The following is a 53,186-nucleotide window of genomic DNA, read 5'->3' as shown; positions in this document are numbered from 1 at the left end:
TCCGGACGCTGGTTTCGATCCCGATGCCATCCTGGCTGCGAAAGATCGGCGCAAGGTGGATCGGTTCATTCTCTTTGCGCTGGCGGCGGCAGAAGAGGCGCTTGCGCAGGCGAAATGGAAGCCTGCCTTGGAAGCGGCTCGCCTGCGCACGGCAACGATCATTGCTTCAGGGGTCGGCGGGTTCCCAGCCATAACCGAGGCGGTGCGCACGGTCGACTGGCGCGGCGTCCGCCGTCTCTCGCCTTTTACGGTGCCGTCCTTCCTGGTTAACCTTGCGGCAGGCCACATCTCGATCCGCTATGGTCTCAAGGGGCCACTCGGCGCACCGGTGACGGCGTGCGCGGCCGGCATTCAGGCGATCGGCGACGCGGCCCGTCTTATCCGCGCCAATGAAGCCGATATCGCCGTGTGCGGCGGCACGGAAGCATGCATGAACATCGTCAGTCTCGGTGGGTTTGCTGCCGCACGCTCTCTTTCCACCGGCTTCAATGAGACGCCGGCTCAAGCCTCGCGCCCCTTCGACACGTCGCGGGACGGCTTCGTCATGGGTGAAGGGGCCGGCATCCTGATTATCGAGGAACTGAGCCACGCGCTTGCGCGCGGCGCGAAACCACTCGCCGAGCTCGTCGGCTACGGCACGACGGCGGATGCTCATCACGTCACCTCCGGTCCCGAGGACGGCGACGGCGCGCGCCGAGCCATGGAGATCGCGATTGCCCAAGCCGGCATTTCGGCGCGTGAGGTATCTCATCTCAATGCGCACGCGACCTCCACGCCAGTCGGTGATCTCGGGGAAATCGAGGCGATCAAAAGAATCTTCGGCGCAGATTCCAGCATAGCTGTCAGCGCAACCAAATCGGCGACCGGACACCTGCTCGGAGCCGCCGGCGGGCTTGGAGCCATCTTCGCAATCCTGGCGCTGAGGGATCAAGTGGCGCCACCAACCCTTAATTTGAGCGCTCCGGATCCAGCGGGCGACGGGATCGACTTCGTCGCAAACCAAGCCCGGCCGATGGGAATGGACTACGCGATCTCCAACGGCTTCGGCTTCGGAGGCGTCAATGCCAGCGCGCTATTCCGGCGCTGGACGGACCAGCTGGCCGGCGCAAGCATCGCAGAGTCCGGTGATTGACTTCCGACCGCCTGGCAGCCCGGCGCTTGCGATCGCGGATGCTATTCGGGTGTTGCAACGCGAATCGGGCGGGTGCCGATCTTTGCCGCTGTGACGGCATCCACGGCCACCGGCTCGATTTCTTCTCCTGTCTCTGCGTCGACGTATCGCGCCAACCTGCCTTCGCCGCGGTACTGGCGTCCCCACGCACCCAGTAAGATGAGCACCGGCAAGAAATCGCGTCCGGCCGCCGTCAGCACATACTCATCGCGCGGAGGCCGCTCCGAGTAGCGCCGCTTTTCCAGAAGTCCCTCTTCCGTCAGCGTCGCCAGCCGCCGGGTCAGAATGGTGGGAGCGATGCCCAGACTTTTCCGGAACTCGTCAAAGCGCGTGAGGCCCAGGCTCGCGTCGCGAAGGATCAACATGCTCCACGCATCGCCGACGCAGGTGAGGCCGCGGGCGATCGGGCAAAAGGCATCGGAAAGATTTTTCATGTTAATATCATTTTGATAGTGACTTAATATCGAAATGATAGTAACATCTTTTTGAAATGCAATCCAGCACAAAGAAGGAGTGACCCTCATGAACAGGACCAACCCGGAATTTAACCGTCAGAGCGCGCAACCGATGCATCATGTCGCCGCCGGCCAGCCGAGATCGGCGCCATCCAAACGGAGCCTCGCGATGATCAACCTTATTGGTGGCGTAGCGGCATTCTTCCTGGCCGCGTCCCCGTTGCATGCCGGTGAGCTGTCGGCCATGGCCGGGGAGAGTATCGATCTCGGCGGTTTTCGCGGCGTCGTACACTACACCGACGAAAATGACGGCTATCGGGTGATCGCAACGATAGCGGAAGGAGAGACCGGGATTCCCTTGCGCTTCTCGGCCACTCTCGCCGAAGGGCAGTCGGCTACGATATCCGTGCCGCGGAAATTGGGCGAGCCTGAGCAAAACCTCGAGATTTCGCGCTCCGGCGACAAGCTTACCGTCACCGAGGTGGGACCAGTGTCCAACCAGCAAACTGGGGCCATTGCCGAGTAATGGCCTCATCGGAGCGGGGGCGTGCGCCTATCTCCATTTGCGCACGCCTGCAGCCGGCAAATCCAGCACAAAGAAAGAAGTGATTTCCATGAACAAGACCAATCTAGGCGTCGCCCTGGTGACGGGCGCATCCACCGGCATCGGGCACGCAACGGCCAAAGCCCTGCAGAACGCGGGCTTTCGCGTGTTCGGAACCAGCCGTCGTGCGGTCGCCGAACGATCCGACGGCGTTACCATGCTGACCTGCGACGTCACCGATGACGCGTCCGTTGCGAAACTGGTCGATGACGTGTTGGCTGAAGCCGGGCGTATCGACCTGCTCGTCAACAATGCCGGCATCGGCCTGCTCGGAGGCGCAGAGGAGTCCTCGACCGTCCAGGCTCAGGCGCTGTTCGACGTGAACGTCTTCGGCGTTCTCCGCGTGACCAACGCAGTCCTGCCGACAATGCGCCGTCAAGGGACGGGCAGAATCGTCAATTTGAGTTCTGTGCTGGGTTTGATCCCAGCACCCTATTCCGCGCTCTATGCGTCGACCAAACATGCCATCGAGGGCTATTCCGAATCGCTCGACCACGAACTGCGCCCTCTCGGAATTCGAGTCGTGTTGGTCGAGCCTGCCTATACCCGTACGTCATTTGAAGAAAATCTCGCCAGGCCGGACCAGTTGCTTGAAATCTATGACGCTGCGCGCGCTGGCATGGATGTGATCCTGCGCAAAGCGATGGAAACAGGTGATGCTCCCGAAATTGTAGCCGGGACGGTCTTGAAAGCAGCGACCGATTCCGTTCCGAGGAGGCGCTATGCGGCGGGAAAAATGGCACGCCAGGTCAGTTTCCTGCGCCGTTTCGTCCCCGCATCCGCATTCGACAAAAGCCTGCGAAAGCAGAACGGCCTGCCGGTCTGACGTCAACGACATCCTGCTTCGGTCGAACCGGCAGGAATTGTAGGCGCTTCAGGCGGCACTGATCCAGGCACGGGGGCCGCGAACACCGTGCCCATGTGCTGCCGGTGCGCTACGCGGTCATGCTGCCTCCGCGCCTCGCGCGGACGCCTTGAAGAGGTTGCCGCCGATGGCGCGCGCGGCGCTGAAATGAGAGGCCGGATCCTGCGTCTCCGAGCCGAGCAGGAGCTCGGACGTCACGACGGACGCACCACAATAATCGAAGATGCCATGGTCGATCTGCGTCTTCATGGCTCCGAAATAGCCGTGCCGCGCATAGGTTCGCAAATTGGCGCCGCCGATGGCAACCAAATGAACCCGGAGGTGGCGAAGCCTCTTCACCAGTTTGGCGTCCGGGCCTTCATCGTAAGCCCAACCGTTCGCGAATACCCGATCGATCCATCCCTTGAGAAGCCCCGGCATCGACCACCAGTAGACGGGATAGACCAGCACAAGAGCATCGGCGCGATCGATCCTCGCTTGCTCGGCGGCAACATCGGCTGAGGGCGGTGCTCCCTTGCGATGAACGGCGAGATCAGTCGCGGTGAACCTTGGATCGAAAGCTTCCGCCGCAAGGTCCGCAATTTCGAAGGAATTGCCGGGATCGGATAGGGACACACCCTCGGCGACATGCCTGGCGACGCTATGGCTGAGCGAGCTGGGATCGGGATGCGCGATAACGATCAGCGCGTGCATATCAAAACTCCTGCTGATTGGTTGCGGCCGAAGGGCCAGGCTTATATACTCTTAGTAAGTTACTAATGGTACATAAGCATGTCAAGCGCCGGATCAAGGGAGCAGACTTCCCATTCGCGACCGCGTCGCCGCCTGTCGCGGGAGGAACGGCATCGCCAACTTCTGGACGTCGCATGGCGGCTGATCGGGGAAGAAGGAACGGAAGCCTTGACGCTCGGGCGGCTGGCCGAGCAGTCGGCTGTTACAAAACCCGTCGTTTACGACCATTTCGGCACGCGGTCCGGGCTGCTGGCGGCGCTCTACCGGGAATTCGACGCGCGCCAGAATTCGCTCATGGACGCAGCGCTTCAGGCGAGCGAACCGACCTTGACGGGCAGAGCCGCGGTCATCGCGTCTTCCTATGTCGACTGCGTGCTTCTCCAAGGCCGCGAGATACCCGGTGTCATCGCGGCGCTGGCCGGTTCGCCTGAGCTTGAAAGGATCAAGCGCGACTGCGAGACGGCGTTCATCGAGAGGTGCCGGATTGCGCTTGCCCCATTCGCCGGAACTGGTGCTGTCGCTTCAGCGGGCCTCTGGGCGATGCTCGGCGCAGCCGAGGCCCTGTCCTATGCTGCCGCGACCGAAGAAATCACGGCCGCGCAGGCGCGGGACGAACTCTTCGAAACAATCGTCGCAATGGTCGCCAGAAGCGCGCCCCGGCATACGTTAGGCCGCAGTCTCATAACCTTTTAATCCAGTAGCGAAGAGCAAAATCCCTCAGATCAACCAGCGACGCATCACAAGGCTCCCTTCCAGAGCCCTGAATGCTCACCTGGCAAGCAGTTTTATGAGTTTACGGCCTAGGACGACACCTTGTAGATTGGACACATGGCGCTCAAACGGATGGACAACGTAGGAATCGTCGTCGATGACCTCGAAGGGACGATCGATTTCTTTCGCGAGCTCGGTCTTGAGCTCGAAGGGCGGGGCACGATCGAAGGAGAATGGGCCGGACGGGTCACTGGACTGGGCGATCAGCGCGTCGAGATTGCCATGATGCGCACGCCGGACGGCCACGGCCGGCTCGAGCTATCCCGCTTCCTCACGCCGCCTGCCGTCGCGGATCACCGCAACGCCCCGGTTAACGCTCTAGGCTACCTCCGCGTCATGTTCGCCGTGGACGACATCGACGAGACGCTTGAAAGGCTCCGCAATCGCGGCGCGCAGCTCGTAGGCGAAGTAGTCCAGTACAAGGACGCGTATCGGCTCTGCTACATCCGCGGGCCTGAAGGGCTTCTCATCGGGCTCGCCCAAGAACTCAGCTGAGCGCAAGACGACGACAATGACGAAGGGCGACCAGCGAGCGCGTCTCACAAAGGGTCAGCTGTTAGACTAGATTAGGACAGCGCGGGCTTGCCGAAGATCGTCTGCAGGAATTCGCCGAGCCAGCGCTTCAGATGCATGTCCCAGATCAGCCGGCCGCCGAGGTGGTCGCGGCCGGGCTGCGCGCCGGGCAACTCGAAGCGGTGCGCGCCGCGAACGACCCAGCGCTGCATCATCGCCCGGGTCAATTCGCCATGGAACTGGATGCCCCAGGCATTGTCGCCATAACGAAAGGCCTGGTTGGGATAGGTTTCGGCCGTCGCCAGCAGCGTCGCGTCTCGCGGCAGCGAAAAGCCCTCGCGGTGAAACTGGTAGACCATGTCAGGCCAGTGCATCAGCTTCCGGCCATCCTCCGTCGCCTTCAGCGGATACCAGCCGATCTCGACCAGCCCCTCGCCATGACCCTCGACCTTGCCGCCAAGATGATTGACCAGCATCTGCGCGCCGAGGCAGATGCCGAGCAACGGCCGGTTCTCCCTGAGCGGAACTTTCAGCCAGTCGGTCTCGCGGCGGACGAAGTCATCCTCGTCATTGGCGCTCATCGGTCCGCCGAACACCACGGTTCCGGCATGACCGTCCAGTGTTTCCGGTAAGGCGTCGCCGAGCGGCGGGCAGCGGAGATCGAGGTCGAAGCCTTCTTCGATAAGCATGTGGCCGACGCGCCCGGGGCTCGAACTCTCCTGATGCAGCACGATCAGGATTTTTGGTCTCGGCCTCGGCGTGGATGGCATGGGGATCCCGTCTATTCGTCGCTCGACGTTCCGGTGGCGCCCGGCGCTTCGGCCGCCGCCTTGCGGCGTGCCTCGACGCGGTCGCGGCGTTCGACGCCGATCAGCTCGGCGACCCGCCAGACGATATTGTCCTCAAGTTCATGCAATTCGCCATCGGCATAGACGATTTCCCACATCAGGCCGATGAAGGCTTTTCGCGCGTCCGGATCGAGCTGGCCCTTCAACACGCTGGTGAAGGCGTAGAGGTCGATCGCCTCATTGTCGGCCCGCTCGCCGGCGGCGGCCAGCGCGTCGAGCTCGTCGCCGCTGATCGAATAGCTTTCCGCCAGCACCGCCTTGAAGCGCTCCCATTCGGCATCCTGACGCACGCCGTCGGCACTCATCACATGGTAGAGAAGGGCGGATGCGGCAACGCGCGGATCATCGGCGTTGTTGCGGGCGCTGCCACCTGCTGGCAGGTCCTTCAGAAACGACAGAACACGTTCGAACATGTGATTCTTACTTCCCATCGGCCAAAACTATCAAGCTCAGCCAAATCAAAACAACCGAAACTTGCGTGGTGATTTTTGGTCTTCGTCGTCCGGATCGACGCCAGGATCGTCGGGCAGCCGGGCCAGTTCCTCCGCCGGTTCGACAGATTCGGCATCCGGCGGCACCGCGGCAAAGGCCGCGGCGGTGACCGGCGCTACCTGGTCTTCGTCACTTTCCGATGCCGTCGCGGTGGTCGGTCTTTCGGCCGAAACAGCGGGGTTCAGCTCGATCACATTTTCCTTTGCCGGCTTGATTGGCGCCGCAATGGTCGGCACCGTGGCATCCGCCGCGTCCTCATTACTGTCGATGAGCTGACCGAGCCGCTCCATCGGTGCCCGCCATTCGAAGGCGTCGAGCCTGCCGGTGATCGGCGACACCGGCGCCCATCGTTCGGAGACGAGGCCGTCGGCAACCCAGGCCGGATCGCGCGGTGCACGCACCGCCTTGGACAGAAGCTGCCGCACCTTGCCCTGATCGCCGGTCTCGGCCTCCTCGATGTCGGCCAGAAGCAGATAGGCGCCTTCGCGGCGATCCATGCGAATGGCTGCCTCGGCCTCCTGGCGGGCGGTCTTGTAATCTTGCGCATCGAGCGCGGCGCGCGCCACCGTCAGCGAGGATTCGGCGTGGTTCTTCTTCATCTCCTGCAGCTTCTTCGCCCGGTTCAGACGGTCGAGGACAGCATCGGCAGGCCGGGCGTGGGTGTAAAGCTCGGCGATCTCCGGATGCGGCTCGGCTTTCCACGCCGCTTCGAGGATCTTCGCGCCCTTGCGCACATCGTTCTGCCTGAACAGCAGTTTGGCTGCGACGACCGCCGCCGGCGCGAAATCCGGCCGCAGTCGATTGGCCTCGAGAGCAGCGGTTTTGGCGGCATTGGGATCGCTGTCGATCAGCGCCTGTGCCTTGGCGGTGAGCAGCACAGCGCGGCGCCGGTTGGCGGCGTCGCGCTCGATCTGGCGCGTCGATTTCTGCGCCTCGACCAATTTCAGCGCGCTGTCCCAGTCGCCGCGCCCGGTCAGGTCTTCCAGCGTCGATTCAGCGGCCCAGGCCAGCTGCGGCGCCATCGCCGCGGCGCGGCCGGCATAGTGGCGCGCCGCGTTGCGATCGCCGAGGCGTTCGGCCTCGAGATAAAGCCCGCGCAGGCCAAGCAGCCGCATTTCGGGATCGTCGAGCATGGTCTCGAACTTTTCGCGGGCGCCCTCGTGGTCGCCTTCGAGCAGAGAGGCTTGCGCCTCCAGCAGCTGGATCAACGGCTCCTGGTCAGACCGGATCAGCTTTGCCGCTTCCTTGGTCTTCTTGCGGGCGAGTGCTCCGTCACCGGCGCCGGCGGCGATCATGCCGGTCGATAGCGCCTGATAGCCACGGTCGCGGCGGCGCACGCGGAAATAGCGCGAGATGGTGTAGGGGCTGTTCCACAGTGACTTGATCAGCCACCAGACGATCATCACCGCGGCAACCACGGCGACGACCGCCACCGCCGCCACCATCAGGCTGACCTGATACTGATAGCCGCTGAAGGTGACGACCATCTCGCCCGGCCGGTCGGCCAGCCAGGCGAAACCCAGCCCGAGCGCGAAAACGACGGCGAGGAAAAGCAGAATGCGAATCATCGGGTTTTCCTCACGCCTTCATCGCACCAGCGATCAACGCGTCGACCTGTGTCTCGACCTCGATCCGCGCCTTCAGTTTGCCGGCAAAGTCGGCGCCGGCGGCCTTCACCGCCTCGGGCAGTGTATCGTATTCACTGAGCGCCTTGGCGTAGTCGCCCTGGCTGACCGCCACCTCCATGCGCGCGACGGTTTCCGGTGCGCCGGCGCCTTCGACGGCACCGATCGGCCTGACTTTGACCAGTGATTCGGCGCTCGACAAAAGGTTCTGCAGGAAGCCGGCATTCTGGTCGACGGGCTCGGAGGCAGCGACCATGGCATTGGCCGCGGCGGGCACTTCGGCGGCGATCTCGGCACGTGTCGAAACGCCCTTTTCGGCGTAGGGACGCAAGGTTGCGATCTCCGGTGCGCCCGGTGAAATCGCCGCAAACGTTTCGAGCTCGGCGGCGAACGGCGCACCGCCGTCGACTGCTGCCTTCAGCGCCGAAGCGGCGATGGCGAGCGCGATCTTCGGCTGTCCCGCCTGTGCCTCGACCTTGCCAGAAAGCTGCGACACTGACTGTTCCAGCGCCGCAAGCCGGCCTTCCTGCGCCGATGCCGCCTCACCGGCGGATTTCACCGCCGCGTCGAGCCCGGCCAGCTTTTCGTTGAGCGGCCCGAGATCGACCGGCGCCGTGTTGCCTGCCTGACCAAGGGCAGCAACAGTCGTCTCGATCTGCGTGACTTTGTCGCCAAGGGCAGCAAGCCCGGCAGTGTCGCCGGCCCCACCCTGCTCGACCGCCGATTTCAGCGCCGCGACATCCGTCTTGACCTGATCCAGGGCCGACGACAACCCGTCCACCTTGGCCGACGCGTCATTGTTGCCGGCTGTGTCCTTGAGCCCGGCAATCTCGCTCTTCAGCGAAGCGATTTCGCCATTGACGCCATCGAGCGACACGCCGCCCGAACCCGGCGCGCCGAGCAGGCCGGCAAACTGCAGCCCTCCGGCGGCGGCGAGCGCGATGACGCCGCCGATAATGCCGGCAGCGATGCCGTTGATGCCGCCACGCCTCGGCTGTGCTGCCATGCCTTCATCCCCTGCCTGGGCTTCCTTCGGCGCTTCTTTGGCCCCCATCCCGCTGGCTTTGGCAGATGCGTCGTCGAAGCTGTAGTCGAAGGCCCGTTTCGCCGATGCGTCCGAGCCGGTCGGATAAGTCGGTTTGGGTCCTTCAGGACCTTTGGTGCCGCCCTCTGCCGGCTCTTCCGGACCGGCGGGCGGGGCCGCATCGGCATGTTCCCACGGCTCGATGTCGGTCTGGTCGGCATGCATGGGTTCTTCAGGCGCACCCGGCTGCGACGCGTTCGCCGCCAACTCCGCTTTCGCCTCGTCGGTCCGCCCGTTGGCGGCATTCTCGTCGGCAACGCGCGAGACGGCCCCGGGTTCGAGCTCGATGGTCACAGGCTCGCGACGGCTTTTCGAATGCCGCATCTTCGGCGTCTTGACCATGCTTGGGCTCCGCAAAATTCGCTTCGGGATGGTTCAGAAAGGGTCTAGCACATCACCAAGCGGTGAAAAGGGGCGGCGTGATGACACGGGGTCACCGCCACGTCCGCAAAAGCTCCAGCAGCGCCTCCTCGCTGGGCTCCGGCGCAACCCGGAGCTTTTCTAAGGCGACAGTCTCGAAGGCTGCGGCGATACGTCCGGACAGGGCGAAAAACCATGTCTCTTCAAAAAGCCCTCGCAGCGCCGGACGCCCGGTCAGGGTCCGCATCGCTGCCGCCGCCTTGGCCGAATAAAGAAGCACCGCTTCAACCGGCTGGCCGGACAGGCATGCAAGGATTGCGGCGTCCGAATGGTCCAGGGTGACTGTGTCGTAGGTCTCGATGGCGCGGACGTCGACACAAGCGGCCTTCAGCCGCGCCTCGAACGCCGGAAACCGCACGCGTCCACACAGATAGATGATCGTCTTTGCCATGAAGCCGCCGGCAAGCGCATCCGCCAGCGCCTCGGCATCGCCGGGGCCTTCGCTGACGGACAAGAATCCCGCAGCGCGGGCCGCTTCTGCCGTCCTTCTGCCGACGGCATGGCAGGGCAAAGCGGCGAGCGTCGCGATAATTTCCCTCGGCGCATGGCGCACGGCATTGGCGCTGGTGACCACAACGGCCACGGCATTGTTTGCGACCCCCTCCACGTCGACGGGCAGAGCCACCGTTTCGGTCAATGGCAGCGGGATCGGCTTAAACCCCCGGTCCTCAAGCCGCCGCATTGTGCGCGAGGCGCCCGGTTCCGGCCTCGTCACCAGCACGCGAACCATGTCAGGCCCAGCCGTCGAAGAATTTTTCGCCGGCCTTGGCCCGCACGGTCCTGGCAGCTTCGTTGCCGATGCGGGCGGCATCTTGCGCCGGGCCTTCCGCCTCGACCTCATGTGATTGCGTGCCGTCCGGCGAGATGATCAGCCCAGCGAAGAAGACGGTTCCGTTGGCGATGACCGCATGGCCGGCGATCGGCGTGCGGCACGACCCGTCGAGCGCCGCCAGGAAGGCGCGCTCGCAGGCCAGAGCCTGTCCGGTCGGCACGTCATGGATTGCCGTCAGCATCCTTTCCACATCGCGGTCGCCGATACGGCTTTCGATGCAGATGGCACCTTGCCCGGGCGCCGGCGGAAAGGTGTCGAGCGGCATCAGGTCGGTGACGACATGCTCCAGGGCAAGCCGCTTCAGCCCGGCATAGGCGAGGATGGTGCCGTCGGCGACGCCCTCGTCGAGCTTGCGCAGCCGCGTCTGCACATTGCCGCGGAACATCACCACGTCGAGGTCCGGCCGCATGCGCCGAATCAATGCCTGGCGCCGCAGCGACGACGAGCCGACCTTCGCGCCCTGCGGCAGTCCGGCGATTGTCTTCGCCGCTTTGCCGACGAAAGCGTCGCGGGCATCCTCGCGCGGCAGGAAGGCGGACAGCTCCAGCCCGTCGGGCAACACCGTCGGCATGTCCTTCGACGAATGCACGGCGATGTCGATACGGCGCGCCAGCAGCGCTTCCTCGATCTCCTTGGTGAACAGCCCCTTGCCGCCGGCTTCCGACAGCGGCCGGTCCTGGATGCGGTCGCCACTGGTCGAGATGACGAGCACCTCGAACGCCTCAACCGGCATGCCATGCGCGGCCATCAGCCGCGCCTGCGTTTCATGCGCCTGCGCCAGCGCCAGCGGGCTGCCGCGTGTTCCGATTTTCAAGGTTGTTTGCATGGCGCGCGGTCCGTGATAACCCCCGGGCAGATCGAGGTCTGTTGAGATTCAGGTCAGGCCGAGCCGAAAATGATGGTTTCGGAGAACCGGAGCGGAGCGTACTTTGAGTACGTGAGCACCGGAAGCGCAGGAAGCCGCCATTTGCAGGCCGGCATCACCTGAATATCAACAGACCTTGGGCTTTCTCCTACCGGGGAAAGCTGGGTTGTACAATCTTTTAGGGACAGCGACGAATTGATCCGCGTTCTGGGCATTGAGACGAGTTGCGACGAGACCGCCGCCAGCGTGGTGACGCTGGATGGCGGCGGCGCACCCAAAATCCTGTCCGACATCGTGCTCAGCCAGATCGAGGAGCATGCCGCCTTCGGCGGTGTCGTGCCGGAAATCGCCGCGCGCGCCCATGTCGAGGCGCTGGACGGCATCATCGAGGCAGCGCTGGCCGATTCGGGCGTCGATCTCGCCGACATCGACGCGATCGCCGCGACCGCCGGCCCCGGACTCGTCGGCGGGCTGATCGTCGGCCTGATGACGGCGAAAGCCATTGCCGCGGCCGCAAACAAGCCGCTGATCGCCATCAACCACCTCGAAGGCCACGCGCTGACCGCGCGACTGACCGACGGGCTCGATTTTCCATACCTGTTGCTGCTCGTATCCGGCGGTCACACGCAGATCCTCGCCGTGCGTGGCGTTGGCGACTATCAGCGCTGGGCGACGACCATCGACGATGCGCTCGGCGAAGCCTTTGATAAGACGGCCAAGATGCTCGGCCTGCCCTATCCCGGCGGGCCGAATGTCGAGAAAGCGGCGGCGGCCGGCGATGCCACGCGCTTCGCCTTTCCGCGGCCGATGAAGGGCTCGGCGCAGTCCGATTTCTCTTTTTCCGGGCTGAAGACCGCCGTGCGCCAGGCAGCGACGGCCATCGCCCCGTTGAGCGACCAGGACGTCGCCGACATCTGCGCCTCGTTCCAGGCGGCGGTGGCGGATGTGCTGGATGATCGTGTTTCGAGAGCGCTGACGCGTTTTCGCGAAACTTTTCCTGATAAGCAAAATCCTGCGCTGGTTGTTGCCGGCGGCGTCGCTGCCAACCGGACGATCAAGACGACACTGGAAGCCTTGTGCGAGAAAGCCGGCTTTGCTTTCGTCGCGCCGCCGCTCAAACTCTGCACCGACAATGCGGCGATGATCGCCTGGGCCGGCATCGAACGGCTGCGCGCCGGCATCGCGGGTGAAAACACCGCCGATTTCGTGCCGCGCTCGCGCTGGCCGCTGGACAGCATCTCCGCCTCGATGGTCGGCTCGGGCCGGCGTGGGGCCAAGGCATGACCGGCGGCGGGCACAAGGCGCCAAGCGGCTGGCGCATTGCCGTGCTCGGCGGCGGTGCCTGGGGCACGGCGCTGGCGCTGGCCATGCTGCGAGCCGGTCATTTCGTCCGCCTCTATGCGCGCGACCCGGAGACCGTCGCCGCGATCGACCGTGGCGAAAATCCGCGCTATCTGCCTGGCATCGCGCTCCAGGCCGGCATCGTGGCAACGAGCGACATCGAGGCCGCGCTTGACGGCGCCGACTGCGTGCTGGCGGTGGCGCCGGCGCAGTCGCTGCGCGCCATGCTGGCGACCGCAAAGATCCATATGCCGAAAGACACCCCGCTGGTCCTCTGCGCCAAAGGCATCGAGCGCGACACCGGCGCGCTGCTGTCGGCGATAGTCGAAGAGATTCTGCCTGAAAACCCGGTTGCCGCCCTGTCCGGCCCGAGCTTCGCCACCGACGTTGCCAGGGGCCTGCCGACGGCCGTGGTGGTCGCCGCCCGCAACGAGGGTCTGGCGGCAGACCTTGCCGGCCGCTTCTCGGCTGAGAATCTGCGCTGCTATTCGAGCGACGATCTCATCGGCGTCGAGATCGGCGGCGCGCTGAAGAACGTCTTCGCCATTGCCGCCGGTGCCGTCACCGGCGCCGGGCTCGGCGCCAGCGCCCAGGCCGCCATGGTGACGCGCGGCTTTGTCGAATTGCGCCGCATCGGTGCTGCGTTCGGCGCCAGGCCGGAAACGCTGATGGGGCTTTCCGGCCTCGGCGACCTGCTGCTGACCTGCTCGTCCGCCCAGTCGCGCAATTTCGCCTACGGGCTGGCGCTGGGGCAAGGCAAGCCGCTTGCCGGGCTGCCCCTGGCCGAAGGCGTGCCGACGGCGGCGATCGCCGCCCGCATCGCCGCCGAGCGTCGGATCGACGCGCCGATCATCACCGCCGTCGCCGCCATACTGGACGGCACGATCACCATCCGCCAGGCTGTGTCGGCGCTGATGACAAGGCCGCTGAAGACCGAAACCGATGTTTAGAGCGACGTGCGTCCGCTTGGACGCACAAAGTACGCTCTAACAACTTTGAACCTGCGCATCGTGCTTTCCGAAAATCGATTCCGATTTTCGGGCCGATGCGATAAATCTCGAACAATCCGGAGATCGAAAAATGCTGTTTGCGTTGATTTGCAAGGACAAGCCTGAAAACCTGCAGGTGCGGCTCGATACGCGGCCCGAGCATATTGCCTTCCTGGAAGGATTGAACGGCGAGAAGAAGCTGGCCTTCGCCGGTCCGTTCCTCGACGCCGACGGCAAGCCGAACGGCAGCCTCGTCGTGGTCGAGGCGCCCGATCTGGCCGCGGCAGAGGCCCTGTCGGCGGCAGACCCCTACGCCAAGGCCGGGCTGTTCGAAAGCGTCGAAATCAGGCAATGGAACTGGACCTTCAACAAGCCGGCGAGCGCATGACTCCGAAAACCGGAATCGATTTTCGCTGGGGATCATGCGCAAAATCAAAGTGCTACAGCGTCCTTTGCGCGTCTGAAAGACGCGCGGCGCTGCAGCTGATTTCCAGCCTTCAGGAGGAGCAAAAACGATGAACTACTGGCTGTTCAAATCGGAACCCTCGGTCTTCTCCTTTGAAGCGCTGAAGGCGAAGGGCAAGGCCGGCACGCAATGGGACGGCGTGCGCAACTATGCGGCGCGCAACAACATGAAGGCGATGCAGATCGGCGATCTCGGCTTCTTCTACCATTCCAATGACGGGCTCGACGTGGTCGGCATCGCCGAGGTCTGCGCGCTGGCCCATCAGGATACCACCACCGACGATCCACGCTGGGAATGCGTCGATATCCGCGCCGTCCAGGACGTGCCGAAGCCGGTGACGCTGGAACAGGTCAAAGCCAATCCCAAGCTTGCCGAGATGGCACTGGTCCGGCTCGGACGGCTTTCCGTGCAGCCGGTGACACCGGCCGAATGGAAAGAGGTCTGCCGCATGGGCGGCCTGACGCCGGCGCCGTGACGGCGCTGACGCCAAACAGCGCGAAGAATTTCATCCTCGACAACACGACGCTGATGGCGCCGCCGCATGTGCCGGAGATCCTGCTGCATCTGGCCGACGAGGCGCATGATCTGTGGCAGCGGACCGAGGACGAACTGGCCGAAATCGGCCTGCCGCCGCCCTTCTGGGCCTTTGCCTGGGCCGGCGGCCAAGGCCTTGCCCGCTACATCCTCGACAATCCGTCTGATGTGCACGGCAAGCGCGTGCTCGACTTCGCCTCCGGTTCCGGCCTTGTCGCCATTGCGGCAGTGAAGGCCGGCGCGGCAGAGGTGATCGCCGCCGACATCGACCCGTTCTGCGCGACCGCGATCCGCCTCAATGCCGAGGCCAATGGCGTCGGGATAACGTTCCTCGGCTCGGACTGCATCGGAACCGATGCGCGCTGGGATGTGGTTCTGGCCGGCGACGTCTTCTACGACAGATCCTTTGCCGACAGGCTGATGCCGTGGTTCGCAGCACTGAAGTCGCGCGGCGCCGACATCCTCGTTGGCGATCCCGGCCGCTCCTATCTGCCGAAGGCGGGGTTGGAGCCGCTCGCCGTCTACGAAGTGGCGGTAACCCGGGCGCTGGAAGATTCCCTGGTCAAACGCACGACCGTCTGGCGGTTTGCTTGACGGCACAGCCGAACAGGCGTTCCATCACGCATCGATTTTGAGAATGTCGTTGTCCCAGAACCGCCGGGCACCCTCGGGTCAGGCCCGAGGGCAGGCTTTTGGGCGACATGCTTCCGGGGGAGGGAAATCATGGATTTTTCAGCAGTGAACTGGCTGGCGGTGATCATCGCCGCCGTGGTGGCGTGGTTGTTCGGCGCGGCCTGGTACATGGGCTTGAGCAAGCCCTGGCTCAAGGCCGCCAAGCTTGATCCGGCGACCATGAGCAAATCGCCGTTGCCCTTCGTCATCAGCTTCATCGCGGAACTTGTCATGGCGTTCGTCATGTCCCTGGTCATCGGAGCAATGACCGGCGGCGAGCCGAGCCTCATTGCCGGGCTGGTCTTCGGCTTCGTTCTCTGGCTGGGATTCGTCGCCACGACGCTTTCCGTCAATCATCGTTACGAGGGTTTCGGCTGGGACCTGACCATCATAGACTGCGGCCACTGGCTTGGCGTGCTGCTTATCATTGGCGCGGTGATCGGCTGGTTCGGCGCGGCGGCGGCTTGAGCTGGAGCAATTCCAGGAAAAGTGTGCAACGGTTTTCCGTCCGGAATTGCGCAAAAAACAAACAGCTAGAGCGGTTCAGCGATTCTCTTAATCGCTGAACCGCTCTAAGGATCCGATCGTCAGGTTGGCGTCTTCGCGACTTCGTCGAGAAGCCATTCGCGAAAAGCGACGATGCGCGGGTCGCGCGCCGCGCTTTTTGGGTAGACCAGGAAATAGGCGAATTCGGGCGCAACCTTGATGCCCAGTTCGAACGGTCGCACCAGCCTGCCCTCGGAAAGGTCGTTTGCCACCATGGCGAAATCGGCGAGCGCGACGGCATTGCCGTCGAGCGCAGCCTGAACGACATCTGAAGACGTGCCGAAGACCATCGTTCGGCTGTCGTCGAAATCGTCGACGCCCGCCGCTGCCATCCACATGCGCCAATTCGGCCATGTCACACCCTGGCGCGCCCACTCGATGTGGGCAAGCGTGTGGTGAAACAGGTCGCGCGGCTCCTTCAGCGGCGGCCCCGCCCGCAGCAACGCCGGGCTGCAGACAGGAATGATGACGTTTTCGAACAGCCGGTCGGCGCAAAGTCCCGGATATTTCCCGGCGCCGAAGCGGATGCCGATATCGACATCATCGAGATCGAAGTCGCGCACCTCATAGCTGATGTCGAAGCGGAGCTCGATGTCGGGCTGATGCTTGCGAAACCCGTCGACGCGCCGCATCAGCCATTTTGTCGCGAACTGTGCGTCGAGAGTGACTTTCAGCAGCGCCGTTCCACGCGCCACCTTGTGCGCCCGTGAGACGGCCCGGCCAAGCAGGTCGAGCGCGTCGGTAGCGGCCTCGAACAGCACCGCGCCCGCCTCGGTCAGCCGGATGGTGCGGCTGGTGCGCGTGAACAGCACGATGCCGAGCTGATCCTCGATTTCCTTGATCTGGTGGCTGACCGCGGCCGGCGTCAGACCGAGCTCGTCTGCGGCGCGGGTGAAATTGAGGTGCCGGGCCGCCGCTTCCAGCGTCCTCAGTGCACGGGTTCCAGGCAGCAGGCGCGCCATCAGCGCGGAATGATTTTTGGCAGGATCATTGCCCTTGATCCACAAATTAAACTTGATAATCTGGAAAAAACTACTCGTTTCCCTCTTAGATTTCAATCCGGCATGATGTGACCATCGATAAACTATCAAACCGGATTTGATGTCCGGATGGAACGGATCACGTCATGTCACACATTGCTTTGAAGTCTCCGGCTGCCGGACCGACCTGGCTGCGCGCGGCAGTTGAATGGTTCCATCACGCGAGAATCGCGATCAACCTCCCGCAAGAGCCCGGCCTGCCGCGTGAAAATGTCGAGGACCTCTCGGACCGCCAACTGCGCGACATCGGCGCCGAGCGGAAGGATGTCGCCCGCGCCATGGACCAGGAACTAGGCCGGCTCGGCCTGCTCGACATCGGCTGGCAGAAGCCGAAACGGTAGGGGAGTAAGGGAGCGCGAACGCGCATATCGGCTGACAACTTCCTACTCTCCTATTCCCCTACTCCCCTACTCCCCTATCGTACCACTCTCATCACCGTCCGGTCCGACAGCAGCGGCAACAGCCGGGCCATCGTGCGTGCCGTCACCGCGACGCAGCCTTGCGTCGGCGTGAAGCCGGGGCGCGCCAAGTGGAAGAAGATCGCGCTGCCGCGCCCGCGGCGGCGCGGCGCAATGTTCCAGTCCAGCACCAGGCAGGCGTCATAAAGCCGGTCGGCGCGCAGCATCCGCTCGTGGCTGGCGCCATAGGGAATCCTGACCGGGCGGTTATAGTTGCGGTCCTCAGGCACCTCGCACCAGCCGAGATCTGAGCCGATCGGCGCCATCGCCAGCCGGGTTTTGCGGCCCTCGGAAAAATGATCGTTACGGAAATATCCCGACAGGATCCGCATCGAGCCAAGTGGCGTGGCGCCGTCGCCTTCGCGCTTGCCGGCCGATATGCCGCCGCGTCCCAGCGCACATAAAAACACCAGTTTGCCAGCCTGCAGGAACCCCTGGCTGGCGTGGCCGGGCCTGGCGCGCACCGTGAGAACACGGAGCCCTTTTCGCAAAAATGCGCTCGCCTCATTGCACGCGCGTTTTTTCTTGTATGATCGTGCCACGGAACAAATCACTGTGATCGGCTGTTGTGCCGGTCAGCTTCCGCATAAACAGGCAGCGGTCAACTGAATTTTCTTTTCAAAACAACGGATTGATCCATGACTTCACGCACCATTCTGATCGTCGATGACGATGACGACCTGCGCGGCACGCTCGTCGAGCAATTGTCTCTCTATGAGGAATTCGACGTCCTGCAGGAATCAACCGCCGCCAAAGGCGTCGCCACGGCCCGCGGCGGCCTCATCGATCTGCTCATCATGGATGTCGGCCTGCCCGACATGGATGGCCGGGAGGCGGTGAAGATACTGCGCAAGGGCGGCTACAAGTCGCCCATCATCATGCTGACTGGACACGACACCGATTCCGACACGATTCTCGGCCTCGAAGCCGGCGCCAACGACTATGTGACCAAGCCGTTCCGCTTCGCGGTTCTCTTGGCCCGCATTCGTGCGCAGCTTCGCCAGCATGAGCAGAGCGAAGACGCCACCTTTTCGGTCGGCCCCTACACGTTCAAGCCCAGCCAGAAGCTTCTGATCGACCAGCGCGGCGCCAAGGTGCGGCTGACCGAAAAGGAGGCCTCGATCATCAAGTATCTCTACCGCGCCGACCAGAAGGTGGTGACGCGCGACGTGCTGCTCGAGGAAGTGTGGGGCTACAATTCCGGCGTCACCACGCACACGCTGGAAACCCATGTCTATCGGCTGCGCCAGAAGATCGAGCGCGATCCTTCCAATGCGGAAATTCTTGTGACAGAAAGCGGCGGCTACAAGCTGGTTCCTTAAACATTTAATTATCCAATGAGCGGTCGGGGCGGGGCCGCTTTCGGGCACGATCCTGAGACTGGAGGTGGTTCTGGATCGGACTCGCTGATGCATCGGCCCAAAAATCGAAATCGATTTTTTGGAAAGCACGGTGCATCGATTTCAAGCGTTTAGAGCGTCCTTTGCGCGCCCAAAGGGACGCTCGGCGCCCTAAGGGAGGGATTGGACTGACCGTTCGGGGACATAGCTAGATGGCGTTGGATGACGACATCCGCATCCTGTCCACCGTGAGGCTCTTCGAGGGCTTCACGGACGAACAGTTGCGTCTGCTCGCCTTTGGCGCGGAAACCACAAGGCTGCAGGCCGACCACAAGCTTTACCGCGAGGACGACGAGGCCGATTGCGCCTATATCGTGGTCAGCGGGCGCATCGTGCTGTATCGCGAGCAGAATGGCGACCGCGTCCCGATAGGCACGGCCGGCCCCGGCACGACGCTCAGCGAACTGGCGCTGATCGCCGACACCAACCGGCTGACCAGCGCATCCGCCGAGATCGATTCGGAAGTGCTGCGGCTCAGCCGCAAGATGTTCCGCCGCATCCTGGAGGAATATCCCGATATCGCGGTCCATCTGCACCAGCGCATTTCCGAGGATTTTCAGGCAATGATCCGCCGCATCGAAGAGCTGGCGTCGCGCTTCGACAACTGAGTGAGCAACGGTAGTACGGAACTTCTGAAACGCCGGCGGGACAGAGGGGACGCGCTACAGGCGGCAGTCCGCCCTACTCTAAATCGAACCGGGCGATCACCGGCACATGGTCCGACGGCCGTTCCCAGCCGCGCGCCAGCCGCAGGATCTCATAGCCGGCAAAGCTCGGCACCAGATTGGGCGACGACCAGACATGGTCGAGCCGCCGGCCGCGATCCGACGCTTCCCAGTCCTGCGCGCGATAGCTCCACCAGGTGTAGAGCTTCTGCTCATAAGGCACGTTGAGCCGCATCAGGTCGACCCAGTCGCCGGCGAGCCGCATCGCCTCGAAATTTTCCGTCTCGACCGGCGTATGGCTGACCACTTTCAAGAGCTGCTTGTGCGACCAGACGTCGTGCTCGAGCGGCGCGATGTTGAGGTCGCCGACCAGGATCGATCCGGAGACCTCGTCATGCTCGGCGCGGATGGCGTTCATTTCGGCGACGAAATCCAGCTTGTGCCTGAACTTGCGGTTGATCTCCGGATCGGGCTCGTCGCCGCCGGCCGGAACGTAGAAATTGTGCAGCAGGATCGCCTTGCCGCCGGCCCGCACGGTGACCGACAGATGCCGGCAATCCTCGATCTCGCAGAACCGACGCTTTTCGACGATCTCGATCGGCCGCCGGGCCACCGTCGCCACGCCGTGATAGCCCTTCTGGCCGTGGAAGGCGATGTGCTCGTAGCTGAGCTTGCGGAACGCCTTCTCGGGAAAAAGCTCGTCCGGAACTTTGGTTTCCTGCAGGCAGAGCACATCCGGTGCCTGTTCTCTAAGCAGGCGCTCGACGATCGGCATGCGCAGGCGGACGGAATTGATGTTCCAGGTGGCGATGGAAAAGGACATGCACAGGATCCGGGGGCAGCGCATGGCCGCCAGAGGCAAACGCCTTTGGCGAGTCATGCGCCCATGAGAGAGTCGGGCCAGAACCTGCCAGCCGCGAGCTTTAAAAACAAGCCGGGCCGCGCCTGGCAAGGCACGGCCCATGACTTTGCACAGCCATCGAAAAAACCGCGTCCAAGGTATGTTGAGATTCAGGTCAGGCCGAGCCGAGAATGGTGGGTTCCGACAACCGGAGCGGAGCGTACTTTTGGGTACGTGAGCACCGGAAGCACAGGAAACCGCCGTTCGCAGGCCGGCATCACCTGAATATCACCATACCTTAGCGCGACTTGGTGTTCAGTTCCCGGTTAGCCGTATAGTCGATGGCAAAAGTGTCGGGGGCGAAGCTTACGCCTTCCCTGACGTTGAAGATCATCACCGTCGTGTCCTTGCCTTGCGCGTCGGTGATCGTCCACTGGCGCAATTCGTAGGATTTCGGATCGAACATCATGGTGATCTTCGAGCTGCCGAACACGGATTTGTCGGCAAGCTGGATGGTGGTGACGTCGTTCTCTTCCTTGACGCTTTTGACGCGGCCGCCGGAGAGGTCGATCTTGGTGTCGAGGAGCAGCTTGAGCGGCGTCTTCGACAACGGGTAGAGATCGGACGTTTTCAGCCGCTTGTTGAGGATGACCACCGACCTGCCGTCGGAAATCACCCTGAAATTCGACGTCCCGTCATAGTTGAAGCGGATCTTGCCCGGCCGTTCCAGAAAGAACTTGCCGCCGGTCTGCTCGCCCTTGGGTCCGAACTGCACGAACTCGCCGGCCATCGATTTGACCGAGGAAAAATGGTCGGCGATCTTCTGCGCGGTGGCTGGCACCGCCGCTTGCGCCGACGCCAGCAACTGGACCCCGGGCACGACATTGATGGCCGCAGCACCCGCCAGGACCAGGCCGAGGCCAAGCAACTGGCGGCGGGTCGGGGCAAAATCGCTGATCGTGGCGAAAGAAGAGTTTTTCATGCCGGTCACTCTCGTCTGGTTTATCTGTTGTCGCAGTGTTTGACCCCCCAGTTGGGCTTAAGTTTGGCGGGCGAACAGCGCTTGGTCGTTGCAACGCGCCAAAAGGTTCAAAGTTGCCGCCCGTCAAGGTTGTGGCGAGCAGGTCTGCCGGTTGTTGCCGGCCTGATCAGAACTTGTCGTCCTCCGTCGGTACCAGAATCTCGCGTTTTCCGGCATGGTTGGCCGGGCCGACAATGCCTTCCTTCTCCATCTTCTCGATGATCGAGGCGGCGCGGTTGTAGCCGATGCCGAGCCTGCGCTGGATGTAGCTGGTCGAGGCCTTGCCGTCGCGCAGCACCACCGAAACCGCCTGATCGTAGGGATCGTCGGAATCCTCGAAATTGCCGCTGCTACCGCCGCCGGAGCTACCTTTGCCCGACGGCTCGTCTTCCTCGTCGTCATCCTCGGTGATGGCGTCGAGATATTCCGGCACGCCCTGCAGCTTCAGATGCGCGACGATCTTCTCGACTTCGTCATCGGAAACGAAGGGACCGTGGACGCGCTGGATGCGGCCGCCACCGGCCATGTAAAGCATGTCGCCCATGCCGAGCAGCTGTTCGGCGCCCTGCTCGCCCAGGATGGTACGGCTGTCGATCTTCGACGTCACCTGGAAGGAAATGCGGGTCGGGAAGTTGGCCTTGATCGTGCCGGTGATGACGTCGACCGACGGCCGCTGTGTCGCCATGATGACGTGGATGCCGGCGGCACGCGCCATCTGCGCCAGGCGCTGCACTGCGCCTTCGATGTCCTTGCCGGCGACCATCATCAGGTCGGCCATCTCATCGATGATGACGACGATGTAGGGCATCGGCTCGAGATCGAGGTTTTCCGTCTCATAAATGGCTTCGCCGGTCTGCCGGTCGAAACCGGTCTGCACGGTGCGCGAGATCTTCTCGCCTTTCTTCTCCGCCTGCTGCACCCGTGCATTGAAACCGTCGATGTTGCGGACGCCGACCTTCGACATCTTGCGGTAGCGGTCCTCCATCTCGCGCACGGTCCATTTCAGCGCCACCACCGCCTTCTTCGGGTCGGTGACGACAGGCGTCAAAAGATGCGGGATGCCGTCATAGACCGAGAGCTCCAGCATTTTCGGATCGATCATGATCAGTCGGCAGTCCTGAGGCGTCAGCCGGTAGAGCAGCGACAGGATCATGGTGTTGATGGCGACCGACTTGCCCGAACCGGTGGTGCCGGCGACCAGCACGTGCGGCATCTTGGCGATGTCGACGATGACCGCTTCGCCATTGATGGTCTTGCCGAGCGCCAGTGCCAGCTTGGCTTTGGTGGTCTCGAAATCGCGGCTGGCCATGATCTCCCTGAGATAGACGGTCTCGCGCTTGGCGTTCGGCAGCTCGATGCCGATGGCGTTGCGGCCGGGCACCACGGCGACGCGGCAGGCGATCGCGCTCATCGAGCGGGCGATGTCGTCGGACAGGCCGATGACCCGCGACGATTTGATGCCGGGCGCCGGCTCCAGCTCATAAAGCGTGACGACCGGACCGGGACGGACATGGATGATCTCGCCCTTGACGCCGAAATCCTCCAGCACGCCCTCGAGCAGGCGGGCATTCTGCTCCAGCGCGTCCTTGGACAGGCTGGCGTCGCGCACGACGTTCTTCGGCTCGGACAGGAAATGCAGCGACGGCATTTCGAATGTTTCGGAGCCGATCAGCGACGTCTGCGCTTCGCGCTGGACACGAGCGCCCGGAACGGGCCGGGGCGCCGGCGCCTCGACGCGTGTGGCCGCATCGGAGCGGAACGGCTGCACCTTCGCATTGGGCGCGGCGCGGCGCTGGCCCGCGGGCTCCGGCGCAAAATCCATGTCGTGGTCCTCGTCGAAGACATCGGCGTCGTCGGGATCGAGCGAGGCACTGCGGTCGTTGACCAGGGCGGCGAAGAATTCCGGCTCGACGCGGGCGCGGCCATCCGGGCTCATCCGCGCTTCGGCGAACTCGGCCGATTCGACCCTCTCGGCAGCGCGGCGCCAGGCGCTTGCACGCGGTTCCATCTCCGGTTCGAAATCGTCGCGCTCCCGGCGGCGAGCGGCGCGGCGGCGAAGGTAGGCGCGCAACGACAGCCACCAATGGGTGATCGCGCCAAGCGCCAGAATGCCCTCGTCGCCTTCATCCTCGTCATTGTCGAAAAGCAGGTCGTCCTGGTCCCTCGGATCAGGTGCGGCCTGTTGCTCGAGGACGGCGAAACCGTTCTTTCGTGCAATCAGCGCCGAGCCATAGGCAAACAGCCACAGTGCCGGCGCCGCCAGAAGCACGGCGAGCACGCTGGCGATGAGACCGGTCGGGTAGCCGCCGACGAAGAAACCGGGAATGTTGAGCACCATGTCGCCGAACACGCCGCCGAGACCGGTCGGCAGCGGCCAGGTCTTGGGCGGCACTACGCAGCCGGCCATGGCCGCGGCAAGCACCGCGTAGCCGAACCAGGCGAGCCCGCGCTTCGGCAGCCTGTCGACGCCGCGCGCCGAAAACAGCAGAAATCCCCAGACCACTGCCGGCACCAGCGCCGCGACCGCGGCAAGGCCGAAGAACTGCATGGCAAGGTCGGAGAAAACAGCGCCCACATAGCCCATGGCGTTGGTGACGATGTTATCGGTGGCGTGGGAGAAGCTTGGGTCGGCGACGTTCCAGGTGGCGAGGCTGGCGATACCGAAGGCGACCAGCGCAAACAGGCCGGCGCCGACCAGCCGGCCGACCTGCCGCCGCGCGAATGCCCCGATGCCGTGCCCCGTATCGGCCAGCGCGAGCGGTGCTGAAGCCCCTGAACGCATGCTCTTCCCCGTCTGTCATTGCCCGGCCGGACGCGTGCGCGCAGCTCGGCAGATTCGGGCACCAGACTATCGGCGGGAAGGTTAAGGCAGCATTAACTATAAGGGATTGGGGGAAGTATCTTGCGGCGGGTATCTGGCACGGCATCTGCGCGCAAAAAAGAGGCCCGGAAACGTTCCGGGCCTCAATGCGTGAGCCCTTCTGGAGCGTCACGACGGGATGGGAGGATGCGGGGCGGCCAAGGCCGCCCCGGACAAGACTTATGGGTGATAGGCCGCTTCGCCATGCGAGGTGAGGTCGAGCCCTTCACGCTCTGCATCGGCAGTCGGACGCAGGCCCACGATCATATCGACGATCTTGTAGAGGATCGCGCTGCCGATGCCCGACCACAGGACGGTTACCAGGACACCCTTGAACTGCGACCACAGCTGGGTGGCCGTGCCGGCATAGCCGGCGGCGAAGTCGGCTGTCGAATAATCGACGACGCCGGCGCCGCCAAGGGCGGGATTGACCAGGATGCCGGTGCCGAGCGCGCCGATGATGCCGCCGATGCAGTGGATGCCGAAGACATCAAGGCTATCGTCGTAGCCGAACTTGTTCTTCACGACCGAGACGAAGAAGTAGCAGACGCAGGTGGCGACGATGCCGAGCACGATGACGCCCATAGGTCCGGCAAAACCGGCAGCGGGCGTGACGGCGACAAGGCCGGTAACAGCGCCAGAAACCGCGCCGAGCATGGACGCTTTGCCGCGGAGCAGCGTTTCAAGCACGATCCAGGTCACGGCCGCCGCCGCTGTGGCGACGAAGGTGTTGACCATCGCCAGCACCGCGTAGGCGTTGGCTTCGAGGTTCGAACCGGCGTTGAAACCGAACCAGCCGACCCACAGCAGCGAAGCGCCGACCATGGTCAACGTCATCGAGTGCGGCGCCATGACGTCCTTGTTGTAGCCGATGCGCTTGCCGACCATCAGCGCGCCGACAAGGCCGGCGATGCCCGCATTGATGTGAACGACGGTGCCGCCGGCGAAGTCGATGGCGCCGAAGCTGAAGATGAGCCCTGACGGGTCGCTATAAGCGCTCGGGCCACCCCAGAACCAGACCATATGCGCGATCGGGAAGTAGACGAACGTGACCCAGAGGATGGTGAAAAGGATCACGGCGGAGAACTTGATGCGTTCGGCGAAGGCGCCGACGATCAGGGCGGGCGTGATGCAGGCGAAGCTCATCTGGAAGATGACGAACACCAGCTCAGGAATGGCGACGCCCTTGGTGAAGGTTTCCGACAGCGTCGTCACGTCGACGCCGGCGAGAAACATCTTGGAAAGGCCGCCGATGAAGGCATTGCCGGGGGTGAAGGCAAGGCTGTAGCCGTAGAAAACCCAGACGATCATGACCACGCTGGTGATGGTGAAAACCTGCATCAGCACCGACAGCATATTCTTGGCGCGAACTAGGCCGCCGTAGAAAAGGGCAAGGCCGGGAATGGTCATCAACAGCACCAGAATGGTGGAAATCATCATCCACGTCGTGTCGCCCTTGTCGACGGTAAAGGCCGGCACCGCTGGCGCTGCCGGTGCGGCCGGAGCTGCTTCCTGCGCAAATGCGGCAATCGTGCCTAAGGCTCCAAGTGTGAACGCGCCCAGCAGCGCGGTGCGCGCCGCGGACTTCAAAGTAGAAGGAATATTCATTGAACTCTCCATTGGAATACGTGTCCGCAGCTCAAAGCGCGTCGGTGTCTGTTTCGCCGGTGCGAATGCGCACCGCCTGGTCGATGCCGAAAACGAAGATCTTGCCGTCGCCGATCTGTCCGGTCTTGGCCGCCGCGGTGATGGCTTCGACGGCCTTGTCGACCATGTCCACGCCGACCGCGACTTCGATCTTGATCTTCGGCAGGAAGCTGACCGCGTATTCCGCCCCGCGATAGATTTCCGTGTGTCCCTTCTGACGCCCGTAGCCTTTGACTTCGGTGACGGTCAGGCCCTGGATGCCGACTGCGGTGAGCGCTTCGCGCACCTCGTCGAGCTTGAACGGCTTGATGATTGCCATCACGATTTTCATAAGGTTTCACCCTTTGCTGTTGCGGGTCCCCCGCGTTTGCACGACTTCGCCGATCCCCATGAGAGCCGGAGAGTGCCCGCTAGGATTCAAGCTCCGTGCCAATTGCCGAAGCAGGGTGTTAACCTGTTGTTAAATAAGGAATTGGGGAAGGTTTGTCGGCTGACTGTTCATAGTCGCGGCAGCATAGCTGATTAAAAAGTAGGCAATTTTGCAAAATTGCCTATTCGGCAGGCGACCGCTTCAGCCTGATGAGGCCTTCCTGGGCAACCGAGGCGATCAGCGTGCCGTCGCGGGCAAACAGCGACCCGCGGGTGAACCCCCGCGACCCTTGCGTCGACGGGCTGTCCTGCGTGTAGAGCATCCAGTCGTCGAGCGGATGGCTGCGGTGGAACCACATTGCGTGATCGAGGCTCGCCGCCTGGATGTCGCTGTCGAAAATGGCGCGGCCATGCGCAAAGGTCGAGGTGTCAAGCAGCGTCATATCGGAAAGATAGGCAAGCACGGCCGCCTGCGTGGCGCGATCGGCCGGAACCGGGCCGGTCGTGCGGATCCAGATGTTCTGCTTCGGCTCCAGCTTTTCCCGACTGGTGTAATGCTCCAGCATCACCGGTTTCATCTCGATCGGCCGGTCACGCTCCCAGTAGCGCCTGATGCCGTCTGGGACGGCCTCGCCGAACTTGCCGATCAATTCGCGCTGCGACAGCAATGTGTCGGGCGCCGGCACGTCCTGCGGCATCGGCACCTGATGCTCGAGCCCGACTTCGTCCTGCTGGAACGAGGCTTCCAGCGAAAAGATCGCCTGGCCGTGCTGGACCGCCACAACACGCCGCGTGGTGAAGGAGCCGCCATCGCGGATGCGGTCGACCTGGTAGATGATCGGCACCTTGGTGTCGCCGGGCCGCATGAAATAGCCATGCAGCGAATGCACGTGGCGTTCGGGCTCCACCGTTCGCTGGGCGGCGACCAGCGCCTGGGCGATGGTCTGGCCGCCGAAGATACGCTGCCAGTCGAGCTTGGGGCTGCGACCACGGTACAGGTTGTGTTCCAGCTGCTCGAGGTCGAGAATGCTGAGAAGCTCGTCCATGGCCGCCGTCATGTTTCGCGCCCTGTCGTTTTGATTTCGAACTTCGCCTCACCGCAGAAGTGTTATTGCGGTTTCCGACAGGAATGACGGGCAGTCAAGGCCGGAAAGAAATTTGGCCGGAAAGGAATTTGCCATGGTGGACCGCAAGGCGGATGCAAAAAACCGAACTTCGCTCGACATTCTGGTCGCCGGCGCCGGCTACGTCGGCCTTGCCGCCGCCGTGTCGTTGAAACAGGCGCGGCCGAGCCTCGCCGTCGCTGTCGTCGACGCCGCGCCCGCCGGCGTCTGGCAAAAGGACGGCCGCGCCTCGGCCATCGCCGCTGCCGCTTGCCGCATGCTCGACCAGCTCGGCGTCTGGGCCGAAATCGCGCCGGAGGCGCAGGCGATCACCGAAATGATCGTCACCGATTCGCGCACTTCCGATCCGGTGCGCCCGGTGTTTCTCACCTTCGATGGCGAAGTCGCACCCGGCGAAGCCTTTGCGCATATGGTCGCCAATAGGGATTTGAACGGCGCCTTGCGCCGGCGCGCTGAAAAACTCGGCATCGACATCATCGAAGGCGTCGCAGTCAGTGCCTTCGACGTCAACGGCGCCGGTATCACCGTGCATCTTGCCGACGGCGCGACGCTGAAGGCGCGGCTGCTGATCGCTGCCGACGGCGTCAACTCGAAGCTGCGCGACATGGCCGGCATCAAGACGGTGAAATGGGAGTATGGCCAGTCCGGCATCGTCTGCACCGTCGCGCATGAACGGCCGCACAATGGCCGCGCCGAGGAGCATTTTTTGCCAGCCGGCCCCTTCGCCACGCTGCCGCTCAAGCCGGACAAGGACGGGACCAACCGCTCGTCGATCGTCTGGGTCGAGCGCTCGGAAGATGCCGAAAAACTGGTCGCCGGCGACGACCTCGTCTTCGAGCATGAGCTGGAACAGCGCTTTGGCCTGAAGCTCGGCGAAATCCATGTCGCCGACAAGCCACGCGCTTGGCCGCTCGGCCTGACGCTTGCCCGCGCCTTCGTCGCGCCGCGTATTGCGCTCGCCGGCGACGCCGCCCATGGCATCCATCCAATCGCCGGCCAGGGCCTCAATCTCGGCTTCAAGGACGTGGCGGCACTGGCTGAAGTGGTGGTCGAGGCCGACCGGCTCGGCCAGGATATTGGCGCGCTCGACGTTCTCGAACGCTACCAGCAGTGGCGGCGCTTCGACACGCTGCAAATGGGCATCACCACCGATGTCCTGAACCGGCTGTTTTCCAATGACATCGGCCCGCTGCGCGCCGTCCGCGACGTCGGCCTCGGCCTCGTCGAACGCATGCCGCGGCTGAAGGATTTCTTTATCCGCCAGGCGTCCGGACTGTCCGGCGACACACCGAAACTGCTCAAGGGCGAGGCGATCTAGCGCCCGGAAGGGGCGGCAAACCATATTGAGCATCAGACAATTTCGTTCAGTTGACCTCGAAGCCCAGCTTCTGGCGCAGCCGCAGCATCCGCTGGTCGGATATCTGCAGGGGCTGCTCACCAGCCTGCGCTGCGCGGTTCACCATCTGCAGCAAATCGTTTCGCTCGGTCACATCCAGACGCTCGCGCAAAAACGGCGCCAGCTTGTCGATGACGATCGTGGCATCGTCGATCTGTGACGCCGCCCATTTGGCATAGACCACGGCCTCATCGGTCTTCTTCTCGTCCGCAATCTCCGAAATCACCGATCGAATGGCAGCTTCGCGCTGCGGCAGGATAGGGCCGTTCTCGGAGACGATGGCAGTGATCAGCGTCGCGGCGGCCACCACCGGATCGTCGATCGCCGTCAGCGGTGAGAGCGCCGCCTGGTTACGCAGTCTCTTGCGCCGAATGTTCCCTTGCACACGCCCGACGACGTCCGCGACCTCGCGCGCCGCATCGTTCATAGCCTTCATCCGGTACCACCAGAATGCCGCCGCGCCCAACACGCCAAGGATAGCAATCAAGAACGGCATGCCGACATCCCCCCAACCGCAGCGACGATAGGAGAAGTGTTGTCCCGCTTCAACACGCAAAAGTTGCGCCCGCAGAAGAATCCGGGTCAGGGCGGCACCGCCGGGAGCAGATGGTTGTCTAGGACCCCGGCACCTCGTAGATCGCCCTGACCTCGATCGTGCCGATTTCCGCCAGCGGAATGCCACCGGCGATCTCCAGCGCATCGTCGATATCCCCGGCCTCGATCATGACGAAGCCGAGCAATTGCTCCTTGGTCTCGGCGAAAGGGCCGTCTGTGATCAGGCGCTTGCCCTTGCGCCGGCGCACGGTCTTCGAGGTCTTCACCGATTGCAGCGCCTGCGCGATGATCAGCTTGCCTTGCTGGTCCAATGACCTGTCATAGGCCAGCGAATCGGCGTCGAGCTTTGCCGATCCCTCCGGCGTGAGCGCGTAGAGGTCTTTTTCCTCACCGTAGACCAGCAGGACATATTTCATTTCCAGCTCCCTTGTTGTGACGAACCATAGGATGCGGCCACGGCGTCAGCGGCGCCTTTGCGTGCCGCCATGTGATCGAGAACGCTTGCCGCGACCCCGATGATGGCAACCGCCGCCAGAAGCCGGCCGAAACCGGAAGGCGGCGGATGCAGCCCGTAATCTTCCCGTCGTTCGAGCTTGCGGCCCGAGCCCTTCCACAGTGCAAAAAACAAGCCATCCATGTGAACCTCCATCCGGCCGCGAAATCCGTGACCGCCCGCAGGACGGTTGAGGCCGATGGAAGTCGACATTCTTGCGCGCGCATTTTTTCAAGAAAAATTCAGCCTCGCCGCCGCCAATTTTGCGCGACGGCGCAAAGAGCGCGGTGGTCTTCGCCCGCGCCCGCGCTATAGTCTTGAAGAACGCCGGCGCCGGGCCGGCGCAATCCGGACAATCAAGGAGAATTTCATGGACCGCACCGCAAACGCCGTCTGGAAAGGCAATCTGAAGGAGGGCAAGGGCACGCTCGACACCCAGAGCGGGACCCTGAAGGGCACGCCCTATTCGTTCAAGGCACGCTTCGAGGACGAGAGCGGCAAGTCCGGCACCAATCCGGAGGAGCTGATCGCGGCGGCGCATGCCGGCTGCTTCGCGATGCAGTTCTCTCACTTCCTGGCCGAGAACGGCACCCCCGCCGACGAACTCGACGCCAAGGCGGTGGTGACGCTGATTCCTGGCACGGGGATCACAGGCAGCGCTCTCACGGTGGTCGGCAAGGTGCCGGGCATCGATGCGGCGAAATTCCAAGAGCTGGCCGAACAGGCCAAGGCCGGGTGTCCGGTTTCGAAGGCGCTCGGCGCCATAAACGTGTCGCTCGACGCCAAGCTCGGCTGAGCGGCCGCTTCCCACATGTGACCGTCTCCTCCAGCTTGGGTTGGAGACCATCAATTGTTGACGTCGGCTCCGCCCCTCATTGCCCTACCGGGCATTCCTCCCGTTTAGTGACGGGGAGAAAGAGGCGGGCCGCAGCCGCGGCGCCCTTCTTGCAACGCTGACTATGTGGCGAAACCGTCGATCAGAGCGTCCCTCTCCCCGTCACTATACGGGGAGAGGTCGCCGGCAGGCGGGTGAGGGGCAGCGCCAACGCCTCGAAGGTAAGCGTGAGGGCAAATTCAATCTGGAAACACAATTGAGCCTACTGCGCTACTGTCCTTCGCCAGTCAGCGCGTCAATGCGTGCGCGCAGCGTCGCGATCTCCTCCTCGAGAGCTTGCACTCGCGCCTCGAGATCGGAGGCTGATGAGGTGGCTGATTGCGCCGGACGTGAGGCGACGGCTGCAATCTGCGGCACTCCGCTTAAGAGATGCACATAGCGGTCCTCACGCTGGCCGGGTCCACGATCGATCTGCTGAACGAGCGGCGGCTTGCGACCGATCAACAGGTCGAGATTGCTGCGAAGCTCGTCGACGGAGGGTAACCGCACCATGCGCTCAGCTCGCGCCAGCAATTCATGAGCGGTCTGCGGACCGCGCAGCAACAGCAGGCCAAGCAGCGCGATCTGCGCCGAGGTCAGCGAAAAGCGCTGCGCGACGATATGTTCGTGGCGCTCGACGCGCGAGGCAAAGACCTGCCTGACCAGGCCCTTGTGCTCCAGCTGGCCAAGCGCTCGTCTTACTTCGCCAAGCTCGACCGACATCACCGGCTCGCGCGCCGTCTTCTGGTTGGCAGCGGCAAGTGCTGCATTGAGCGTCAGCGGGTAGATATCAGGTGTCAGCTCCTTCTTTTCGATCAGACAACCGAGCACGCGCGCTTCGACGGGAGAAAGGATGGGAAGGTCAGAATCAGTCATAGATCGGCTATCCTTTTGAAGCTGGCGGGACAGCGCCCCCCTCTGTCCTGCCGGACATCTCCCCACTTGGGGGGAGATTGACAGCTTCAGCGCTCTGCTCACTTCTGCAACGCTGATGATTGGCGAAAGTCGGCGTGACGGCCGATCTCCCCCCTCGTGGGGGAGATGTCCGGCAGGACAGAGGGGGGCGCGAAGGATCGCTACAGACGACACGATCTCGACGGCACCCATCCGCAGCTACACCCTTCTCTCCACCATCATCTTCTTGATCTCGGCGATCGCCTTGGCCGGGTTGAGCCCCTTGGGGCAGGTCTGGGCGCAGTTCATGATAGTGTGGCAGCGATAGAGCCGGAACGGGTCTTCGAGATTGTCGAGCCGTTCGCCCGTGGCCTCGTCCCGGGAATCGATCAGCCAGCGATAGGCCTGAAGCAGTGTTGCCGGCCCGAGATAGCGGTCGCCGTTCCACCAGTAGCTCGGACAGGAGGTCGAGCAGCAGGCGCAAAGGATGCACTCGTAGAGCCCGTCGAGCTTTTCGCGGTCCTCATGGCTCTGCAGCCATTCCTTGGCCGGCTCGGGCGACACCGTCTTGAGCCACGGTTCGATCGAAGCGTGCTGGGCGTAGAAATTGGTAAGGTCCGGCACCAGATCCTTGACCACCTGCATATGCGGCAGCGGATAGACCTTGATCGCGCCGGAAATGTCGTCGCAGCCCTTGGTGCAGGCGAGCGTGTTGGAGCCGTCGATGTTCATGGCGCAGGAGCCGCAAATGCCTTCGCGGCAGGAGCGGCGCAAGGTCAGCGTCGGGTCGATCTTGTTCTTGATCCAGAGCAGCGCGTCGAGCACCATCGGACCGCAATCGTCCATATCGACGAAATAGGTGTCCATGCGCGGGTTTTCGTCATCGTCCGGCGACCAGCGGTAGATACGATATTCGCGCAGATTGGTCGCGCCCTCCGGCTTCGGCCAGGTTTTTCCGGCCTTGATCTTCGAGTTCTTGGGAAGCGTCAGTTCGACCATTTAGTTCGCTGCCTTTCTCAGACCCTTCCAAGGGTCACCATGAGCGTCGCGGTTGGCCTTAGCTATAGCCGACATCTGTTGCGCAAACCTTGAACTGCTTTCCGGCTTGCACAACATCATCTGCTTATCACCTTTATATGGCTGAAATAACAAATTCAAATCTGGGACAAATGAAATATCAGAGGCGGCAACCAGGAAAGTATACCCGCCAGCTGAAAATCGATGAATCTCAGCTTCTCCTATATCCCACCTTCCTATAATACTTACTATCCCACGCCAATCGGGATTGCTTTCTTTGACGATGCCTAAAGGATATGCTTTTTCCGTCCCATCTATCTGGCCGGTCAAAATTCTTTTGTAAGCCTCCGCATGATCGCCAAGATCAATCCCGGACATTTCTTCTCGGGCGCTCACGTGAGCGCGCCACAATACCGAAATTGCAAAATCTCTAAGCTTTCGCCTGTCGGCCGTGTCCGAGTATACCGATACAGGGAACGCCTTCTCTACCAGAAGGATTCCATAATCATCACGACAAACAAATAATTTTTTGAAGTTCCCGATTAAATAGCGGTAAGCGTAATCATCCCAGACGCCGAACTTATTCTCACATTCATCACACAGTATACGGTCGTCCCATATACCTGTTCTTGATCTCTTTGCCCTAACAACCCTATCAAGGGGCATAGACATGTGGGGCATCTCATTATCCAAAAAATAAAACGATCTTGGGACGATATGAGACTTCACTAGCTTCGATTCGGCACCACAGAATTTGCAAATCGTGGCGGTCATTGCGCCCTCAATACACCCTGGCCTTGGGCGCGATCTTGGCCAGGTTGATGCCGCCGTCTGCTTCCCTAAGCAGCGGCTCGGTGTGCACCGGCCGGTAGCCCAGCGTCACCTTGCCGTCTTCGCCGAGCCGGGCCAGCGTGTGCTTGCGCCAGACCAAATCATCACGACCCGAAAAATCTTCCCGCGCATGTGCGCCACGGCTCTCCTTGCGCGCTTCGGCGCCGTAGACAGTGGTGATGGCGTTGGCCATCAGGTTTTCCAGCTCCAGCGTTTCGACCAGGTCGGAGTTCCAGATCATCGAGCGGTCGAACACTTTTACGTCCTTGAGCTCGCCCCAGATCTGCGAAATGCGCTTGCAGCCGCTTTCCAGCGATTCCTGCGTGCGGAACACCGCCGCATCGTCCTGCATCGCCTTCTGCATCTTTTCGCGCAAGACCGCCGTCGGCGTCGAGCCGTTGGCATGACGCAGCCGGTCGAAGCGATCCATGATCTTTTCGACCGAGGCTTCGTTGGGCGACGGGATCGCCGCATTGCGGTCGATAACCTGGCCGGCCCGGATCGCCGCCGCGCGGCCGAACACCACCAGATCGATCAGCGAGTTCGAGCCCAGCCGGTTGGCGCCATGGACGGAGGCGCAGCCGGCCTCGCCGACCGCCATCAGCCCGGGCGACACCTGGTCCGGGTTCAAGGCAGTGGGGTTGAGCACCTCGCCCCAGTAATTGGTCGGCACGCCGCCCATATTGTAGTGCACCGTCGGCAGCACCGGGATCGGCTCCTTGGTCAGGTCGACGCCGGCAAAGATTTTTGCCGATTCCGAAATACCCGGAAGTCTCTCATGCAAAACGGCCGGATCAAGGTGGTCGAGATGGAGAAAAATATGGTCCTTCTTCGGTCCAACGCCGCGGCCTTCGCGGATCTCCAGCGTCATGCAGCGCGAGACGACGTCGCGCGAGGCAAGGTCCTTGGCCGATGGCGCATAGCGCTCCATGAAGCGCTCGCCCTCGGAGTTGACGAGATAGCCGCCCTCACCGCGCGCGCCTTCGGTGATCAGGCAGCCGGCGCCGTAGATGCCGGTCGGATGGAACTGCACGAACTCCATGTCCTGCAGCGCCAGCCCGGCCCGCGCTGCCATGCCGCCGCCGTCGCCGGTGCAGGTATGCGCCGAGGTCGCCGAGAAATAGGCGCGGCCATAGCCGCCGGTCGCCAGCACCACCATTTTTGCCGAAAACCGATGGATGGTGCCGTCGTCGAGGTTCCAGGCAACGACGCCGGTGCAGGTGCCGTCCGGCTCCATGATCAGGTCGAGCGCGAAATACTCGATGAAGAACTGCGCGTTGTGCTTCAGCGACTGGCCGTAGAGCGTGTGCAGCATGGCGTGGCCGGTGCGGTCGGCGGCGGCACAGGTGCGCTGCACCGGCGGCCCCTCGCCGAAATTCATCATCATGCCGCCAAACGGCCGCTGGTAGATTTTCCCGTCCTCCGTGCGGCTGAAGGGGACGCCGTAATGCTCAAGCTCGTAGACCGCCGCCGGCGCCTCGCGCACCATGTATTCCTGTGCGTCGGTGTCACCGAGCCAATCCGAGCCCTTGACCGTGTCGAAGAGATGCCACTGCCAGTTGTCGGGGCCCATATTGGCGAGCGAGGCGGCGATGCCGCCCTGCGCTGCCACCGTATGCGATCGCGTCGGGAACACCTTGGTGATGCAGGCGGTGCGCAGGCCCTGTTCGGCCATGCCGAGCGTGGCGCGCAGGCCGGCGCCGCCGGCGCCGACGACCACCACGTCGAACTTGTGGTCGACATAGGTATAGGCGGACGCCGTGTTGGCGTTTTTCGCGTCCTTGGCCAAAATTTCAGCCTCCAAATGCCAGTTTGAGCAGGGCGAAGATCGAGGCGACGCCGACCACCACGGGAAAGAATGTGTTGAGCGCGAGCAGCGCCAGCCTCATGCCCTCGCCATGGACATAGTCCTCGATGATCGCCTGCATGCCGAGCCGCATATGATAAAGCCCGGACAAGAGCACCAGGGCCAGGACCAGCGCCACGAACGGGTTGGCAAGTGCGGCGCGCACCTCCACATAGCCGGCGCCATTCAACGCGATCAGGAAGCCTACGAAGAACAGGATCAGCGGGATGTTGGCGATCGCCGTCAGGCGCTGGCGCCAGAAATGCTCCGTGCCCTCGCGGGCGGAGCCGAGGCCGCGGACCTTCGCCAGCGGCGTGCGCATGTCGGTGTTGTGGTGGCTCACGATCAGGCTCCCCGCGCCATATAGCCGGCGACCCAAATCAGCAGCGTCAGCACGATCGAGCCGGCCAGCGTCGCCCAGGCGATCCTGGAGGCGGTGTCCTTTTCAAGACCTGCCCCGGTGTCCCAGATCAGATGGCGCACGCCGCCCAGCATGTGGTGCATCAGCGCCCAGGTATAGCCGAACAGCACCAGCCGCCCCAGCCACGAGCCGAAGGCCCAGTTGACGGCATCGAAGGTGGATTGCGAGCTCGCCGCCGCCATCAGCCACAGGGCGACCAGCAGCGTGCCGAAATAGAGCGCCCCGCCGGTGATGCGATGGATGATCGACATCGTCATCGTGATCGGCGGCCGATAGACGGTCAGATGCGGCGAAAGCGGCCGTTCACGTCTGGCAAATTCGCGGGTGGCTGGTGATTTGCTCATGGCTCCCCCAGTTCGGCGTCTCTGGAGCCCCAGGTGGAAATGCGGCGTTACCGCTTCCGGTTGCGACTTCGGACAGCCGGTTTCTAATGCTCTTTTTGCACCGCGTCAAAGCCAGAAAACCGTTTCGAAAACGTAATTTAGTCTGACAAAAGGGGCGGTCTTTGCTTCAATCGATTAGGGCGCGACCCAAAGCCGGCGCTATGTTCGCTGCAGTGCGGTAAACTGATTAACGCTTACAGGTCAGCGGCGTCTTACCGCCCTTCATCACCAGCGCATCGCGCCCGTCGATCACGATTGCGTCATGCGCCTCGCCGAAGCGGCTGCTTTGATTGGCCGGCGAGGCCGGCAGTTCCTCGCTGGCGCCGTCTGGGCCAAGCACGCGCACCGATGTGCCGAGGTTTTCGATAGTGATCCTGGTGCCATCGGCGCAATTGTAGGTCGCGGTGCGCGGCTGCGGCGCCGTCAAATCGGTCGTGCCGGCCCTCGGCGCATTGGTCTGCGACACGCAGGCAGCAGTGATCAGCAATGAAAAAAGGGCAAGCGTCACCCGAAACGTCCGGCGTAACGCCATATGCTGTCTCCCTACGCATCAAACCAGCCGCGATGCTTGCCAAGATCACCCGACACCGGGCGCGATGGTGCGGGCAAGCATGGCCGAAAGATGACCGCGGCCGCCCAGGCGCCGGATATTAACCATGTTTGCCGAGACCTGACGGCCAGCAGGGCTAGCCTCTTAACAAAGGTTAATAAAAGGTTAATTTCCGAGTCAGAGGAAGTTCGCCTCTGACAAATGGAGGACGCCATGCGTTCGAACTCAGGCAGATCGCGCCTTTCGGCGCTCATCTTGATGGCGGTGGCCATCGGCTTCGCAGCACCGGCACTCGCCGGGACGCGCGACCGCGTCTACGCCGATTCCTTCGGAAATCTGGTCATCGAGAGCGCCGCCGGCTACAAGCGCATCCTCGTTGGCGAGGGCAACCTGGCCAAGGAACTGTCGGACTACACCGGCGCCGGTCAGCCCAAAATCTATGAAAACGAAGCGGATGACGTCAGCAGTCGCGACTGCTACAGGCCCCCGGTTTTCGTGAAGGGCCGCAGTTACATGTACGGCCTTTCAGACGGCGAGATGCCCGAACTCAGCCCCTGCCGCTGATTCTGTCAGGCGTCGCCACTGGGGTCTGCAGGGCTGGCTCTAACGCAATACGCACGCGATCGCGCCCGCCGCGCTTGGCTTGGTAAAGCGCTTCGTCCGCGCGCCGCATGAGATCGGCGAAACCCTCGCCCGGTTGAAGCTCGGCAACGCCGAAGCTGGCGGTGCAGCGATGGTCCGCCGGCAGGCAGTCGATCGGCAAGGCACCGAAAGCGCTGCGTGTCCCTTCGGCAAGGAGCCGCGCCGCGGCGAGGTTGGTCCCCGGCAGTATGATCGCGAACTCTTCTCCGCCGATGCGGCCGGCGACGTGATGGTCGGCGGCGGCGTCACGCAGGAAGCCAGCAAAGGTCCCGATGACCCGGTCACCGGACGCATGGCCGAAACTATCGTTGACGCTCTTGAAATGATCGAGGTCGGCGATGACCAGGGCGACCGGAACGCCTTTGCGCACGGCATCGCGCATCGCGAGTTCCGCGTGACGTTCGAAGCCGCCCCGGTTGAACAACCTTGAAAGCGTGTCCGTCTCCGACTTCGACGTCGCCTCGGCGAGCACATCGCGGACCAGGATGATCAGAACAAGAAGCGCGATTGCCATGGCGAACACAGTGCCAAGCGATTGCGACACCAGAGCGTAGTCGCTCCGCATATAGGCCTGCGGATTGACGCCCCAGCCACCCAGAGCGTGGGCGATGAAAGGCTTGCTCACGAATTGCAGGGCACTGGCCGCCAGCACAGCCATGAGCACACGGTCGAGCCGGTCGCGTTTTTGCCTGGACGACCCGACGATGCCGAGGCCGACGAACTGCATGGCCGCATAGGGGAGCTGGTAGGCCATCATGCGGGCAAGCGACTGACGTGGCAGATCCTGCACGAAGTACACTGCGACGGTGGCCGCAACCAGAAAGACAAGCATCGGATGCCAGGGCGTCGCCACGCCGTATTTATGGGCGAGCCCAGCATTGAAGACGATGGTGGCGCCGAGGAAAACGGCGAAAGCCGTGACGACCGCAGGTCGCGCATTGTCGAAGACCGGAATGCTGAATTCGACGATGTAATAGCCCACGCCGAGCAGGTAGCCGAGGGCCAGCCAGCGTGCCGACACGCGCCCTACATCGTAGAACGCGATCGTCATGAAGGCTGCGGCCAGCAGGCCGGCAACGAACAGGTTGATTGCAAGGATGAAGCCTGCGCCGCCCATGTGATTTTCGCACTCCCTGCGAAAGCAAATCACGGACGGGCGAAAAAGACGTTAATGCGAACCCAAGCGCGTATGATCAGCCGGCTTTGAGCGGTTCCACGACGGATACCGATTCCGGCTGTTCATAGGCCGACCGTTCATAAGATAGCCGCACGCTGTCGCGACCATTCCCTTTGGCTTTGTAGAGCGCCTCGTCGGCGCGGCGCATCAGCGGCTCAAGTCCTTCGTCGCCGGTGCGGGCCGTCACGCCGAAGCTCGCGGTCACTCTTGTGCCGGGCGGAAGCCCGTCGACGCTGCCCGCCGAATAGAGCGTGCGAATGGCTTCGGCAAACAGCCTTGCCGCGCCGAGGTCGCTCAGCGGCAAAAGCACGGCGAACTCCTCGCCACCGATGCGGCCGGCGACGCCGCGCGTGCCGGCAGCCGATAGAAGCTTGGCGGCGAAGTCGGCGATCACGCGATCGCCCGCCGCATGCCCGTGAAGGTCGTTGAGCGCCTTGAAATGATCGAGGTCGGCGAGCACCAGCGCGACCGGCATTTTGGCGGTGGCGCAGTGAAGCAGGAGAAGCCTGGCGCGCTCCTCGAAGCCGCGGCGGTTGAGCAGGCCCGACAGCGGATCGGTATACGCCTCGGCCTTCAGCGCCTTCATCACATCGAGCGCCGCCGCGCAGAACAGGCAAAGCGCGATGAGCAGCGACAGCAGCGCATGCGACAGCAACGCCGTCGTCCAGTAGGACGAGGCGTAAAAGCCGTCATAGCTTGTGAAGGGTCCGTGCGCGATGATGACGGCCAGTGTCCGCACGAAGAAATTCAGGCCGGAAAGCAGCGACAGCACGAACAGGATCATTTCGGTCGGACCCCTGCCGCGCACCGGGCGCAGTTCGGCCGCCACAAGCAGGCTGAGGCCGCCGAAGCCGAAATTCATCGCCAGGATCCGCCAAGTGAGGTCTGGCTGAACGAACAGGAACCAGCAGAATGCGGTCAGGCCGCCGCCCGCCAGAACGCCGATCCCGACATAGGGCACGCGCCGCCCATAGCGTGCCACGATCGCGCTGCAGAGGCAGCAGGCGGCAAAGGTGAAGCATGTATTGGAGAGCAGCTTGGTCGGCGCCATGCCGACGGGCAGGGTGAAGTACTGCAACAGGAATCCCGCCGCCGAGAGCGAGTAGCTGGCGGCGAGCACAGCCAGATAGGGGCGGTGGCGCTGGTAGAACCACAGCACGAGAAACACCGCGCCGAGCGCAAGCGCGATCGTCGGATTGAGCAACGCTACCAGCAAACCGGTGTCCAAAGGACCGTGAACCCCCACGCTTCCGCCAGGGAAGACCTTAGGGCGGAAGCCCAAACAAGCGGTTAAGTCCAAGCAAGCCGTTGAGCAAAGTCGAATATGCGCCGGGTCGCCCATGAAGCTGATGCGCGGAACTTGAAACCGCGATCGGCGTTTTCCAGCAGCAATCGATGGAGACGCTTCATGGCCGATACGATCATGCTGACTGATCACGAAGCAATTCGCTCATGGGTCGCGGCGCGCGCCGGATTTCCGGCAATCGTCGACGTGTCGCCCGAAACGGGAACGCAAGCCATGCTGAGGCTGGTCTTCGGCCAGCACGCTTATCAGGACCAGGATCTGGGCGAACGTCCGGTCAATGCGGGCGGCTACGAGCTGGTCGAATGGGACGAATGGTTCAAGCTCTTCGACGAACGTCAGCTGGCACTCGTAGTCGCTGCGGAGCAACCCGGCCGGCGTGAGCAATTCCATGAGTTCGTAAGGCGCCCGGCGTGAAGAAAACCCGAACCGCATCGCGGTTCGGGTTCTGGCATGCACTCAACTGTGGCGGCCCGAGTTATTTCCACTCATGCCTGAATCTATTTCCACTCACGGATATCGACGAAGTGGCCGGCGATCGCCGCTGCTGCCGCCATGGCCGGCGACACCAGATGGGTGCGGCCCTTGAAGCCCTGGCGGCCCTCGAAATTGCGGTTCGAGGTCGAGGCGCAGCGCTCATGCGGCTTCAGGCGGTCGTCGTTCATGGCAAGGCACATCGAGCAGCCCGGCTCGCGCCAATCGAAGCCGGCGGCGAGGAAGATCTTGTCGAGACCTTCGGCCTCCGCCTGCTCCTTGACCAGGCCTGACCCCGGCACGATCATCGCATCGACATGCGGGCTGACTTTTTTGCCCTCGACCACCTTGGCGACGGCGCGCAAATCCTCGATGCGACCGTTGGTGCAGGAGCCGATAAAGACGCGGTCGAGCGAAATGTCAGTGATCTTGGTGCCCGGCTTCAGGCCCATATAATCGAGCGCGCGCTGCTTGGAGGTGCGCTTGTTCTCGTCAGCGATATCGTCGGGGTTCGGCACGATGCCCTGGACCGAGACGACGTCCTCGGGCGAAGAGCCCCAGGAGACGATAGGCGGCAGTTTCGCCGCGTCGAGCACGACCACCTTGTCGAAATGCGCGCCTTCGTCGGACTGCAGCGTCTTCCAGTAGGCAAGCGCGGCCTCCCACGCCTCGCCCTTGGGAGCGCGCGGCTTGTCCTTGACATAGGCGAAGGTCGTCTCGTCGGGCGCGATCAGGCCGGCCCGGGCGCCGCCCTCGATCGACATGTTGCAGATGGTCATGCGGCCTTCCATGGACAGCGCCCGGATCGCCTCGCCGGCATATTCGATGACATAGCCGGTGCCGCCGGCAGTGCCGATCTCGCCGATGATCGCCAAAATGATGTCCTTGGCGGTGACGCCTTCCGGCAGCACGCCGTCGACGCGCACCAGCATGTTCTTGGCCTTGCGCTGGATCAGCGTCTGCGTGGCCAGCACATGCTCGACTTCCGAGGTGCCGATGCCATGCGCCAAAGCACCGAAAGCGCCGTGCGTCGAGGTGTGGCTGTCACCGCAGACGATGGTCATGCCGGGCAGAGTAAAGCCCTGCTCGGGGCCGATGATGTGGACGATGCCCTGGCGGATGTCCTTTTCGGAATAATATTCGACGCCAAAATCCTTGGCATTCTTGGCCAGCGCCTCGACCTGGATGCGGCTTTCCTCGTTCTTGATGCCGAACTTGCGCTCGGGCGAGGTCGACACATTGTGGTCGACCACGGCCAGCGTCTTTTCAGGATGGCGGACCTTTCTGCCGGTCATGCGCAGGCCTTCGAAGGCTTGCGGGCTGGTCACTTCATGGACGAGGTGGCGGTCGATATAGAGCAGGCAGGTGCCGTCGTCCTGGCGGTCGACGACATGGTCGTCGAATATCTTGTCGTAGAGGGTGCGCGGTGCGCTCATGTGCGTAAATCCGTCGATATGAAAATGGGAAGGACAAGCGCCGGCTAGCCGGCGAACACGGCCTAGCGAAGTCGGCTGGTCAGAGCGCCGGAAACGCGCGCGGAGAATCGCGACGGCAGGCGTTTTCTATCCTGCAGCACGAAGCCCTTGTAGGCCGGATCGCCAAAAAGCTGTTCCATGGCGTGGCTCATATCAATGTTTTGGGTTTTCGGCAATTGGTAGGGTGTGGCGCGGCTTCCCCTTCTCCCCTTGTGGGAGAAGGTGGATCGGCGCGCAGCGCCGAGACGGTTGAGGGGTGCTGGACGGATCGCTGTCGTTGCCAAGCTGGAACACCCCTCATCCGACCGAGCTTCGCTCGGCCACCTTCTCCCACAGGGGGAGAAGGGAAAGTGCCGCCCCTCAAAGCACTTCAAACACAAACGTCTTCACCAACGCCTCGGGCTCGGCGATGGCATAGCAGCGGAACCATGGGCTTTCTTCGACCGGCCGCCATTTCTTCGCCTGCTCCAGCTCGGCAAAAACGTCACGAAAGCCGCCGCTCTCGAACACCTGGTCGCGAACGGTGAAGATGGCATGGCCGCCCTTGCGGGTGATGCGCACCAGTTCATGCAGGCCGGAAGCCGGCGCGTGGCTGAGGGTGAACACGCCGGTCGAAAAGAAGGCGCGGAAATACCCGTCGGGCCAAGGCAGCGGACCGCCGAGCATCGCCTGTTTCAACTCGCTGTAGGCCTGCCGGCTGCTGGCGATTTTCAGCATGTCCTCCGACAGGTCGAGCCCGGCAATGTCCTGATAGCCCAGCGCCTTGAGCGACGGTCCCGACAGGCCCGTGCCGCAGCCGGCGTCGAGCAGCGGCCCCTCGCCCGATGGCACATGGCGCGCCACCCAGGCGGCGATCAGGAACGGCAGGAGATAGCCGAGCGAGGCGGTTTCGCTGTCATAGGTCGCAGCCCATGCGGCATAAGCTTGCGCCAGCGCTTCCGGTGTATCCGCCGTATAGACGGACTCCAGCGCCGCATTGGCTTTGTCGATGTTCATGGATCAATTCCTCCGCAACCGGGCAGGTCAATCGTAGCGCCGTCTTCGCCTGCCTTCTATTCCTCATGCTGGCGGCGCAACCGCTTCTCCAGCGCCCGCAAGGCCAGCGACAGGCCAACCGTCAGGATGAGATAGATATAGGCGACGATCGAATAGGTTTCGAAGAAGCGAAACGAGCCGGCGGCGTAGATCTTGCCCATCTGGGTGATGTCGGCGACGCCGAGCACCGAGACCAGCGACGAATCCTTGACCATGGCGACGAAATCATTGCCGAGCGGCGGCAAGATGGTGCGGATCGCCTGCGGAAAGACGATCAGCCGGAAACGCTGCGTGCGCGTCAGCCCCAGCGCCTTCGCCGCCTCGATTTGGCCCTTCTCGACCGCCTGGATGCCGGCGCGGAAGACCTCCGAGATGAAGGCCGAGTAGCCGATGGTCAGCGCCATGATGGCGCGCCACAGCAGCGACACGTCTCGCACCAGCAGCTCGCCGAAGACGCCGGCGCTTTGCAGTGGCGCGGTCAGCGCGTTCCACGCCGCGACGAAGGCCGGCGCACCGGCAAACGCGATCCAGAACAACAGCACCAGGATCGGCACGCCGCGGATGATCTCGACATAGAAACGAGCGATCTGACGCAACCAGCGCGACCCTGACAGCCCCATCAGCGCGATGCCGAGCCCGATGGCGGAAGCCAGGGCAAAGGCGACAATTGTGACGAAGACAGTGATGCCGATGCCCTTGGCGACGGTCGCGAAAACCTGGGCGTAGAGGTCGCTTGCGGCGATGAAGATGGCGGCGGCCACGGCGAGCGCGATCGCCGCAGCAAGCCACCAGGGAAAGTCGGTTTTGGAGGTGGAAGATGCGGGCGTTGGCATCAAGCGATGCCGGTGAAGCAGACATCGCGAAGGCATGGTGCCAAGGCACCCCCCTCTGTCCTGCCGGACATCTCCCCCTCAAGGGGGGAGATTGGCTGTTCATTCTGCTTTCGCCAATCTCCAACGTTAGAGAAAAAGCGCGGCCAGCGAAGCTGCCAATCTCCCCCCTTGAGGGGGAGATGTCCGGCAGGACAGAGGGGGGTGGACGAGCGCGGAGTCAGCGCGAATTCCTGCGCATCACCCAACGTGCGCAACAATGGAAGCTACTGCCCCATCTTGTAATCAAGGAACCATTTCTTGTTGAGCGCGTCGAGCGTGCCGTCGGCCTTCAGTGCGGCGATCGCCGCATTGACCGGCTTCACCAGATCCGAGCCTTTCGGGAAAATAAAGCCGAAATCCTCGGTGCCGAGCGGTCCGCCGATCAGCTTCAGCCCGCCATTGGACGCCTCGACATAGCCCTTGCCGGCAGTGCCGTCGGTCAAAACGACATCGACGTCACCAGTCTTCAGCGCCTGCACCGTCGCACCGAACGTCTCGAACAGTTTGATGCGCGGGTTCTGCTCATTGCCGTCGAGCACGCTGTAGACGGCGGTGTAGAAGGGCGTGGTGCCGGCCTGCGCGCCGATCAGCCCATCCTTGAAGGCGCCGAAGGTCTTGGCGTCGGTGAAGCGCTTCTCGTCGCCGCGCACCAGCATGAACTGTTCCGAGCGCATATAAGGGTCGGAGAAATCGACCTTCTGCTTGCGGTCGTCTTTAATGGTGATGCCGGTCATGCCGATGTTGTACTGGTTGTCGGAAACCGCCTGGATCATCGCGTCCCAGGAGGTGTTCTGGTACTCGACCTGGAAATTCAGCCGCTTGGCGATCTCGTTCATCGCGTCATATTCCCAACCGATCTGCTTGCCGGTCTTGGCGTCGATGAACTGCAGCGGCGGATAGGCGTTCTCCGTCACTACCACCACCTTCTTGCCGCCGAGATCGGGCAGCGCCTGCGCCAGGGCGACGACGGGCGCGAGAATCAGAGCCAACAGGCCGGCCAACAGCAGTTTCGATTTGGTCATGACACACCCCAAGAACTTGAACAGCCTGGACATTGTCGAGGCTTGCAGGAAAACCCGGCGCCGACTTTAGCTTTCCGTTAGCGGCTTGCAAGCCGGTCCGATGCGCCGCTTTGCGCTAAAACGGATTCTAATGGTTCCAACCGAGCGCTTGCGCAACGATTCGTGCCTTGCGGATCAAACCCCGTCCGGCGCGTCACCTCAGGGACAAAAAAGGCGGCCGAAGCCGCCTTTCCGAAGCACGGTTGTTGAAAAAACTTATTCGGCGACAGCCGCTTCCGCAGCCTTGGCGGCCTCGTCGGCGGCCTTCTTCTCGGCGGCGTCCTGGGCTGCCTTCTCGGCGGCCAGCGCCTGCGCGGCGGCCACCTTCTCGGCCTCGATGCGGGCCTTTTCGGCGTTCAGCGCATCGCGCTCCTCATCGTTCAGCTTGCGGGCGCGCACGCCGGTGTTTTCCGAAATACGGGCCGATTTGCCGCGGCGATCGCGCAGGTAGTAAAGCTTGGCGCGACGCACCTTGCCACGGCGCACGATCTCGACGCCCTCGACCATCGGCGAATAGACCGGGAACACGCGCTCCACGCCTTCGCCGTAGGAAATCTTGCGAACGGTGAAGCTCTCCTGGAAACCGGCGCCGGCGCGGGCGATGACGACGCCCTCATAGGCCTGGACACGGGTACGGGTGCCTTCGGTCACGCGGACCTGGACGCGCACGGTATCGCCGGGCTGGAATTCGGGAAGCTTGCGCTTGGCTTCGATCTTGGCGGCCTGTTCGGCCTCGAGCTGACGGAGGATGTCCATCGTAAAAATCCACTTCTTGTTCTTCCGACAGTCAGAGCGTCCGACACTCGCCTTGCAGTTCCATTGACCGCTCGGCTATGCCCTTCGTTCGCGAGAACATCGGGCAGGGGCGACTACACCGCCATTGTTGACGGGTCCGGCAGATTTTTCTTCCGGTTCGGGCGGGCACATACAGCTATTTCGACGCTTTGTCACGCCTTTGCCGTGTTCTTTTTTGGTCGTTGGCCGACATTGCAATCTCTCAGCAGGGGTTGCGTCGAAGGCCCAAGCTTTTTAAGCCGGGTAAAACGTGACTTTCCTCCGGCGGCAATACCCCCATGCCAGTTCTCGATGCGGCCCTGCTCTTTTTCGCGGGCTTTCTCTCAGGTGCCGTCAACGCGATAGCGGGCGGCGGGACGTTCGTAACCTTCGGCGCCATGACGCTGGTCGGCTTGCCGCCGATCGTCGCCAACGCGACCTCGTCGGTGACACAGTTTCCCGGCTACATCACCTCGACGCTCGCCTACTGGTCCGACATCAAGCATTTCTGGCGCACGGCGTTGCTGCTCGGCCTCATATCGGCTTTCGGCGCGCTGGCCGGTGCACTCATCCTTCTGGCGCTCGACAATCCGTCGTTCCGCGTCCTGGTGCCATGGCTGCTGCTGGCGGCGACTGCGCTATTCGCCGCTGGGCCGTGGCTGAAGCCGGCACCCAAGCCGGGGCATGAGGCCGCGGTGGGTTCGCTGGTCGGCTCCCTGGCGCAATTCGCCACCGCAGTCTATGGCGGTTTCTTCGGCGCCGGCATGGGCGTCATGATGCTGGCAACGCTCGGCCTCACCCAGCCCGGCGACTATCACCGCCTGAACGCGCTGAAGAACATGCTGGCCGTGGTCATCGCGGCGATAGCCATCCTGGTCTTCGTCTCCGGCGGCGTGATCGCCTGGCCGCAAGCGATCATCATGATACCGGGCGGCGCGCTGGGCGGCTATGCCGGCGTCTGGATCGCCAAGCGCGTGCCGCAAATTGCCGTGCGCGGCTTCGTGGTTGGGATCGGCGTGTTCCTGGCCTTTTACTATTTTGCCAAGGGCTGAGCGGCTAACAGGTCAGGCCGCCTTTCCCTGGTCAGCTTTTCCGACTCAGCGCGCCGCCATGCGGCGATCTTCTTGTGATTGCCCGAGGTGAGAACCTCGGGGATTTGCCGGCCTTCGAATTCCTGCGGGCGCGTGTAGTGCGGATGTTCGAGCAGGCCGTTTTCAAAACTCTCTTCATCGCCTGATACCGCATTGCCCATCACGCCGGGCAACAGCCGCACCACGGCGTCGAGCAGCACGAGCGCTGCCGGCTCGCCGCCGGACAGGATGAAGTCGCCGACCGAGACCTCCTCGAGCCCACGCGCGTCGATCACCCGCTGGTCGACGCCTTCGAAGCGTCCGCAGACGATGACGACGCCCGGCCCGGCGGCCAGTTCGCGCACGCGGGACTGCGTCAGCGGTTTTCCACGCGGACTCATCAGCAGCCGTGGCCGTGGATCACCCGGTGGCGAGGCATGGTCGATCGCCTTGGCCAAAACGTCGGCGCGCATCACCATGCCGGCGCCGCCACCGGCCGGTGTGTCGTCGACGGTGCGGTGGCGGTCGCTGGCGAAATCGCGGATCTGGATTGCTTCCAGCTCCCACGTGCCAGCCTCCAGCGCTCTGCCGGCCAGCGACAGGCCGAGCGCGCCGGGAAACATCTCCGGATAGAGCGTCAGCACCGAGGCGGAAAAGCTCACCGGTTGCCCCCGGCGTCCTTCGGCCCGCGCGGCCTGCCCTTCGGGTCGAAACCGTCGCCACCGGGAGGCTCGCCGTCTTCGTCCTCGACCAGTCCCGCCGCCGCCGGATCGATTCGGACGAAACCCTCTTTGATAGACACGTCAGGCACGGCGGCCTGCGTGAACGGGATCAGCACGCCTTTGCGCTCGCCAAGCATCACATCGAGAATGTCGCCGCCACCGAAATTATGCACGGCCACGACCTTGCCGATGTCAGCACCGGTATCGTCCCGGACCGCCAGCCCGACGAGATCGGCATGATAGAATTCGTCCTCTTCGCCATCGTCCGGCAGCATCGAGCGGTCGACGAACAATTCCGTGCCGGCAAGCGCCTCGGCAGCGTTGCGGTCGCTGATGCCCTTGAAGCGCACCACGACGACCGTGTTGGCCGGCCTGATGTCGACGATCTGAAAGGCGCGGCCGTCCCTGGCATAGAGCGGCCCGTAGTCGGCCAGCGCCAACGGGTCACCGGTGAAGGTTTTCACGCGCAATTCGCCCTTGATGCCGTGGGCGGCGCCGATCACGGCCATCTGGACGGGGTTTTGCGGTTTGGTCATCGGCGGAAAAATCCTTTGGCCTTGCTCTAGCTCCACCCTCTTGTCATTTCAATGACGCGGCTCTTCACCGCTTCCTAACCCGGCTGCCGGAAGATGGCCCAGAATTGGAAGAACGAATTGGAAGAACGGAATATCGAAAGAGCCAATGCAGGAATTTCTTATTCCAGCCAAACCAGACCTTCAGGCGGCCCGCGAAACCTGGCTGAAGATGCTGGCGCGCGAACGCCGGCTATCGCCGGAAACCGTGGAAGCCTATGAGCGCGACACGCGCCAATTCCTGCACTTCCTGACCGGCCATTGCGGCGGCTCGCCCGGCATTTCGGATATCGCCGATCTGCGCCCGGCCGATCTGCGCGGCTTTCTCGCCGCTCGCCGCGCCGGGGGCGCCGGCGCCCGCACGCTCGGGCGGGGGCTCGCCGGCATCCGTTCGTTGCTGCGCTTTCTGGAGCGGCGCGGCCTCGTCAATGCGGCGGGCGCTGCGGCACTGCGCGCGCCACGGCAGCCGAAGTCGCTGCCCAAGCCGCTGACGGCAAGCGATGCCAAACACGTTGTTTCGATGGAAGGCCAGCTGGCGGAGGAGCCGTGGATCGCCGCCCGCAACGCCGCCGTGCTGACGCTGCTCTACGGCTCGGGCCTGCGCATTTCCGAGGCGCTCGGATTGTCGGGCGCCGATCTGTCGTCGGCTGGCGATAGCGTGCTGCGCGTCACCGGCAAGGGTGGCAAGACCCGGCTGGTTCCGGTGCTGCCGGTGGCGCTGAGGGCGATCGCCGAATACCGCCGGCTCTGCCCCTGGCATCTCGACCCCAAGGGCCTGCTGTTTCGCGGCGCCCGCGGCGGCCCGCTCAACCCGGCCATCGTCCAGCGCGACATGGCGAAGCTGCGCTCGGCGCTCAATCTGCCCGATACCGCCACGCCGCACGCCTTGCGCCATTCCTTCGCCACGCATCTGCTTGGGCGCGGCGGCGACCTGCGCACCATCCAGGAACTTTTGGGACATGCCAGCCTGTCGACGACGCAGATCTACACCGGCGTCGACACCGCCAGGCTGCTCGAAATCTACGAAGCCGCCCATCCGCGGGCGTGAGCGACGTGCAGGCCTGCAAAGTCCGGACAGCGCACGCGCAACGAGCCCCGTTCAAGACAATTTGGATAAGCCAGTTAACCGTTTCGCCGCTTTTTTAGGCCTAGAAAGAGCCATGAAACGCGTCATCGCCATTACCGACCGCGCGGCTTTTGTGTCGCTGAAGCTGCTTGTGGTACTCAACGCCCTGTTTCTTGTCTCTTTTTTCGTCGTCGCGTTGCTCGCGGCCGGCAAGGCGCACGCCGGGAGCCCGGCTTGCGGCGGCGCCGACATGCCGTCGAGTCCGGCGGGCTGCGCCGCATCGAGAAAATGACTTTTCGCCGGCCCCAACAAGTTATCGATCATGCCGGGCCGATCCCTCGCTGCCTTCATGACGCCCTGCATCCTCCCGACGGGGAGGTCTCGTCGAAGATTTCCGCAAGGCCGCCTGAACCCTGACGTCGTTTACTGAGTTGCACGGTTGAGTTGCGGACCAGGAAGACATGATTCCGATCGATGCCTTCCCGAATCAGGACGCGAGGGCGGCGGTCCGGTCTTGGTGCAGGATGGCTGAAAAGGCTCGTTTTGGCTCGATCTCCGCCAATTTTGCGAGGGAAATGCGTGCGGACAAACGATTCCAGGCGCAGATTGCCCTGTTTTCGGCGTTTTCGATACCTAGCGTGAAACCTGTTCAACGATTGCGCGTTGATTTGTGTTGATTGATACTTTTCATCCACGGAGGACACTTTTATGGCGAATCCAAACGACCCGTACACCACTCCGACCCCCCCTCCCAAGTCGGGTGGCGGCGGCAGCGGCTGGCTGATTGCCCTGGTTGTCGTTATCCTGGCTATTGTCGCTTACTATATTTTTGGAAGAAGCGGTGAAACGCCCGCGCCTGCTGAGCCGCCGGCCGCCAGCACGCCAGCCCCAGCGCCCGCAGAACCGGCGCCTGCACCGGCCCCGGCGCCCGCAGAACCGGCACCTGCCCCGGCCCCGGCAGAACCTGCGCCAGCCCCGGCACCCGCAGAGCCTGCTCCGGCGCCTGCACCTGCACCGGCTCCGGCGCCTGCAGAGCCAGCGCCTGCTCCGGCGCCCGCACCAGCCCCGGCGCAGTGATCGGCTGCTGACTTCAAATACGAACGGCCCGCTGAAAAGCGGGCCGTTTTGCTTTGAGCCATCAGATGGCTGCCGGAGTAGCTTAGAGCAATTCCAGGAAAAGTGCGCAGCGGTTTTCCGTCCGGAATTGCGTAAAAACAAAGACTTAGAGCGGTTCGGCGATTCTATCAAAAGCTGAACCGCTCTAGGACGGCCTACATATGGATCGGCTTGAAGAAGGTCGCCAGTGCCGCTTCCTTCACCGCCTCCGACATCGTCGGATGGGCGTGGCAGGTGCGGGCAAGATCTTCCGACGAGCCGCCGAACTCCATCAGCACCGCCGCCTCGTGGATCATCTCGCCGGCGCCGAAGCCGACGATGTGGACGCCGAGCACGCGATCGCTCTGCTTGTCCGCCAGGATCTTCACGAAGCCGTCGGTATGCAGCATGGCGCGCGCCCGGCCATTGGCGCTGAACGGAAACTTGCCGGCCTTATAGTCGATGCCGGCCGCCTTCAGCTCTTCCTCGGTCTTGCCGACCGAGGCGATTTCCGGACTGGTGTAGACGACGTTCGGGATCACCTCGTAGTTCACATGGCCGGCCTGGCCGGCGATGGTCTCGGCCACCGCCACCCCCTCGTCCTCGGCCTTGTGGGCGAGCATCGGCCCGGCGATGACGTCGCCGATGGCGTAGATGCCGGGCACATTGGTCTTGAGATGGCCGTCCGTCTTGACCCGGCCGCGCTCGTCGACATCGACGCCGGCTTCCTTCAGCCCGAGACTGTCCGAATAGGCCCGACGTCCCGTCGCGATCAGCACCGCATCCGCCTCGATGGTCTCGGCAGCACCCCCCTTGACCGGCTCGAAGGTGACGGTGACACCCTTCTTGGCCTTGGCGACACCGGTCACCTTGGCGCCGAGCCTGAATTCGATGCCTTGCTTGGACAGCATGCGCTGGAACTGTTTGGCGACCTCGCCGTCCATGCCGCCCAGTATGGTGTCGAGGAACTCGACGACGGTGACCTTGGCGCCGAGCCGCGCCCATACCGAGCCGAGCTCCAGCCCGATGACGCCGCCGCCGACCACCACAAGATGGCCCGGCACCTTGTCCAGCGCCAACGCGCCGGTCGAGGACATGATCACCTTCTCGTCGATGTCGACCTTGACGCCGGGAATGCCGGCGACGTCGGAACCGGTGGCGATGACGATGTTCCTGGTCTCGATCTCCTCGACCTTGCCGTCCTCGCCGGTCACCGACACCTTGCCGGCGGACAAGACCTTGCCGGTGCCGCGAAACGAGTCGATCTTGTTCTTCTTGAACAGGAAGGCGACGCCGTTGACGTTGGACGCCACGGTCGCGTCCTTGTGCGCCATCATCTTCCCGAGATTGAGCTTCGGCGCGCCGATCTCGACGCCCAGCGTGTCGAAGGAATGGCCGGCCTCGGCGAACATCTCGGAGGCATGCAGCAGCGCCTTGGACGGAATGCAGCCGATGTTGAGGCAGGTGCCGCCGAAGGTCGGGTTCTTCTCGACCACCGCCGTCTTCAGGCCGAGCTGTGCCGCCTTGATGGCGCAGACATAGCCGCCCGGTCCCGATCCGATGATAACGACGTCATAAGCCATGATACTATCCTTCTGGTCTGGCACTCAGCCTTGGCTGGGATTAGCGGCCGCCGCCCACTTCCAAATTCGCGCCTGTCGTAAAGGACGCCCCGTCCGACAGGAGCCAAAGAATTGCCGCGGCGACCTCTTCGGCGGTTCCCGCCCTCTGCATGGGCACGAGGTGACGCATCCTCTCGACGCGATCCGGCTGCCCGCCCGAGGCGTGAATTTCGGTGTCGATGATGCCTGGACTGACCGCGTTGACGCGAATGCTTTCGCCGGCCACTTCGCGCGCCAGGCCAATGGTGAAGGAATCGATCGCACCCTTCGAGGCGGCGTAGTCGACATATTCGCCCGGCCCGCCAATTCTCGCAGCAATCGAGGAGATATTCACGATAGCGCCGCCCTTGCCGCCATGGCTGGTCGACATGCGCTTCACCGCTTCGCGGGCACAGAGCATGGAGCCAATGATGTTGACGCGCATCATGCGCTCCAGCCGTGCTCCGCTCATTTCGTCGACACGCGCCCTCCGGTCGACCACGCCAGCATTGTTGACGAGCGCATCGAGCGAGCCGAAGGTGCCATCAATCCTCTCGAACATCGCCTGAATATCGGCCTCGCTGCCGACGTCGCCCTTGATGGCCAACGCTTCGCCGCCATCCTGCGCGATTGCCTCGACAAGCGCCGTGGCAGCAGCCTCATTCGAGGCATAGTTGACCACAACACGGTATCCAGCCTTGGCGGCAAGCCTGGACGTGGCGGCGCCGATGCCGCGGCTGCCGCCGGTCACCAGCAGCACTTTTTTGGTCGCGCTCATTCCTGACAGCCCTTCAACGAAAAAACATCCCACGGCACTTTCGAAAACCCGTTGGTGCCATAGGCGGCCGACATCTGCAGCGACGGTCCGAGGTCGGGAAAGATAAGAGTCTTCGGCGCGGCCACGCCTTCGGCTGGCAGCAGAGCGATGTTGCCCTTGTCGTCAGCACTGTAGACGACCCCCTCCCACACCGTGCAAGCGGCAAGTTCGTCGCCGGTGACGTCGCCTGTCGGGCATTTGTACATCAGCGAACCATGCGGCCGCGCCACGCCTTCCGTCCACATGACGATGCCGTCGAGCACGACACTGTTGTCGAGCACCATCTTGAACGTGTTGGTGACAACAGCCGATTCCATGGTCGGCCTGAAATCGATCTCGGCGACGTGTTCGGCATCGCCATAGACGGCGAGCTCAAGCGGGCAGGCGGCGTGCGCCGTCGATGCCGTCAGCGCAAGGCCGGCCACGCACAGCGTGAAAAACAATCCGGAGCGCAACCGAGAGAAGCTCGTTCGGTGGCGCAGATCCATTCTCCGGCTCACCTCGACCGACCCTTAGAGATCGAGCACCAGCCGTTCCGGATCCTCCAGGCTTTCCTTGACCCGCACCAGGAAGGTCACCGCTTCCTTGCCATCGACGATGCGATGATCGTAGGAGAGCGCCAGATACATCATCGGCCGGATCACGATCTGGCCGCCGACCACCACCGGCCGCTCCTGGATCTTGTGCATGCCCAGAATGCCCGACTGCGGCGCGTTGAGGATCGGCGTCGACATCAGCGACCCGTAAACGCCGCCGTTGGAAATCGTAAACGTGCCTCCTTGCATATCCGCCACCGACAGCTTGCCGTCACGCGCGGCGATGCCCAGCCGGCCGATATCCTTCTCGATCTCGGCGATCGACATCTGGTCGGCATCGCGCACCACAGGCACGACAAGGCCTTTTTCGGTGCCGACGGCGAC

61 protein-coding genes (2 of these 61 only partly in view) are annotated in these 53,186 nt (G+C 63.1%); 22 read left to right on the top strand and 39 right to left on the bottom strand.

What is annotated here, in order from left to right:
* Nucleotides 1-1,132 carry the 3' portion of a beta-ketoacyl-ACP synthase II gene (fabF, locus tag EJ075_RS11110; RefSeq protein WP_126104379.1) on the top strand. Its footprint begins 173 nt before the window's first position, so 1,132 of the gene's 1,305 nt are visible here — the last part of the coding sequence; its start codon lies beyond the left edge, outside the window; its stop codon occupies nucleotides 1,130-1,132.
* Nucleotides 1,133-1,173: 41 nt separating this feature from the next.
* On the opposite strand, the gene EJ075_RS11105 is transcribed toward fabF, so the two are convergent.
* Nucleotides 1,174-1,605, bottom strand: a complete 432-nt coding sequence (locus EJ075_RS11105) for a helix-turn-helix domain-containing protein (RefSeq protein WP_206437542.1) — start codon at nucleotides 1,603-1,605, stop codon at nucleotides 1,174-1,176.
* Between the two features lie 88 nt (nucleotides 1,606-1,693).
* Here EJ075_RS11105 and EJ075_RS11100 point away from each other — a divergent pair, with 88 nt between their 5' ends.
* Both EJ075_RS11100 and EJ075_RS11095 read left to right on the top strand, forming a co-directional pair.
* Entirely contained in the window at nucleotides 1,694-2,152 is a 459-nt protein-coding gene (locus EJ075_RS11100; protein ID WP_245458138.1) for a hypothetical protein, read from the top strand.
* A gap of 88 nt (nucleotides 2,153-2,240) precedes the next feature.
* On the top strand, nucleotides 2,241-3,056 hold the full coding sequence (locus tag EJ075_RS11095) for an oxidoreductase (RefSeq protein ID WP_126104378.1): 816 nt from the start codon (nucleotides 2,241-2,243) through the stop codon (nucleotides 3,054-3,056).
* Nucleotides 3,057-3,173: 117 nt separating this feature from the next.
* Here EJ075_RS11095 and EJ075_RS11090 read toward each other — a convergent pair whose 3' ends face one another.
* Complete coding sequence (locus EJ075_RS11090; RefSeq protein WP_095484942.1) at nucleotides 3,174-3,788, bottom strand: NAD(P)H-dependent oxidoreductase; 615 nt, start codon at nucleotides 3,786-3,788, stop codon at nucleotides 3,174-3,176.
* Nucleotides 3,789-3,866: 78 nt separating this feature from the next.
* On the opposite strand from EJ075_RS11090, the gene EJ075_RS11085 reads away from it, so the two are divergent.
* Nucleotides 3,867-4,520, top strand: coding sequence for a helix-turn-helix domain-containing protein (locus EJ075_RS11085; protein ID WP_095484941.1), 654 nt, complete (start codon nucleotides 3,867-3,869; stop codon nucleotides 4,518-4,520).
* A gap of 135 nt (nucleotides 4,521-4,655) precedes the next feature.
* Nucleotides 4,656-5,093, top strand: a complete 438-nt coding sequence (locus EJ075_RS11080) for a VOC family protein (protein ID WP_095484940.1) — start codon at nucleotides 4,656-4,658, stop codon at nucleotides 5,091-5,093.
* A gap of 71 nt (nucleotides 5,094-5,164) precedes the next feature.
* On the opposite strand, the gene EJ075_RS11075 is transcribed toward EJ075_RS11080, so the two are convergent.
* From EJ075_RS11075 to hemC, 6 genes are all read right to left on the bottom strand, one after another.
* Complete coding sequence (locus EJ075_RS11075) at nucleotides 5,165-5,881, bottom strand: glutamine amidotransferase (protein ID WP_126104377.1); 717 nt, start codon at nucleotides 5,879-5,881, stop codon at nucleotides 5,165-5,167.
* Between the two features lie 11 nt (nucleotides 5,882-5,892).
* Nucleotides 5,893-6,372 (bottom strand): TerB family tellurite resistance protein, encoded by a 480-nt coding sequence (locus tag EJ075_RS11070; RefSeq protein WP_126104376.1) that lies wholly within the window; start codon nucleotides 6,370-6,372, stop codon nucleotides 5,893-5,895.
* A gap of 45 nt (nucleotides 6,373-6,417) precedes the next feature.
* Nucleotides 6,418-8,019, bottom strand: coding sequence for a heme biosynthesis protein HemY (locus EJ075_RS11065; protein WP_095484938.1), 1,602 nt, complete (start codon nucleotides 8,017-8,019; stop codon nucleotides 6,418-6,420).
* A 10-nt stretch (nucleotides 8,020-8,029) separates the two neighbouring features.
* The gene (locus tag EJ075_RS11060) at nucleotides 8,030-9,502 is read right to left on the bottom strand and encodes a COG4223 family protein (protein ID WP_126104375.1); all 1,473 of its coding nucleotides are present in this window, start codon (nucleotides 9,500-9,502) and stop codon (nucleotides 8,030-8,032) included.
* Nucleotides 9,503-9,593: 91 nt separating this feature from the next.
* Nucleotides 9,594-10,310 carry a uroporphyrinogen-III synthase gene (locus EJ075_RS11055; RefSeq protein WP_126104374.1) on the bottom strand — a complete coding sequence of 239 codons (717 nt, stop codon included), beginning with the start codon at nucleotides 10,308-10,310 and terminating at the stop codon, nucleotides 9,594-9,596.
* A gap of 1 nt (nucleotide 10,311) precedes the next feature.
* Nucleotides 10,312-11,238 (bottom strand): hydroxymethylbilane synthase, encoded by a 927-nt coding sequence (gene hemC, locus EJ075_RS11050; RefSeq protein WP_126104373.1) that lies wholly within the window; start codon nucleotides 11,236-11,238, stop codon nucleotides 10,312-10,314.
* 237 nt (nucleotides 11,239-11,475) lie between these two features.
* On the opposite strand from hemC, the gene tsaD reads away from it, so the two are divergent.
* The 6 genes from tsaD to EJ075_RS11020 all read left to right on the top strand — a co-directional run bounded on the left by tsaD (nucleotide 11,476) and on the right by EJ075_RS11020 (nucleotide 15,747).
* Nucleotides 11,476-12,561: a tRNA (adenosine(37)-N6)-threonylcarbamoyltransferase complex transferase subunit TsaD gene (gene tsaD / locus EJ075_RS11045; protein WP_206437563.1), complete on the top strand. Its 1,086-nt coding sequence runs from the start codon at nucleotides 11,476-11,478 to the stop codon at nucleotides 12,559-12,561.
* On the top strand, nucleotides 12,558-13,568 hold the full coding sequence (locus EJ075_RS11040) for an NAD(P)H-dependent glycerol-3-phosphate dehydrogenase (protein WP_126104371.1): 1,011 nt from the start codon (nucleotides 12,558-12,560) through the stop codon (nucleotides 13,566-13,568). The genes tsaD and EJ075_RS11040 overlap by 4 nt, the downstream gene beginning before the upstream one ends.
* Before the next feature lie 130 nt (nucleotides 13,569-13,698).
* Nucleotides 13,699-13,995 carry a YciI-like protein gene (locus tag EJ075_RS11035; protein WP_095484932.1) on the top strand — a complete coding sequence of 99 codons (297 nt, stop codon included), beginning with the start codon at nucleotides 13,699-13,701 and terminating at the stop codon, nucleotides 13,993-13,995.
* A 127-nt stretch (nucleotides 13,996-14,122) separates the two neighbouring features.
* Nucleotides 14,123-14,548 (top strand): EVE domain-containing protein, encoded by a 426-nt coding sequence (locus tag EJ075_RS11030; protein ID WP_126104370.1) that lies wholly within the window; start codon nucleotides 14,123-14,125, stop codon nucleotides 14,546-14,548.
* Entirely contained in the window at nucleotides 14,503-15,201 is a 699-nt protein-coding gene (locus EJ075_RS11025) for a methyltransferase (RefSeq protein WP_206437541.1), read from the top strand. The genes EJ075_RS11030 and EJ075_RS11025 overlap by 46 nt, the downstream gene beginning before the upstream one ends.
* A 129-nt stretch (nucleotides 15,202-15,330) precedes the next feature.
* Nucleotides 15,331-15,747, top strand: a complete 417-nt coding sequence (locus EJ075_RS11020) for a DUF1761 domain-containing protein (RefSeq protein WP_126104369.1) — start codon at nucleotides 15,331-15,333, stop codon at nucleotides 15,745-15,747.
* A gap of 119 nt (nucleotides 15,748-15,866) precedes the next feature.
* Here EJ075_RS11020 and gcvA read toward each other — a convergent pair whose 3' ends face one another.
* Nucleotides 15,867-16,787, bottom strand: coding sequence for a transcriptional regulator GcvA (gene gcvA / locus EJ075_RS11010; protein WP_126104367.1), 921 nt, complete (start codon nucleotides 16,785-16,787; stop codon nucleotides 15,867-15,869).
* A 164-nt stretch (nucleotides 16,788-16,951) separates the two neighbouring features.
* Here gcvA and EJ075_RS11005 point away from each other — a divergent pair, with 164 nt between their 5' ends.
* Nucleotides 16,952-17,206 carry a hypothetical protein gene (locus tag EJ075_RS11005; protein ID WP_126104366.1) on the top strand — a complete coding sequence of 85 codons (255 nt, stop codon included), beginning with the start codon at nucleotides 16,952-16,954 and terminating at the stop codon, nucleotides 17,204-17,206.
* 74 nt (nucleotides 17,207-17,280) lie between these two features.
* On the opposite strand, the gene EJ075_RS11000 is transcribed toward EJ075_RS11005, so the two are convergent.
* Nucleotides 17,281-17,814, bottom strand: a complete 534-nt coding sequence (locus EJ075_RS11000) for a L,D-transpeptidase (RefSeq protein ID WP_245458137.1) — start codon at nucleotides 17,812-17,814, stop codon at nucleotides 17,281-17,283.
* 147 nt (nucleotides 17,815-17,961) lie between these two features.
* On the opposite strand from EJ075_RS11000, the gene EJ075_RS10995 reads away from it, so the two are divergent.
* Together EJ075_RS10995 and EJ075_RS10990 are read left to right on the top strand one after the other, a co-directional pair.
* Nucleotides 17,962-18,645, top strand: coding sequence for a response regulator transcription factor (locus tag EJ075_RS10995; protein WP_029349304.1), 684 nt, complete (start codon nucleotides 17,962-17,964; stop codon nucleotides 18,643-18,645).
* Between the two features lie 230 nt (nucleotides 18,646-18,875).
* The gene (locus tag EJ075_RS10990) at nucleotides 18,876-19,331 is read left to right on the top strand and encodes a cyclic nucleotide-binding domain-containing protein (RefSeq protein WP_126104364.1); all 456 of its coding nucleotides are present in this window, start codon (nucleotides 18,876-18,878) and stop codon (nucleotides 19,329-19,331) included.
* Between the two features lie 73 nt (nucleotides 19,332-19,404).
* On the opposite strand, the gene EJ075_RS10985 is transcribed toward EJ075_RS10990, so the two are convergent.
* The 6 genes from EJ075_RS10985 to tesB form a co-directional block, all read right to left on the bottom strand.
* Complete coding sequence (locus EJ075_RS10985; protein WP_126104363.1) at nucleotides 19,405-20,211, bottom strand: exodeoxyribonuclease III; 807 nt, start codon at nucleotides 20,209-20,211, stop codon at nucleotides 19,405-19,407.
* A 316-nt stretch (nucleotides 20,212-20,527) separates the two neighbouring features.
* Entirely contained in the window at nucleotides 20,528-21,211 is a 684-nt protein-coding gene (locus EJ075_RS10980; RefSeq protein ID WP_126104362.1) for an outer membrane lipoprotein carrier protein LolA, read from the bottom strand.
* Nucleotides 21,212-21,377: 166 nt separating this feature from the next.
* Nucleotides 21,378-24,032, bottom strand: a complete 2,655-nt coding sequence (locus tag EJ075_RS10975) for a DNA translocase FtsK (protein WP_126104361.1) — start codon at nucleotides 24,030-24,032, stop codon at nucleotides 21,378-21,380.
* Between the two features lie 258 nt (nucleotides 24,033-24,290).
* Entirely contained in the window at nucleotides 24,291-25,718 is a 1,428-nt protein-coding gene (locus tag EJ075_RS10970; RefSeq protein ID WP_095484921.1) for an ammonium transporter, read from the bottom strand.
* A 31-nt stretch (nucleotides 25,719-25,749) separates the two neighbouring features.
* Entirely contained in the window at nucleotides 25,750-26,088 is a 339-nt protein-coding gene (locus tag EJ075_RS10965; RefSeq protein WP_073985197.1) for a P-II family nitrogen regulator, read from the bottom strand.
* 220 nt (nucleotides 26,089-26,308) lie between these two features.
* Complete coding sequence (tesB, locus tag EJ075_RS10960) at nucleotides 26,309-27,184, bottom strand: acyl-CoA thioesterase II (protein WP_095485120.1); 876 nt, start codon at nucleotides 27,182-27,184, stop codon at nucleotides 26,309-26,311.
* 121 nt (nucleotides 27,185-27,305) lie between these two features.
* Between tesB and EJ075_RS10955 the strand changes: the two genes are divergently transcribed.
* Nucleotides 27,306-28,568 (top strand): ubiquinone biosynthesis hydroxylase, encoded by a 1,263-nt coding sequence (locus tag EJ075_RS10955; RefSeq protein ID WP_095484920.1) that lies wholly within the window; start codon nucleotides 27,306-27,308, stop codon nucleotides 28,566-28,568.
* A gap of 46 nt (nucleotides 28,569-28,614) precedes the next feature.
* Here the strand turns inward: EJ075_RS10955 and EJ075_RS10950 are convergent, their stop codons facing one another.
* The 3 genes from EJ075_RS10950 to EJ075_RS10940 all read right to left on the bottom strand — a co-directional run bounded on the left by EJ075_RS10950 (nucleotide 28,615) and on the right by EJ075_RS10940 (nucleotide 29,838).
* Nucleotides 28,615-29,142, bottom strand: coding sequence for a hypothetical protein (locus tag EJ075_RS10950; RefSeq protein WP_126104360.1), 528 nt, complete (start codon nucleotides 29,140-29,142; stop codon nucleotides 28,615-28,617).
* A gap of 118 nt (nucleotides 29,143-29,260) precedes the next feature.
* Nucleotides 29,261-29,617, bottom strand: coding sequence for a YciI family protein (locus EJ075_RS10945; RefSeq protein ID WP_126104359.1), 357 nt, complete (start codon nucleotides 29,615-29,617; stop codon nucleotides 29,261-29,263).
* Nucleotides 29,614-29,838: a hypothetical protein gene (locus tag EJ075_RS10940; RefSeq protein WP_126104358.1), complete on the bottom strand. Its 225-nt coding sequence runs from the start codon at nucleotides 29,836-29,838 to the stop codon at nucleotides 29,614-29,616. The genes EJ075_RS10945 and EJ075_RS10940 overlap by 4 nt, the downstream gene beginning before the upstream one ends.
* Before the next feature lie 226 nt (nucleotides 29,839-30,064).
* Between EJ075_RS10940 and EJ075_RS10935 the strand changes: the two genes are divergently transcribed.
* Nucleotides 30,065-30,490, top strand: coding sequence for an OsmC family protein (locus tag EJ075_RS10935; RefSeq protein WP_126104357.1), 426 nt, complete (start codon nucleotides 30,065-30,067; stop codon nucleotides 30,488-30,490).
* A gap of 309 nt (nucleotides 30,491-30,799) precedes the next feature.
* Here EJ075_RS10935 and EJ075_RS10930 read toward each other — a convergent pair whose 3' ends face one another.
* From EJ075_RS10930 to EJ075_RS10900, 7 genes are all read right to left on the bottom strand, one after another.
* Nucleotides 30,800-31,444: a DUF480 domain-containing protein gene (locus EJ075_RS10930; RefSeq protein WP_126107305.1), complete on the bottom strand. Its 645-nt coding sequence runs from the start codon at nucleotides 31,442-31,444 to the stop codon at nucleotides 30,800-30,802.
* Between the two features lie 237 nt (nucleotides 31,445-31,681).
* Nucleotides 31,682-32,461 (bottom strand): succinate dehydrogenase iron-sulfur subunit, encoded by a 780-nt coding sequence (locus EJ075_RS10925; protein ID WP_126104356.1) that lies wholly within the window; start codon nucleotides 32,459-32,461, stop codon nucleotides 31,682-31,684.
* A complete protein-coding gene (locus tag EJ075_RS10920; RefSeq protein WP_126104355.1) occupies nucleotides 32,462-33,253 on the bottom strand; it encodes a hypothetical protein in 792 nt (263 codons plus the stop codon).
* Between the two features lie 7 nt (nucleotides 33,254-33,260).
* Nucleotides 33,261-35,099 carry a succinate dehydrogenase flavoprotein subunit gene (sdhA, locus tag EJ075_RS10915; RefSeq protein WP_126104354.1) on the bottom strand — a complete coding sequence of 613 codons (1,839 nt, stop codon included), beginning with the start codon at nucleotides 35,097-35,099 and terminating at the stop codon, nucleotides 33,261-33,263.
* Between the two features lie 4 nt (nucleotides 35,100-35,103).
* Nucleotides 35,104-35,499: a succinate dehydrogenase, hydrophobic membrane anchor protein gene (gene sdhD, locus EJ075_RS10910; protein ID WP_095484915.1), complete on the bottom strand. Its 396-nt coding sequence runs from the start codon at nucleotides 35,497-35,499 to the stop codon at nucleotides 35,104-35,106.
* Nucleotides 35,500-35,501: 2 nt separating this feature from the next.
* On the bottom strand, nucleotides 35,502-35,921 hold the full coding sequence (gene sdhC / locus EJ075_RS10905; protein ID WP_126104353.1) for a succinate dehydrogenase, cytochrome b556 subunit: 420 nt from the start codon (nucleotides 35,919-35,921) through the stop codon (nucleotides 35,502-35,504).
* A gap of 226 nt (nucleotides 35,922-36,147) precedes the next feature.
* Nucleotides 36,148-36,492: a hypothetical protein gene (locus tag EJ075_RS10900; RefSeq protein WP_126104352.1), complete on the bottom strand. Its 345-nt coding sequence runs from the start codon at nucleotides 36,490-36,492 to the stop codon at nucleotides 36,148-36,150.
* 231 nt (nucleotides 36,493-36,723) lie between these two features.
* On the opposite strand from EJ075_RS10900, the gene EJ075_RS10895 reads away from it, so the two are divergent.
* Nucleotides 36,724-37,074: a hypothetical protein gene (locus EJ075_RS10895; protein ID WP_095485116.1), complete on the top strand. Its 351-nt coding sequence runs from the start codon at nucleotides 36,724-36,726 to the stop codon at nucleotides 37,072-37,074.
* Here the strand turns inward: EJ075_RS10895 and EJ075_RS10890 are convergent.
* Entirely contained in the window at nucleotides 37,058-38,269 is a 1,212-nt protein-coding gene (locus tag EJ075_RS10890; RefSeq protein ID WP_126104351.1) for a GGDEF domain-containing protein, read from the bottom strand. The genes EJ075_RS10895 and EJ075_RS10890 overlap by 17 nt on opposite strands.
* 76 nt (nucleotides 38,270-38,345) lie before the next feature.
* On the bottom strand, nucleotides 38,346-39,557 hold the full coding sequence (locus tag EJ075_RS10885; protein ID WP_126104350.1) for a GGDEF domain-containing protein: 1,212 nt from the start codon (nucleotides 39,555-39,557) through the stop codon (nucleotides 38,346-38,348).
* Nucleotides 39,558-39,737: 180 nt separating this feature from the next.
* Here EJ075_RS10885 and EJ075_RS10880 point away from each other — a divergent pair, with 180 nt between their 5' ends.
* On the top strand, nucleotides 39,738-40,049 hold the full coding sequence (locus tag EJ075_RS10880) for a hypothetical protein (RefSeq protein WP_095484910.1): 312 nt from the start codon (nucleotides 39,738-39,740) through the stop codon (nucleotides 40,047-40,049).
* A gap of 83 nt (nucleotides 40,050-40,132) precedes the next feature.
* Here EJ075_RS10880 and leuC read toward each other — a convergent pair whose 3' ends face one another.
* The 5 genes from leuC to rplS form a co-directional block, all read right to left on the bottom strand.
* Nucleotides 40,133-41,542: a 3-isopropylmalate dehydratase large subunit gene (gene leuC, locus EJ075_RS10875; RefSeq protein ID WP_126104349.1), complete on the bottom strand. Its 1,410-nt coding sequence runs from the start codon at nucleotides 41,540-41,542 to the stop codon at nucleotides 40,133-40,135.
* Between the two features lie 399 nt (nucleotides 41,543-41,941).
* Nucleotides 41,942-42,577, bottom strand: coding sequence for a class I SAM-dependent methyltransferase (locus EJ075_RS10860; RefSeq protein WP_095484907.1), 636 nt, complete (start codon nucleotides 42,575-42,577; stop codon nucleotides 41,942-41,944).
* Between the two features lie 56 nt (nucleotides 42,578-42,633).
* On the bottom strand, nucleotides 42,634-43,449 hold the full coding sequence (locus EJ075_RS10855) for an amino acid ABC transporter permease (protein WP_126104348.1): 816 nt from the start codon (nucleotides 43,447-43,449) through the stop codon (nucleotides 42,634-42,636).
* A 263-nt stretch (nucleotides 43,450-43,712) separates the two neighbouring features.
* Complete coding sequence (locus EJ075_RS10845; RefSeq protein WP_126104347.1) at nucleotides 43,713-44,510, bottom strand: transporter substrate-binding domain-containing protein; 798 nt, start codon at nucleotides 44,508-44,510, stop codon at nucleotides 43,713-43,715.
* A gap of 255 nt (nucleotides 44,511-44,765) precedes the next feature.
* Nucleotides 44,766-45,305, bottom strand: a complete 540-nt coding sequence (rplS, locus tag EJ075_RS10840; protein ID WP_095484904.1) for a 50S ribosomal protein L19 — start codon at nucleotides 45,303-45,305, stop codon at nucleotides 44,766-44,768.
* A 317-nt stretch (nucleotides 45,306-45,622) separates the two neighbouring features.
* Between rplS and EJ075_RS10830 the strand changes: the two genes are divergently transcribed.
* Nucleotides 45,623-46,375, top strand: coding sequence for a sulfite exporter TauE/SafE family protein (locus EJ075_RS10830; protein ID WP_095484903.1), 753 nt, complete (start codon nucleotides 45,623-45,625; stop codon nucleotides 46,373-46,375).
* Here EJ075_RS10830 and trmD read toward each other — a convergent pair.
* Both trmD and rimM read right to left on the bottom strand, forming a co-directional pair.
* Nucleotides 46,357-47,055: a tRNA (guanosine(37)-N1)-methyltransferase TrmD gene (gene trmD, locus EJ075_RS10825; RefSeq protein ID WP_095484902.1), complete on the bottom strand. Its 699-nt coding sequence runs from the start codon at nucleotides 47,053-47,055 to the stop codon at nucleotides 46,357-46,359. The two genes, EJ075_RS10830 and trmD, sit on opposite strands and share 19 nt — an antisense overlap.
* On the bottom strand, nucleotides 47,052-47,651 hold the full coding sequence (gene rimM, locus EJ075_RS10820) for a ribosome maturation factor RimM (RefSeq protein ID WP_095484901.1): 600 nt from the start codon (nucleotides 47,649-47,651) through the stop codon (nucleotides 47,052-47,054). Before rimM ends, trmD begins: the two co-directional genes overlap by 4 nt.
* 145 nt (nucleotides 47,652-47,796) lie before the next feature.
* Here rimM and EJ075_RS10815 point away from each other — a divergent pair, with 145 nt between their 5' ends.
* The 3 genes from EJ075_RS10815 to EJ075_RS10805 all read left to right on the top strand — a co-directional run bounded on the left by EJ075_RS10815 (nucleotide 47,797) and on the right by EJ075_RS10805 (nucleotide 49,430).
* Nucleotides 47,797-48,735, top strand: coding sequence for a tyrosine recombinase XerC (locus EJ075_RS10815; RefSeq protein ID WP_126104346.1), 939 nt, complete (start codon nucleotides 47,797-47,799; stop codon nucleotides 48,733-48,735).
* A 112-nt stretch (nucleotides 48,736-48,847) separates the two neighbouring features.
* On the top strand, nucleotides 48,848-49,045 hold the full coding sequence (locus EJ075_RS10810) for a hypothetical protein (protein WP_245458136.1): 198 nt from the start codon (nucleotides 48,848-48,850) through the stop codon (nucleotides 49,043-49,045).
* A 169-nt stretch (nucleotides 49,046-49,214) separates the two neighbouring features.
* Complete coding sequence (locus EJ075_RS10805) at nucleotides 49,215-49,430, top strand: hypothetical protein (protein WP_126104345.1); 216 nt, start codon at nucleotides 49,215-49,217, stop codon at nucleotides 49,428-49,430.
* Between the two features lie 594 nt (nucleotides 49,431-50,024).
* Here EJ075_RS10805 and lpdA read toward each other — a convergent pair.
* The 4 genes in view from lpdA to odhB are tightly spaced (at most 57 nt apart) and all read right to left on the bottom strand, a layout consistent with a single transcriptional unit that may run on beyond the window.
* The gene (gene lpdA / locus EJ075_RS10795; RefSeq protein WP_126104344.1) at nucleotides 50,025-51,431 is read right to left on the bottom strand and encodes a dihydrolipoyl dehydrogenase; all 1,407 of its coding nucleotides are present in this window, start codon (nucleotides 51,429-51,431) and stop codon (nucleotides 50,025-50,027) included.
* A 40-nt stretch (nucleotides 51,432-51,471) separates the two neighbouring features.
* Nucleotides 51,472-52,227, bottom strand: coding sequence for an SDR family oxidoreductase (locus tag EJ075_RS10790; RefSeq protein ID WP_126104343.1), 756 nt, complete (start codon nucleotides 52,225-52,227; stop codon nucleotides 51,472-51,474).
* Nucleotides 52,224-52,721: a hypothetical protein gene (locus EJ075_RS10785; protein ID WP_126107304.1), complete on the bottom strand. Its 498-nt coding sequence runs from the start codon at nucleotides 52,719-52,721 to the stop codon at nucleotides 52,224-52,226. The genes EJ075_RS10790 and EJ075_RS10785 overlap by 4 nt, the downstream gene beginning before the upstream one ends.
* 57 nt (nucleotides 52,722-52,778) lie before the next feature.
* Nucleotides 52,779-53,186, bottom strand: the 3' portion of a protein-coding gene (gene odhB, locus EJ075_RS10780; protein ID WP_126104342.1) for a 2-oxoglutarate dehydrogenase complex dihydrolipoyllysine-residue succinyltransferase. 894 nt of this gene lie beyond the right edge of the window; 408 of the gene's 1,302 nt are visible here — the last part of the coding sequence; its start codon lies beyond the right edge, outside the window; its stop codon occupies nucleotides 52,779-52,781.

The sequence above is a fragment of the Mesorhizobium sp. M6A.T.Cr.TU.016.01.1.1 genome (genome assembly GCF_003952585.1).
GTDB lineage: Bacteria > Pseudomonadota > Alphaproteobacteria > Rhizobiales > Rhizobiaceae > Mesorhizobium > Mesorhizobium mediterraneum.
Note: the sequence above shows the minus strand (reverse complement) of the source record. Positions and strands in the feature narration are given on the sequence as shown.

Excerpts from the sequence above, each read along its gene's own strand:
- rplS (WP_095484904.1), bottom strand. The coding sequence starts at position 45,305 with ATGGACATCCTCCGTCAGCTCGAGGCCGAACAGGCCGCCAAGATCGAA.
- EJ075_RS10890 (WP_126104351.1), bottom strand. The coding sequence starts at position 38,269 with ATGGGCGGCGCAGGCTTCATCCTTGCAATCAACCTGTTCGTTGCCGGC.
- gcvA (WP_126104367.1), bottom strand. The coding sequence starts at position 16,787 with ATGGCGCGCCTGCTGCCTGGAACCCGTGCACTGAGGACGCTGGAAGCG.
- EJ075_RS10930 (WP_126107305.1), bottom strand. The coding sequence starts at position 31,444 with ATGACTGATTCTGACCTTCCCATCCTTTCTCCCGTCGAAGCGCGCGTG.
- EJ075_RS10895 (WP_095485116.1), top strand. The coding sequence starts at position 36,724 with ATGCGTTCGAACTCAGGCAGATCGCGCCTTTCGGCGCTCATCTTGATG.
- EJ075_RS10985 (WP_126104363.1), bottom strand. The coding sequence starts at position 20,211 with ATGTCCTTTTCCATCGCCACCTGGAACATCAATTCCGTCCGCCTGCGC.
- EJ075_RS10975 (WP_126104361.1), bottom strand. The coding sequence starts at position 24,032 with ATGCGTTCAGGGGCTTCAGCACCGCTCGCGCTGGCCGATACGGGGCAC.
- EJ075_RS10790 (WP_126104343.1), bottom strand. The coding sequence starts at position 52,227 with ATGAGCGCGACCAAAAAAGTGCTGCTGGTGACCGGCGGCAGCCGCGGC.
- EJ075_RS10845 (WP_126104347.1), bottom strand. The coding sequence starts at position 44,510 with ATGACCAAATCGAAACTGCTGTTGGCCGGCCTGTTGGCTCTGATTCTC.
- EJ075_RS11095 (WP_126104378.1), top strand. The coding sequence starts at position 2,241 with ATGAACAAGACCAATCTAGGCGTCGCCCTGGTGACGGGCGCATCCACC.
- EJ075_RS10920 (WP_126104355.1), bottom strand. The coding sequence starts at position 33,253 with ATGACCGCCACGATTTGCAAATTCTGTGGTGCCGAATCGAAGCTAGTG.
- EJ075_RS11060 (WP_126104375.1), bottom strand. The coding sequence starts at position 9,502 with ATGGTCAAGACGCCGAAGATGCGGCATTCGAAAAGCCGTCGCGAGCCT.
- EJ075_RS10940 (WP_126104358.1), bottom strand. The coding sequence starts at position 29,838 with ATGGATGGCTTGTTTTTTGCACTGTGGAAGGGCTCGGGCCGCAAGCTC.
- EJ075_RS10945 (WP_126104359.1), bottom strand. The coding sequence starts at position 29,617 with ATGAAATATGTCCTGCTGGTCTACGGTGAGGAAAAAGACCTCTACGCG.
- EJ075_RS11020 (WP_126104369.1), top strand. The coding sequence starts at position 15,331 with ATGGATTTTTCAGCAGTGAACTGGCTGGCGGTGATCATCGCCGCCGTG.
- EJ075_RS10965 (WP_073985197.1), bottom strand. The coding sequence starts at position 26,088 with ATGAAAATCGTGATGGCAATCATCAAGCCGTTCAAGCTCGACGAGGTG.
- sdhC (WP_126104353.1), bottom strand. The coding sequence starts at position 35,921 with ATGAGCAAATCACCAGCCACCCGCGAATTTGCCAGACGTGAACGGCCG.
- EJ075_RS11075 (WP_126104377.1), bottom strand. The coding sequence starts at position 5,881 with ATGCCATCCACGCCGAGGCCGAGACCAAAAATCCTGATCGTGCTGCAT.
- EJ075_RS10880 (WP_095484910.1), top strand. The coding sequence starts at position 39,738 with ATGGCCGATACGATCATGCTGACTGATCACGAAGCAATTCGCTCATGG.
- EJ075_RS10990 (WP_126104364.1), top strand. The coding sequence starts at position 18,876 with ATGGCGTTGGATGACGACATCCGCATCCTGTCCACCGTGAGGCTCTTC.
- EJ075_RS11005 (WP_126104366.1), top strand. The coding sequence starts at position 16,952 with ATGTCACACATTGCTTTGAAGTCTCCGGCTGCCGGACCGACCTGGCTG.
- EJ075_RS11065 (WP_095484938.1), bottom strand. The coding sequence starts at position 8,019 with ATGATTCGCATTCTGCTTTTCCTCGCCGTCGTTTTCGCGCTCGGGCTG.
- EJ075_RS11055 (WP_126104374.1), bottom strand. The coding sequence starts at position 10,310 with ATGGTTCGCGTGCTGGTGACGAGGCCGGAACCGGGCGCCTCGCGCACA.
- EJ075_RS10970 (WP_095484921.1), bottom strand. The coding sequence starts at position 25,718 with ATGAATATTCCTTCTACTTTGAAGTCCGCGGCGCGCACCGCGCTGCTG.
- EJ075_RS10925 (WP_126104356.1), bottom strand. The coding sequence starts at position 32,461 with ATGGTCGAACTGACGCTTCCCAAGAACTCGAAGATCAAGGCCGGAAAA.
- EJ075_RS10860 (WP_095484907.1), bottom strand. The coding sequence starts at position 42,577 with ATGAACATCGACAAAGCCAATGCGGCGCTGGAGTCCGTCTATACGGCG.
- leuC (WP_126104349.1), bottom strand. The coding sequence starts at position 41,542 with ATGAGCGCACCGCGCACCCTCTACGACAAGATATTCGACGACCATGTC.
- EJ075_RS10950 (WP_126104360.1), bottom strand. The coding sequence starts at position 29,142 with ATGCCGTTCTTGATTGCTATCCTTGGCGTGTTGGGCGCGGCGGCATTC.
- hemC (WP_126104373.1), bottom strand. The coding sequence starts at position 11,238 with ATGCAAACAACCTTGAAAATCGGAACACGCGGCAGCCCGCTGGCGCTG.
- rimM (WP_095484901.1), bottom strand. The coding sequence starts at position 47,651 with ATGACCAAACCGCAAAACCCCGTCCAGATGGCCGTGATCGGCGCCGCC.
- EJ075_RS11100 (WP_245458138.1), top strand. The coding sequence starts at position 1,694 with ATGAACAGGACCAACCCGGAATTTAACCGTCAGAGCGCGCAACCGATG.
- EJ075_RS10955 (WP_095484920.1), top strand. The coding sequence starts at position 27,306 with ATGGTGGACCGCAAGGCGGATGCAAAAAACCGAACTTCGCTCGACATT.
- EJ075_RS11070 (WP_126104376.1), bottom strand. The coding sequence starts at position 6,372 with ATGTTCGAACGTGTTCTGTCGTTTCTGAAGGACCTGCCAGCAGGTGGC.
- EJ075_RS11030 (WP_126104370.1), top strand. The coding sequence starts at position 14,123 with ATGAACTACTGGCTGTTCAAATCGGAACCCTCGGTCTTCTCCTTTGAA.
- EJ075_RS10810 (WP_245458136.1), top strand. The coding sequence starts at position 48,848 with ATGAAACGCGTCATCGCCATTACCGACCGCGCGGCTTTTGTGTCGCTG.
- EJ075_RS11080 (WP_095484940.1), top strand. The coding sequence starts at position 4,656 with ATGGCGCTCAAACGGATGGACAACGTAGGAATCGTCGTCGATGACCTC.
- EJ075_RS11105 (WP_206437542.1), bottom strand. The coding sequence starts at position 1,605 with ATGAAAAATCTTTCCGATGCCTTTTGCCCGATCGCCCGCGGCCTCACC.
- EJ075_RS11085 (WP_095484941.1), top strand. The coding sequence starts at position 3,867 with ATGTCAAGCGCCGGATCAAGGGAGCAGACTTCCCATTCGCGACCGCGT.
- EJ075_RS11025 (WP_206437541.1), top strand. The coding sequence starts at position 14,503 with ATGGAAAGAGGTCTGCCGCATGGGCGGCCTGACGCCGGCGCCGTGACG.
- EJ075_RS11040 (WP_126104371.1), top strand. The coding sequence starts at position 12,558 with ATGACCGGCGGCGGGCACAAGGCGCCAAGCGGCTGGCGCATTGCCGTG.
- EJ075_RS10805 (WP_126104345.1), top strand. The coding sequence starts at position 49,215 with ATGATTCCGATCGATGCCTTCCCGAATCAGGACGCGAGGGCGGCGGTC.
- EJ075_RS10900 (WP_126104352.1), bottom strand. The coding sequence starts at position 36,492 with ATGGCGTTACGCCGGACGTTTCGGGTGACGCTTGCCCTTTTTTCATTG.
- lpdA (WP_126104344.1), bottom strand. The coding sequence starts at position 51,431 with ATGGCTTATGACGTCGTTATCATCGGATCGGGACCGGGCGGCTATGTC.
- EJ075_RS10815 (WP_126104346.1), top strand. The coding sequence starts at position 47,797 with ATGCAGGAATTTCTTATTCCAGCCAAACCAGACCTTCAGGCGGCCCGC.
- EJ075_RS10855 (WP_126104348.1), bottom strand. The coding sequence starts at position 43,449 with ATGCCAACGCCCGCATCTTCCACCTCCAAAACCGACTTTCCCTGGTGG.
- EJ075_RS10830 (WP_095484903.1), top strand. The coding sequence starts at position 45,623 with ATGCCAGTTCTCGATGCGGCCCTGCTCTTTTTCGCGGGCTTTCTCTCA.
- tesB (WP_095485120.1), bottom strand. The coding sequence starts at position 27,184 with ATGACGGCGGCCATGGACGAGCTTCTCAGCATTCTCGACCTCGAGCAG.
- EJ075_RS11090 (WP_095484942.1), bottom strand. The coding sequence starts at position 3,788 with ATGCACGCGCTGATCGTTATCGCGCATCCCGATCCCAGCTCGCTCAGC.
- EJ075_RS10980 (WP_126104362.1), bottom strand. The coding sequence starts at position 21,211 with ATGAAAAACTCTTCTTTCGCCACGATCAGCGATTTTGCCCCGACCCGC.
- EJ075_RS10995 (WP_029349304.1), top strand. The coding sequence starts at position 17,962 with ATGACTTCACGCACCATTCTGATCGTCGATGACGATGACGACCTGCGC.
- EJ075_RS11035 (WP_095484932.1), top strand. The coding sequence starts at position 13,699 with ATGCTGTTTGCGTTGATTTGCAAGGACAAGCCTGAAAACCTGCAGGTG.
- EJ075_RS10935 (WP_126104357.1), top strand. The coding sequence starts at position 30,065 with ATGGACCGCACCGCAAACGCCGTCTGGAAAGGCAATCTGAAGGAGGGC.